The 57,671-nt window shown below is 36.6% G+C and carries 50 protein-coding genes, 3 tRNA genes and 1 other RNA gene (1 of these 54 running past the window's edge); 36 read left to right on the top strand and 18 right to left on the bottom strand.

Going from position 1 to position 57,671, the window contains the following annotated elements; genetic code table 11:
- The 16 genes from BUA88_RS11935 to rpmH form a co-directional block, all read right to left on the bottom strand.
- The coding region (locus BUA88_RS11935) for a hypothetical protein (protein WP_072918332.1) at positions 1–1,169 on the bottom strand (1,169 nt) is incomplete at its 3' end.
- An 11-nt stretch (positions 1,170–1,180) separates the two neighbouring features.
- Entirely contained in the window at positions 1,181–1,789 is a 609-nt protein-coding gene (gene fliY / locus BUA88_RS11940) for a flagellar motor switch phosphatase FliY (RefSeq protein ID WP_072918335.1), read from the bottom strand.
- A gap of 243 nt (positions 1,790–2,032) precedes the next feature.
- Positions 2,033–2,106, bottom strand: a tRNA-Arg gene (locus tag BUA88_RS11945).
- A gap of 56 nt (positions 2,107–2,162) precedes the next feature.
- The gene (locus BUA88_RS11950; RefSeq protein WP_072918337.1) at positions 2,163–3,035 is read right to left on the bottom strand and encodes a DUF3881 family protein; all 873 of its coding nucleotides are present in this window, start codon (positions 3,033–3,035) and stop codon (positions 2,163–2,165) included.
- Entirely contained in the window at positions 3,035–3,529 is a 495-nt protein-coding gene (locus tag BUA88_RS11955) for a DUF4446 family protein (protein ID WP_072918339.1), read from the bottom strand. The genes BUA88_RS11950 and BUA88_RS11955 overlap by 1 nt, the downstream gene beginning before the upstream one ends.
- Before the next feature lie 36 nt (positions 3,530–3,565).
- Positions 3,566–4,456, bottom strand: a complete 891-nt coding sequence (locus tag BUA88_RS11960; RefSeq protein ID WP_072918342.1) for a ParB/RepB/Spo0J family partition protein — start codon at positions 4,454–4,456, stop codon at positions 3,566–3,568.
- Between the two features lie 2 nt (positions 4,457–4,458).
- Complete coding sequence (locus BUA88_RS11965; protein ID WP_072918345.1) at positions 4,459–5,229, bottom strand: ParA family protein; 771 nt, start codon at positions 5,227–5,229, stop codon at positions 4,459–4,461.
- Between the two features lie 304 nt (positions 5,230–5,533).
- Positions 5,534–6,049 carry a hypothetical protein gene (locus tag BUA88_RS11970; RefSeq protein ID WP_072918347.1) on the bottom strand — a complete coding sequence of 172 codons (516 nt, stop codon included), beginning with the start codon at positions 6,047–6,049 and terminating at the stop codon, positions 5,534–5,536.
- A gap of 70 nt (positions 6,050–6,119) precedes the next feature.
- Entirely contained in the window at positions 6,120–6,839 is a 720-nt protein-coding gene (gene rsmG, locus BUA88_RS11975; RefSeq protein ID WP_072918350.1) for a 16S rRNA (guanine(527)-N(7))-methyltransferase RsmG, read from the bottom strand.
- Between the two features lie 71 nt (positions 6,840–6,910).
- Complete coding sequence (gene mnmG / locus BUA88_RS11980; protein WP_072918352.1) at positions 6,911–8,791, bottom strand: tRNA uridine-5-carboxymethylaminomethyl(34) synthesis enzyme MnmG; 1,881 nt, start codon at positions 8,789–8,791, stop codon at positions 6,911–6,913.
- Positions 8,792–8,810: 19 nt separating this feature from the next.
- Positions 8,811–10,181: a tRNA uridine-5-carboxymethylaminomethyl(34) synthesis GTPase MnmE gene (mnmE, locus tag BUA88_RS11985; RefSeq protein ID WP_072918355.1), complete on the bottom strand. Its 1,371-nt coding sequence runs from the start codon at positions 10,179–10,181 to the stop codon at positions 8,811–8,813.
- 111 nt (positions 10,182–10,292) lie between these two features.
- Entirely contained in the window at positions 10,293–10,922 is a 630-nt protein-coding gene (jag, locus tag BUA88_RS11990) for an RNA-binding cell elongation regulator Jag/EloR (protein WP_072918358.1), read from the bottom strand.
- Positions 10,923–10,936: 14 nt separating this feature from the next.
- Entirely contained in the window at positions 10,937–12,211 is a 1,275-nt protein-coding gene (locus BUA88_RS11995; protein ID WP_072918360.1) for a YidC/Oxa1 family membrane protein insertase, read from the bottom strand.
- Positions 12,212–12,228: 17 nt separating this feature from the next.
- Complete coding sequence (gene yidD, locus BUA88_RS12000) at positions 12,229–12,441, bottom strand: membrane protein insertion efficiency factor YidD (RefSeq protein WP_072918362.1); 213 nt, start codon at positions 12,439–12,441, stop codon at positions 12,229–12,231.
- Positions 12,442–12,474: 33 nt separating this feature from the next.
- On the bottom strand, positions 12,475–12,813 hold the full coding sequence (gene rnpA, locus BUA88_RS12005) for a ribonuclease P protein component (protein ID WP_028243135.1): 339 nt from the start codon (positions 12,811–12,813) through the stop codon (positions 12,475–12,477).
- 48 nt (positions 12,814–12,861) lie between these two features.
- Positions 12,862–12,996, bottom strand: coding sequence for a 50S ribosomal protein L34 (gene rpmH / locus BUA88_RS12010; RefSeq protein ID WP_015550658.1), 135 nt, complete (start codon positions 12,994–12,996; stop codon positions 12,862–12,864).
- A gap of 475 nt (positions 12,997–13,471) precedes the next feature.
- Here rpmH and dnaA point away from each other — a divergent pair, with 475 nt between their 5' ends.
- The 28 genes from dnaA (at position 13,472) to BUA88_RS12150 (ending at position 45,309) form a co-directional block, all read left to right on the top strand.
- Positions 13,472–14,854 (top strand): chromosomal replication initiator protein DnaA, encoded by a 1,383-nt coding sequence (gene dnaA, locus BUA88_RS12015; RefSeq protein ID WP_072918364.1) that lies wholly within the window; start codon positions 13,472–13,474, stop codon positions 14,852–14,854.
- 268 nt (positions 14,855–15,122) lie between these two features.
- Entirely contained in the window at positions 15,123–16,238 is a 1,116-nt protein-coding gene (gene dnaN / locus BUA88_RS12020) for a DNA polymerase III subunit beta (protein ID WP_072918366.1), read from the top strand.
- Positions 16,238–16,453 carry a S4 domain-containing protein YaaA gene (yaaA, locus tag BUA88_RS12025; RefSeq protein ID WP_072918368.1) on the top strand — a complete coding sequence of 72 codons (216 nt, stop codon included), beginning with the start codon at positions 16,238–16,240 and terminating at the stop codon, positions 16,451–16,453. The genes dnaN and yaaA overlap by 1 nt, the downstream gene beginning before the upstream one ends.
- Complete coding sequence (gene recF, locus BUA88_RS12030; protein WP_072918370.1) at positions 16,443–17,540, top strand: DNA replication/repair protein RecF; 1,098 nt, start codon at positions 16,443–16,445, stop codon at positions 17,538–17,540. The genes yaaA and recF overlap by 11 nt, the downstream gene beginning before the upstream one ends.
- Entirely contained in the window at positions 17,537–19,465 is a 1,929-nt protein-coding gene (gene gyrB, locus BUA88_RS12035; RefSeq protein WP_072918372.1) for a DNA topoisomerase (ATP-hydrolyzing) subunit B, read from the top strand. Before recF ends, gyrB begins: the two co-directional genes overlap by 4 nt.
- 54 nt (positions 19,466–19,519) lie before the next feature.
- Positions 19,520–22,054: a DNA gyrase subunit A gene (gene gyrA, locus BUA88_RS12040; RefSeq protein ID WP_072918374.1), complete on the top strand. Its 2,535-nt coding sequence runs from the start codon at positions 19,520–19,522 to the stop codon at positions 22,052–22,054.
- Between the two features lie 116 nt (positions 22,055–22,170).
- A complete protein-coding gene (locus BUA88_RS12045; protein ID WP_072918377.1) occupies positions 22,171–23,013 on the top strand; it encodes a fumarate hydratase in 843 nt (280 codons plus the stop codon).
- A complete protein-coding gene (locus BUA88_RS12050) occupies positions 23,013–23,564 on the top strand; it encodes a Fe-S-containing hydro-lyase (protein WP_072918379.1) in 552 nt (183 codons plus the stop codon). Before BUA88_RS12045 ends, BUA88_RS12050 begins: the two co-directional genes overlap by 1 nt.
- 32 nt (positions 23,565–23,596) lie before the next feature.
- Positions 23,597–24,508, top strand: a complete 912-nt coding sequence (locus tag BUA88_RS12055; protein WP_072918381.1) for an ABC transporter permease — start codon at positions 23,597–23,599, stop codon at positions 24,506–24,508.
- A gap of 29 nt (positions 24,509–24,537) precedes the next feature.
- The gene (locus BUA88_RS12060) at positions 24,538–25,605 is read left to right on the top strand and encodes an ABC transporter permease (RefSeq protein ID WP_072918450.1); all 1,068 of its coding nucleotides are present in this window, start codon (positions 24,538–24,540) and stop codon (positions 25,603–25,605) included.
- Between the two features lie 14 nt (positions 25,606–25,619).
- Positions 25,620–26,618, top strand: coding sequence for an ABC transporter ATP-binding protein (locus BUA88_RS12065; protein ID WP_072918384.1), 999 nt, complete (start codon positions 25,620–25,622; stop codon positions 26,616–26,618).
- A 2-nt stretch (positions 26,619–26,620) separates the two neighbouring features.
- Positions 26,621–27,601, top strand: coding sequence for an ABC transporter ATP-binding protein (locus BUA88_RS12070; RefSeq protein ID WP_072918386.1), 981 nt, complete (start codon positions 26,621–26,623; stop codon positions 27,599–27,601).
- Positions 27,602–27,681: 80 nt separating this feature from the next.
- Complete coding sequence (locus BUA88_RS12075; protein WP_072918388.1) at positions 27,682–29,418, top strand: peptide ABC transporter substrate-binding protein; 1,737 nt, start codon at positions 27,682–27,684, stop codon at positions 29,416–29,418.
- Between the two features lie 151 nt (positions 29,419–29,569).
- Positions 29,570–29,657, top strand: a tRNA-Ser gene (locus BUA88_RS12080).
- 22 nt (positions 29,658–29,679) lie between these two features.
- Positions 29,680–29,750, top strand: a tRNA-Cys gene (locus BUA88_RS12085).
- A gap of 94 nt (positions 29,751–29,844) precedes the next feature.
- A complete protein-coding gene (tyrS, locus tag BUA88_RS12090; RefSeq protein WP_072918390.1) occupies positions 29,845–31,065 on the top strand; it encodes a tyrosine--tRNA ligase in 1,221 nt (406 codons plus the stop codon).
- 81 nt (positions 31,066–31,146) lie between these two features.
- Entirely contained in the window at positions 31,147–31,728 is a 582-nt protein-coding gene (locus tag BUA88_RS12095) for a phosphatase PAP2 family protein (protein ID WP_072918393.1), read from the top strand.
- Positions 31,729–31,743: 15 nt separating this feature from the next.
- Positions 31,744–32,334, top strand: a complete 591-nt coding sequence (locus tag BUA88_RS12100; protein WP_072918395.1) for a manganese efflux pump MntP — start codon at positions 31,744–31,746, stop codon at positions 32,332–32,334.
- A 9-nt stretch (positions 32,335–32,343) separates the two neighbouring features.
- Entirely contained in the window at positions 32,344–33,333 is a 990-nt protein-coding gene (locus BUA88_RS12105) for a calcium/sodium antiporter (protein WP_072918397.1), read from the top strand.
- 87 nt (positions 33,334–33,420) lie between these two features.
- Positions 33,421–33,777 carry a zinc ribbon domain-containing protein gene (locus BUA88_RS12110; protein ID WP_072918400.1) on the top strand — a complete coding sequence of 119 codons (357 nt, stop codon included), beginning with the start codon at positions 33,421–33,423 and terminating at the stop codon, positions 33,775–33,777.
- Between the two features lie 12 nt (positions 33,778–33,789).
- On the top strand, positions 33,790–35,760 hold the full coding sequence (gene metG, locus BUA88_RS12115) for a methionine--tRNA ligase (protein WP_072918403.1): 1,971 nt from the start codon (positions 33,790–33,792) through the stop codon (positions 35,758–35,760).
- A gap of 1 nt (position 35,761) precedes the next feature.
- Positions 35,762–36,553: a TatD family hydrolase gene (locus tag BUA88_RS12120; protein WP_072918406.1), complete on the top strand. Its 792-nt coding sequence runs from the start codon at positions 35,762–35,764 to the stop codon at positions 36,551–36,553.
- Complete coding sequence (rsmA, locus tag BUA88_RS12125; protein ID WP_072918409.1) at positions 36,553–37,407, top strand: 16S rRNA (adenine(1518)-N(6)/adenine(1519)-N(6))-dimethyltransferase RsmA; 855 nt, start codon at positions 36,553–36,555, stop codon at positions 37,405–37,407. The genes BUA88_RS12120 and rsmA overlap by 1 nt, the downstream gene beginning before the upstream one ends.
- 26 nt (positions 37,408–37,433) lie before the next feature.
- Complete coding sequence (locus BUA88_RS12130) at positions 37,434–39,041, top strand: tetratricopeptide repeat-containing diguanylate cyclase (RefSeq protein ID WP_072918411.1); 1,608 nt, start codon at positions 37,434–37,436, stop codon at positions 39,039–39,041.
- 13 nt (positions 39,042–39,054) lie between these two features.
- Positions 39,055–41,271 (top strand): YhgE/Pip domain-containing protein, encoded by a 2,217-nt coding sequence (locus tag BUA88_RS12135; RefSeq protein WP_072918414.1) that lies wholly within the window; start codon positions 39,055–39,057, stop codon positions 41,269–41,271.
- 37 nt (positions 41,272–41,308) lie between these two features.
- Positions 41,309–41,797 carry a hypothetical protein gene (locus BUA88_RS12140; protein WP_072918416.1) on the top strand — a complete coding sequence of 163 codons (489 nt, stop codon included), beginning with the start codon at positions 41,309–41,311 and terminating at the stop codon, positions 41,795–41,797.
- Positions 41,794–43,947: a YhgE/Pip domain-containing protein gene (locus BUA88_RS12145; RefSeq protein ID WP_072918419.1), complete on the top strand. Its 2,154-nt coding sequence runs from the start codon at positions 41,794–41,796 to the stop codon at positions 43,945–43,947. The genes BUA88_RS12140 and BUA88_RS12145 overlap by 4 nt, the downstream gene beginning before the upstream one ends.
- A 72-nt stretch (positions 43,948–44,019) precedes the next feature.
- Complete coding sequence (locus BUA88_RS12150; protein WP_072918422.1) at positions 44,020–45,309, top strand: alpha-amylase family glycosyl hydrolase; 1,290 nt, start codon at positions 44,020–44,022, stop codon at positions 45,307–45,309.
- Here BUA88_RS12150 and BUA88_RS12155 read toward each other — a convergent pair whose 3' ends face one another.
- Positions 45,310–45,858 (bottom strand): GNAT family N-acetyltransferase, encoded by a 549-nt coding sequence (locus BUA88_RS12155; RefSeq protein WP_072918425.1) that lies wholly within the window; start codon positions 45,856–45,858, stop codon positions 45,310–45,312.
- A gap of 24 nt (positions 45,859–45,882) precedes the next feature.
- Complete coding sequence (locus BUA88_RS12160) at positions 45,883–46,578, bottom strand: anaerobic ribonucleoside-triphosphate reductase activating protein (RefSeq protein ID WP_072918427.1); 696 nt, start codon at positions 46,576–46,578, stop codon at positions 45,883–45,885.
- A 99-nt stretch (positions 46,579–46,677) separates the two neighbouring features.
- Between BUA88_RS12160 and tadA the strand changes: the two genes are divergently transcribed.
- The 8 genes from tadA to BUA88_RS12200 form a co-directional block, all read left to right on the top strand.
- On the top strand, positions 46,678–47,217 hold the full coding sequence (tadA, locus tag BUA88_RS12165) for a tRNA adenosine(34) deaminase TadA (RefSeq protein WP_072918429.1): 540 nt from the start codon (positions 46,678–46,680) through the stop codon (positions 47,215–47,217).
- Positions 47,218–47,266: 49 nt separating this feature from the next.
- Positions 47,267–47,467: signal recognition particle sRNA large type (gene ffs / locus BUA88_RS12170), an RNA gene on the top strand.
- 39 nt (positions 47,468–47,506) lie between these two features.
- Positions 47,507–48,271 carry a hypothetical protein gene (locus tag BUA88_RS12175; protein WP_072918432.1) on the top strand — a complete coding sequence of 255 codons (765 nt, stop codon included), beginning with the start codon at positions 47,507–47,509 and terminating at the stop codon, positions 48,269–48,271.
- A gap of 20 nt (positions 48,272–48,291) precedes the next feature.
- Positions 48,292–50,577, top strand: coding sequence for a hydratase (locus tag BUA88_RS12180; protein ID WP_072918435.1), 2,286 nt, complete (start codon positions 48,292–48,294; stop codon positions 50,575–50,577).
- A gap of 17 nt (positions 50,578–50,594) precedes the next feature.
- Positions 50,595–51,917 (top strand): AI-2E family transporter, encoded by a 1,323-nt coding sequence (locus BUA88_RS12185; RefSeq protein ID WP_072918437.1) that lies wholly within the window; start codon positions 50,595–50,597, stop codon positions 51,915–51,917.
- Between the two features lie 104 nt (positions 51,918–52,021).
- On the top strand, positions 52,022–54,628 hold the full coding sequence (locus tag BUA88_RS12190) for a hypothetical protein (protein ID WP_072918440.1): 2,607 nt from the start codon (positions 52,022–52,024) through the stop codon (positions 54,626–54,628).
- Between the two features lie 26 nt (positions 54,629–54,654).
- Entirely contained in the window at positions 54,655–56,550 is a 1,896-nt protein-coding gene (glgB, locus tag BUA88_RS12195) for a 1,4-alpha-glucan branching protein GlgB (RefSeq protein WP_072918442.1), read from the top strand.
- Between the two features lie 67 nt (positions 56,551–56,617).
- Positions 56,618–57,671, top strand: partial view of a DUF5711 family protein gene (locus BUA88_RS12200; RefSeq protein ID WP_072918445.1) — the 5' portion only. The gene runs 164 nt beyond the window's last position; only the first 1,054 of its 1,218 coding nucleotides appear in the window; the start codon lies at positions 56,618–56,620; its stop codon lies off the right edge, out of view.

Genomic DNA, 57,671 nt, shown 5'->3' on the forward strand with positions numbered 1-57,671 from the left:
GGCTCCTCTAAAACTATTTCTTCTGCCAGTGCTTCTTCAGCTACTGGCTCTTCCAAACTAATTTCTTCTGTAGGAACTTCTTCAACTGGAGGTTCAAGAGAAATCTCATCATCTACAGCTACCTCTTCTGCAGGCATATCAAGATCAATTCCTAAGTCCTCTACCGATTCTTCTGCTACTGCTTCCTCTGGAAGTGGTTCTTCCTCAACCGGCATATCCAAATCGATTCCTAAATCCTCCACCGGCTCTTCTGCTACTGCTTCCTCTGGAAGTGGCTCTTCCTCAACCGGCATATCTAAATCGATTCCTAAATCTTCTACCGGCTCTTCTAAACTAATCTCCTCAGCTGGAGCCTCTTCTGTTAATGATTCTTCAGATATTACCTCATCCATTACAGGCATTTCTTCCCTTACAGGTTCTTCTAGTATTGGCTCTGGCTCAGCTGCTGGAATATCCATTGGAGGAGTTTCTGGTACTGGTGTCTCCATAACTGGAGTTTCCATAGCCGGCATAGCTTGCATTACTGGCGCTGCCATCTGAACAGGTTGTGCCATCACTGGAATGCCATTTTGGATTTTACCCTCTATGTTTGCAATCTTAGAATTTAATTCTGTAATCTTCTGTTGAATATCAAAATTGGTTTCCTTCAACAGAGCTTGCTGCTTTTCAAGAATCTGACTGTTGTTTGCCTCAATCTTTTCTTTGATTGAGAAGAGCTGATTAATAAGCTCATCATTTGAATTCATTAATGCATCAGTATTTTCCTTGTTTCTGGAAATTGTAACCTTTGCAACTGCTTTTTGAGCATTAATAATATCTTCAGCTGGTAAGGAACTACTTTCTTCGATGTTTCTAAGACGCTGTTCCATCTCATCGAAGCTTTTCTTAATTACGAGATACGAAGCTTTCTGTGCATTGTAGATTTCATCATACTTTTGATTTTCTATGTCTTTTGATTTAATAGACATATCTAATATTGCACTTATCAGGAAAAAAAGCGCAACAATCATCAATAGTACTCCCACCGCCATGAACATAAAGTTGCTGGCAAAATTAATCATGATGTACAACTCCATGACAATAAGCACTGCAACTGCGATGCCGGAAAGAATAACCTGAATTTTGTCTTTAGCTATTTCTCTCTGTAATTTCTTTGTATTCTCGTCCATTGTGCCCCCTGTTATGCATCCTTTTTATCAAATAGATGTACCATGTCCAATGCAAAAGAAATAGGATACAGCTGTACCATAACTGAATCTATTATTGTTCCAATTTTTAAATTAAATGTTATCTTTACAAAATCTACTTCTGGTGACTCAAATAACCTTTCAAAAATCTTTACACTTTCTACATCAATGTTGTCTGTCTTAGGAGGTGAAATATCAACTATTCTGTTAAGTAACTGTGACATAGATGAAGCCGCACTACCCATCATCTGGTTCATAGCTTCTGATACTGCAGACAACTGGATTTCTCCAATATCATCTGGTCCTGCTACGCCTGGGCCTCCCATCATTAAATCAGCGATTATCTTTACATCATTTTCTTTAAGAATTAAAACGTTACTTCCAGATAATCCCTTAACGTAATTTATATGTACTAATACACACACATTATGATAATCATCAAGTGCTTCACTTTTTCTTATTAATTCAATCTTTGGTGTGGTAATATCAACCTTTAGATTATTTAGCAGTGCACTAAGTGATGTTGCAGACGAACCCATACTAATATTTGCAATTTCTCCTAGTGTATCTTGTTGCTCTTTTGTTAAAGTAACATCAGCCATAGACTACCGTCCTCCTAAATAATTATTTTCCCCCTTTGTTTGAAATCATAGTTCAATATTCTACTTTTGATTATACAATATTTATAATTATTAGACTACTTATCAATACTAACTATTTTATGACAATATTGCGAAATTATTGTGGCTAAACAGTGTTAATAACTACTAAATACGCCACTTTATAATTGCTTTAATTTCAAGCATTAAAAAAGGAGCCATACGGCTCCATAACAATTTTATTAATGTTCGAGATGGGATTCGAACCCACGACCTTCCGCTTAGGAGGCGGACGCTCTATCCAGCTGAGCTACTCAAACAAACGCGATTTTTCACAACTATTAGATTTTAATCTACTGGTTATGAAAAATCAAGATTAGGAAAAATCTACTGTTCCCTGTAGCCAAATTATACCTTTAAAACGTCTGCCTACTAATGGCTCTCCAAATAAATCATTTTTATTGATGCAGACTTCCAGAACTACATCATTACTCTCAATTATCATTATGCAAAGCTCTTCCATGGTTAGATGATTAACCACATACTTTACATCTAAAATATCTCCAAGAATTTCATACTTATCATTCTCTATTCCATAAGGCATAAAGAAAGATGTGACGACACTAAAAATGTCTTCTCTTGTCACCCTTCTAGAGATTTTCTGATATAAATCAATCTCGTCCATTGTAAGACTTTCTAATGCTTCTTCATTTCCATCCCTAGCCTGTTCAACAAGATTAATTCTCTTCTGATTATTCATTTTTTCCTTAATACGACTTTTTTCATTGTCGTATACAGGTAAAAGTATTTTACCTTCTGTAGAAAGCGCAGCTAATCTGATATCTCTACTTTCTACCTTATTAGCACCTCCATTTCTTCTAAGATACTCACCCATGTTTTGAAGCTGGAAAATAAGATTTACTCCTAATCTTATTTCATCGCACATAACATAGTAATTATCCTTATCAGTCTGCTTAATTACTTCAACATCATTATTGATTGAAAGAGACCCACCAAAATAAGTAGGATAGTAATAATCTAAAATGAATTCATCATTTTCATTATAGATTCCTCTAAGTACTAATCCTACATTATCCGCTACCATGTATCTCAATTCTACAAACTGATTTCCTTCGAAATCAATTGCAGACTCTTGATAATCAGGTCTAAGAGTAATTTCTTTTATTAACTCTTCCAGGTCTGCTTTATTTATTTTGCTAAAACCAACTGCTGGCATGTATTTATGCATTAATTATCACCTAAAGCTTGCTGTAATGCCTTCTCTTCTTCCTCTGCTAATTGGATTATAGAATTGCCATCTATAATCTCCTTAACATAAGTATAGCATCCTTCACGAGAATGCATAGCATTAATTATAAATCCTGAATTATTCTCATTTAATAAGCAAAGAGAAAAGCTGAGCTTTCCACCCATTTCATTAAATGCATCGTATTTTACAAGTCCTATCTTTTGGAAACATGATTGCATGTTTTTAAAGATAGTATCTATATTTCTCTCGTTGCTTGCATTAGCCTCGATAAGCTCATCTACTTGCTCTAATCTGTATATAAGAGTATCCTCTAAAGATCTTGCTGTGCTTCCTTCCATAAAGATTTTGTATCTCTTCTTTAATTTTGACATCTGCACTATAAATACTATCAAGAGAATAATCATAATTAAGACTAATGCTGCAAGTCCTAATAAAATATAATCTGAACTAAAACCTAAATACTGTTCTATCATTTCTACTCCTATAAATGTTCATTTCGAACATATGTTTTATTTAATACTTTCTAATAAATCAACTATTCTATTTAATTCATCCTGAGAATAGTATTCAATCTCAAGTCTTCCAGACTTGTTATCCTTGGCATTGATAAATACCTTTGTACCAAGTACTCCCTTAAGTTTTTCCTGTGTCTGCTCGTAAACTGCAACAAGCTGTGGATCAATATCTGCAGACTTTTTCTTATCTGACTTCTTATCATTGATGAGCTTCTTTACCTCTCGCTCAACGTCACGCACAGACATTTTCTCATCGAAAGCTCTCTCAGCAAATTCATATTGTTTATCTGGATCAGTTATAGCAAGCATTGCTCTTGCATGACCAGTTGTAAGTTTGTCATCCACAATCATATCCTGGACACGCTTATCAAGCTTAAGTAATCTAAGAGCATTTGTAATTGTTGTTCTGCTCTTTGATACTCTCTCTGCTACTTCATCCTGCTTAAGTTTAAACTCATCGATGAGTCGTGCAAATGCCATTGCTTCTTCGATTGGGTTTAACTGTTCACGCTGGATATTATCAATAAGAGAAATTTCAACGAACTCCTGCTCGCTAAGCTTCATAATGATAACAGGAACCTTTTTGAATCCAGCTATTCTAGCTGCTCTCCATCTACGCTCTCCACCGATTATCTCATAGTACTTTCCTCTATCCTGGACAATAAGTGGATTGATAATTCCATGTATCTTTATATTCTCTGCTAAATCCTGTAGCTTATCTTCATCAAAGTTCTTTCTAGGCTGTAGCTTATTAGGCTCAACTTTATTAATATCAACTTCAACAGGTGCTCCGTGCTGTTCAGGATTTACAGCTACAACACCCTCATTCTTATTCACAATAAGAGAATCTAATCCCTTACCAAGACCTCCCTTTTTAACAGCCATTTTTATAAATCCTTTCTCCCAATAATTTCTTTTGCAAGATTACGATAACTCTCCGCACCTGTAGACTTTGGATCATAAAGATTAATAGGAAGTCCATGTGATGGAGCTTCTGCAAGTCTAACATTTCTAGGAATGATAGTCTGATAAACTGTAGCATTTAGATTATTCTTTACAGTATCAACTACGTCTGAAGAAAGATTTGTTCTAGCATCATACATAGTAAATACTACACCATCAATTTTTAGCTTTGAGTTGAGTCTTTCCTGAACAAGGTCGATTGTATGAATCAACTGACTAATACCTTCCAATGCATAGTACTCACACTGAATTGGAACAAGTACAGAATCAGCTGTAGTCATAGCATTGATTGTAAGCATATTAAGTGAAGGAGGACAATCAATGATTACATAATCGAAATCATCCTTTACGTAATCTACTGCATTTCTAAGGATGTATTCCTTCTCATTGATTCCAAGAAGTTCTATTTCTGCTCCAGCTAAATCAACATTTGATGGAATGATTGTAAGGTTTGGGATATTCTCCACACTATACATGCATTCTTTAATGCTGCACTGGTCTAACACTAAATCATAAACAGTATTCTCACATTCATCCTTATCTAAACCGAGACCACTTGTAGCATTTCCCTGTGGATCAGTATCAATAACAAGGACTTTCTTTCCTGCTTCAGCCAAGCAAGCTGAAAGGTTGATACTAGTAGTAGTTTTACCAACGCCACCCTTCTGGTTGGCAATTGCAATCACTCTCTTCATTTATTGTCTCCCTCTTTTCTTTTTCTCTAGTTCCTTTATATTCTTAACTCTTAGAATTATATCATTCTCTAATATTCAATTCTACTAAGAAAATCTGTACGTCTTACTAAATATATTGATTTAACTAACTATATATAGTTGTTATATTAATAAAATGATAATGTTTCACGTGAAACATTATCATTAAAAACTGCAATATATAGGAGTTGATTCAAAAATCCAAGTACTATATTTTGTGTTTATAACCTAATATATACATAAAATGTTTCACGTGAAACATATCTATATTTAGGTTTGTAAAAGATTATATAGTAGAAATTATTTTTTCTAATTCAATCTGAGCTCTGTATGGATCTAATAAAATCAAATCTTTTATATTAGAAAGTTGTCCAATTAGGTCAGAATTAGATATTCCGAAAGGATTAGTTACATCATTTTCTTCACTTTCTACTATTTCTTCTGAAATTATTGGTTCTTCAACAGTTTCTACAACTGGCTGCTGATTAACAACAGTATTAGAAATTAAAGTACTTAGCTCTACTAATCTTCCATCATAGAATTTCATCTGAGTCTGCTTTTCATCTAGCTGACCATTTAATTCTACAAGATACTCACGTATCTCTTCTGCTTTTTTATTATTCTTTGCATTTAAATCTCTAGGAGTAAATTCTTTGAAATATGATTCATTGGACTCTTCTAAAAGATTAAGGAATTTATTTTCTTCCTTAATCTTTGTTTCAAGCAAGTCCATATCTTCTTTTAATTGAATTTTTTCAGAAATTAGTTCATCCTGATATTTTTTAAGGAAGTCATTAACCATAGATATTTCCCCTACATGTTGTGTTGTAACAAAACACAATTACTATATATGTTCCACGTGAAACATGATATTACTTCAAAGGTTCCTTGCTTGGAGTTCCAGCTTTTCTAGGATATGCCTTTGGAGTATTTTTTTCTTTCTTTATTATTAAAAATGATCTGCTAATATCTGTATTTGGTAAAGAAAAGTATACTGGCTTAGTAAGATTTCCACCAAGCTTTTTAACTGCAGAACCTGATGCTTCAATCTCTTCTTTTACGTCACCAGACTTAAAGCTAATAAAGTATCCACCAACATTTACTAGTGGTAAACAATATTCTGATAATGTAGCAATGTTTGCAACTGCACGTGATACTACTAAATCAAACTTTTCTCTGTATAGTTTATTACGTCCTGCTTCTTCTGCTCTAGCATGTACCAGTATAACATTTGTAAGTCCTAAAGAATCTACTACTTCCTGTAAAAACTTTATACGCTTATTCAAAGAATCAATAAGTGTAAACTGTAAATTAGGATAAGCTATTGCCATAGGTATACCTGGAAAACCAGCACCTGTTCCGAGATCACAAACTGTTTTAACTGAATCAGGTAATACTGTACATATAGATAAACTATCAGCAAAATGTTTTACTATAACTTCATTAAACTCTGTAATAGCTGTAAGGTTCATTACTTTATTCTTCTCTACTAATAATTCATAAAATAAATCAAGCTGTTCTATCTGCCTGTCAGTTAAAGTAAAATTCCATCCTGATAAAGTATCAATTAAATATGAATAATCTCTACTCATAAAGCTCCTTTAAAAAATTTTGATTGTTTTAAGGGTATATATAAGTACCCTTAAATCATTGATTAAAAAGTTTAATTACCCTTATATGTTTCAAGATAAACTAGAAGAACAGAAATATCTGCTGGGCTTACTCCAGATATTCTTGATGCCTGTCCAATGTTAGCTGGACGTAGTTTTGTAAGCTTCTGTCTTGCTTCTAAACGTAAACTAGAAACATCCTCATAATTAATATTTTGTGGTATAACTTTAGATTCAAGTTTTTTAAACTGTTCTACCTGTTTTGCCTGTCTTGTTAGATAACCTTCGTATTTAATATAGATATTTACCTCTTCTCTTACTTCATCAGAAAGCTCTGGTCTCTCTGGATCAATAGGAGCAAGCTTATCATAATCAAGCTCTGGTCTTCTAATTAAGTCTACTAACTTTATACCATTTGAAAGAGGAATACTTCCATAAGATTCAAGAAGAGCTTGAACCTCTTTTCTAGCACCAATATTAATTTCCTTAATTCTGGCAACCTCTTTCTCTATCTGTCTTTCCTTTTCAACTACATGCTCATAACGCTCTTTTGATAAGAGTCCAACCTGATAACCAATCTTTGAAAGTCTCAAATCAGCATTATCCTGACGAAGTAAAAGTCTATACTCAGCACGTGAAGTCATCATACGATATGGTTCTTTTGTCTCCTTAGTAACAAGGTCATCAATAAGAACACCAATATAAGAATTACTTCTATCAAGAATCATTGGTTCTTTTCCAAGAAGCTTAAGTGAAGCATTAATACCTGCAACTAATCCCTGAGCTGCAGCTTCTTCATATCCACTACTTCCATTAAACTGGCCAGCAGCGAAAAGACCATCAATATCTTTAAACTCTAAACTAGCTTTAAGCTGAGTAGCATTAATACAATCGTACTCTATCGCATATGCGTTACGAACAATTTTGCAATTTTCAAGTCCAGGTACTGTTCTGTACATAGCATACTGAACATCCTCTGGCATAGAAGAACTCATACCACCAATATACATTTCGTTTGTATTAAGACCTTCTGGTTCAACAAAAAGCTGATGACGATTCTTATCTGCAAAACGAACAACCTTGTCTTCAATACTTGGACAATATCTTGGACCAGTTCCTTCAATTACACCAGAATACATTGGTGAACGATCAAGGTTTGCTCTAATAATTTCGTGTGTTTTCTCATTAGTATACGTAAGATAACATGGAACCTGTTCAATCTGAACAGACTCTCTAGGTGTACTAAATGAAAATGGAATTACAGGGTCATCACCATACTGTGGTTCCATCTTAGAATAGTCAATTGAATTACTATCAATTCTTGCCGGAGTACCAGTTTTAAAGCGGTTCATTTCTACATTATTAGCTAATAATGAATCGGTTAGATGATTAGCAGCCTTTAAACCATTAGGACCATTATGTTCTATTACATCACCATATAAACATCTTGCTCTAAGATATGTTCCAGTACAAATTACAACAGCTCTACAATGATAAGTTGCACCAGAAAGAGTCTTAACACCTGCTACTTTATTATCTTCAATAATTAACTCAGTAACTTCTGCCTGTCTTAAAGTAAGGTTTTCAGTATCCTGCATAGTCTTTCTCATTCTCTGAGAATAAGCTGCTTTATCAGCCTGAGCTCTAAGTGAATGTACTGCAGGCCCCTTTGAACTATTTAACATTTTAGACTGGATAAAGGTATGATCAATATTAATACCCATCTGTCCGCCAAGTGCATCAAGCTCTCTTACAAGATGTCCCTTTGAACTACCACCAATGTTTGGATTACATGGCATCATTGCAACTGAATCCATGCTAACTGTAAAACAAATTGTATTTAATCCCATGCGGGCAGAAGCAAGTGCAGCTTCGCAACCTGCATGACCAGCTCCTATAACAACTACATCATAGGATTCTTCAACGTGACTCATTTATTACTCCTTACTACTTTTACTTTCCCATACAGAATTCTAAGAAAATTTTATTAGCTAAATCATCATCAATAGTTTCACCAGTGATTTCACCTAGAAAGTTATATGCATCCATTAAATCAATTGAGAAGAAATCCTCTGGCATCATATTATCGATACTATTTAAAACATTAGACAAACTATTCTTTGCGTTAGTTAAACATCCAGCCTGTCTGGAATTTGTAATATACAAAGTATCATCAGATTTAACCTGACCACTGAAAAACATGTCCGTAATTTTAGATTCTAAAGCTTTTAGTCCATCTAAGCTTACAGATGAGAAAGAAATAACAGGTTTATTATATTTATTGTATATTTCTTCCTCGCTAATTTTTGATACGAGGTCAGATTTATTAAGTAAAATTATTACTTTTTTATCTATAATCTTATCAATAATGAATTCATCATTCTCATCTAGGGGTCTTGATGAATCAATTACAAATAAAATCAAATCAGCATCATCAATAGAATCTAAAGCTTTATCAACTCCTATTTTTTCTACAATATCATCGGTCTCTCTTATACCTGCTGTATCAATAATATTAAGAGAAACTCCATTAATTGTAATCTGCTCTTCCAAAGTATCTCTTGTAGTTCCAGGAATATCAGTTACGATTGCTCTTTCTCTTCTACTTAAGGTGTTTAAAAGAGATGATTTACCAGCATTTGGTTTACCTAAAATAAGAGTATTAATTCCTTCTTTTAAAATATGACCTGAATTAAAAGAATTAATTAAATCATTAACTCTTTCAAGCATATCATTTACTTTTACTCTTAATTCTTCAGGATAATCTGTTAAATCATAATGTTCAGGATCATCAAGTGCTGATTCAATATATGCTGTTTCATAAAGAATCTTATCTCTTAAATCAACAATAATTTTATTTAAAGAACCAGATAATTGTTTAATAGAATTCTTCATAGCAAGTTCTGAATTTGAAGAAATCAAATCCATAACTGATTCAGCTTCTGATAAATCTATTCTTCCATTTAAAAATGCTCTTTTTGTAAACTCACCAGGTTCTGCTATTCTTGCTCCTGATTCAATTAAAAGTGAAAGTACTTTTTTAAGAATAAGTACACCACCATGACAATCTATTTCAATAGTATCTTCTGTAGTGTAACTTCTTGGAGCCTTCATAAGCATTATCAATACTTCATCAATGATTTCATCATTTGAAACTATATGACCATATTGAATAGTATGACTGTCACAATCTGCTAACTTATTTTTTCCACGAAAAATAGAATCAACTATAGCAATTGATTCTTCTCCACTGACACGGATTATTCCAATGCCTGAACTATTCATAGATGTAGCAATAGCACAAATGGTATCAGAATGATACATATTAGCCTCCAAACTATTTATCTTATAGAGTTCATAAGTAAATTATAAAATCTATAAAACAAACAACAAGGGTTAGCCTAATTATAAGACTAACCCTAAAAAATCAAAAGATTATTTCTTAAGTGTAATAACTACGTAGCGATATGGCTCCTCACCCTCTGAATGAGTTGTAACATTATTATCATTCTGAAGAGCAGAATGGATAATGCGTCTCTCATAAGGATTCATAGCTTCAAGAGTAACTGCCTTCTTAGTTCTCTTAACCTTGCTAGCCATATTCTTTGCAAGATTTTCTAAAGTCTCTTTTCTACGACGTCTGTAATCTTCTGTATCAATCTTAACTCTTGTATACTTTTCAGAAGAACGATTAACAGCTAAGTTTGTAAGATACTGTAAGGAATCAAGTGTCTGACCACGCTTACCAATTAATACACCCATCTCTGGACCAGCAAGATCAATTAAAAGAGTCTCATCACTTTCATTGAATTCCATAGAAATATTAACTTCAAGCTGCATAGCCTCGAATACACCATCAAGGAAATCCTTTGCAACCTGCTTTGGATCTTCTTCAGTAGAAATAACTACCTTAATTACAGCATCTTTAGAACCAATACCAAGAAAACCAGAGCTTCCTTCTTCAACCACTTCGTATTTAATTTCGCTAGAAGTTACACCTAATGAAACTGTTGCATTTGTAAGAGCGTCATCAACAGTCTTACCAGTAAACTCTTTAAATTCCATTATTAAGTTCCCCCTTATTTATTATTCATTTCGTTAAATTCTTTAACAAGATTTGCCTTTGAAGCAAGTGAACCACTGCTAGCTTTAGATCTAAATTCATCAGCCTTCTTTAAAGCATCAGCATCATCACTTTCAACACTAGTCTTGCTATACATAGAATCAATCTTTGTGCTCATACGAGCAGCCTCATAAATCTGAGCCTGACGTATACCACGCTTTTCAGCCTTAGCAGCAGCTTTTTCCTTATTCTTCTCAATAATGCTCTCAAGATCAATCTTTTCGAAATGCTTATTTAGGAAATACTGCTGAATAATACGTACAACAGCACCAGCAATCCAGTAAAGACCAAGACCTACAGGAACTGAAAAACAAATGAAAAGAGACATAAGTGGCATCATAAGATTCATTGTCTTCATCTGTTGTGCCATCTGCTCTGACTGTCCTTCAGTAGAAGTAGGTGTAAGCTTAATATTTGCCATCTGTGAAAGATATGAGCAAACAGGAATAAGTAAAGCACAAATAATAAGCCCAAAATTCTTAGTATCAGCTGACCATCCATCTTTAATAAGATTAAGTGGAGTATCTGAAATATTAAGTACAAATAAGTAATTAATTTTCTCAAGCTTTGCAACGACTGTATCAACAGAAGAAGCTAAAGCTGGAAAATTAGATGTAACAGCTTCCCAACCGGCTGATGGAAGCTTATATAGTACATCAATAATAGAATCTGAAATAACTGTAGTATCACTACCAGTAAAAGTAGGTCTAAGATTCTTAACGCCTGACTCATCAAATATGTTCTGCATTGTAGTAGCAAAACCATCTGTAGCCATAATACCGTTTACAAGCTCTGTAAATACATTCTTTACAGAAGAAATGTAAGCTGGAACATTATAAAATACTCTATAAAGTGCAAAGAGAATTGGCATCTGAATTAACATATAAACACAGCTACCTGTAGGTGAAATACCGTATTTATCGTAAAGAGCCTGAGTTTCACTCTGCTGAGCCTGCATAGAGGCCTGATCCTTCTTACCCTTATATTTATCTTGAATAGCCTTCATCTCAGGCTGCATCTTACGTGTAAGAACAGCAAACTTCTGCTGTTTATATGTAAGAGGAAACATACAAAGGTAAATAAAAATTGTAAAAATAACAATTGTAAGAGCTATATTCTCAATACCGATAGATGCAAGAAGAATATAAATCTTGTCCATAAACCAACCAAGAACCTTAGCAATAGGTCCTAAGATTGAACCGTCATAAGCGGTTAATAAAAGCTCGCTCAATGTAAAACCTCCAGTTTTTATGGAACTGGATCATATCCACCATGAGAAAAAGGATTACAACGAATGATACGCCATAATGCTAAACCACCACCCTTAATAGCTCCATATTTTTCAACAGCCTGAAGCCCATAATTAGAACAACTAGGACAATAAGGGCATTTAGTAGTTTTCATTGGAGATATATATTTTTGGTAAAACTTAATTAAAAATATAAAGAGTCTCTTTAACATACTTATTCATCATAATGGAAATGATAATTCCAATTATTTTCGAGTTACTTTATGAAGATTTGCAAGATGAAGCAAAGATTTTTGTATCTCATCGAAAGTTGCTGAAGCTGCGGCTTCTCTTACAACGACTACAATGTCCAAACCACTATTGAACATCTCTTCATTTAGTCTATAACTTTCTCTTATCAGTCTCGTCAAATGATGTCTAACTACCGAATTTCCAACCTTTTTACTAACAGAAATTCCAATGCGATTTCGATCCGTATTATTATGGTAGATATACATAACGAGCTGGCGATTAGCTTTGGACACACCTCTTCTGTATACCAGAGTGAAGTCTTTATTCTTTTTTAGCGATTCACTAAATTCCATAACAAAAATTTTCCTTTAAATAGAAAGAAAGACCACATGGTCTGTGGCCTAAGCTGATAACTTCTTTCTTCCTTTTGCACGTCTAGCAGCAAGTACCTTACGTCCGCCTGCTGTGCTCATTCTAGATCTAAATCCATGAACTTTGGATCTCTGTCTCTTTTTTGGTTGATATGTCATCTTCATAATATATCCACCTCCTCTTTATGAGAAAACATCAGTTGAAATTATAAAGGGAAAAGCCTATAAAGTCAATAAAAAAACGATTATTTAAATATAGAATTCATTGTGGATAACTAAAAAACACAATATCTTAATAATATTATATTTTTTGAATACTAAATGTTGTGTTCAAAGCCCTAAAAAAATAATATTGTTATCTACAATGTGTGGAAAACTATGTGGATAAGATGTGATAAAAATCAATTTATCCACAATAATTATATAAATTATAGTAAAATAAAGGCCTAAAACTGTGGAAAACTGAATTTGACTATTGTGGATAAAAAATAACAGGCCAAATATAGGCTCAAATTTCAAAAATAAGGCTCTTTTCTTCTTAAACAATCCCCTACACCATTATTATAGTAAATATTGCTAAAATGCCTTATTTAGTTTAGAATATTAAATAGTTTAAAATTGTGGATAAAAGGGACTATATATGGAAGAAATTGTTAAAAAATGGGATGAGATACTTTCCTATTTAAAAAATGAATATGCTATTACAGATGTATCTTATGATTCTTGGATCAAACCTCTGGAATTATTTCAAATAGAAGATAATAAATTATATCTTACATACAGTGGTGATCAAAATACAATGACTCTTAGTTATGTAACAAGAAAATATGCTACACCACTCAAAGTAACAATCGCAGAAATCACAGGAATTCAATTCGATGAAATCTTAGTTATCTCTCAAGATAATGCAAATCAAATCAAAAAAGAAAAAAACGTAAATATTAATATAGAAGAAGCTCCAACATATAATGAAAAGAAAATTGGAAATACTACTATAAATCCAAAGTTTACATTTGATAATTTTGTCGTTGGTAGAAACAACAGATTTGCTCAAACTGCAGCACTTGCAGTTGCCGAATCACCTGGTGAATTTTACAATCCCCTATATATATATGGAGGACCTGGACTTGGTAAAACTCACTTAATGCAGGCAATCGGAAATTACATCGAAAATCAGAATCCAAATACTCATATTCTATATGTAACTTCAGAGGAATTTACAAACGAAGTTATTGAAAACATGAGAGCAAATTCTAATGCAACTGCAATGCAGCGCTTTAGAGATAAATATAGAACAGTTGATGTTTTAATGGTTGATGATATCCAGTTTATTATAGGAAAGGAAGCAACTCAGGAAGAGTTTTTCCATACCTTTAATGCTCTCCACGCTATGGGAAAGCAGATTGTTATTTCATCTGATAAACCACCAAAGGATATGGAAACTTTAGATGACCGTTTCAAATCAAGATTCGATATGGGTCTTATGGCAGATATTGGATATCCAGATTATGAAACACGTATGGCCATTCTTAATAAGAAGGTTGAAGATAAGAAATTCAATCTCGATGAGTCAATTAGAAAATATATTGCTGAAAATATTCAATCAAATATTAGAGAAATTGAGGGAGCTTTAAATAAGCTTATTGCTTTCTCAAGACTTGAAAAAATAGATATTACAATGGAGATTGCTGAAAGAGAATTACAGAATTTTATATCTCCTAATATCTCAAGAGAAATTACACCACAGCTTATTATAGAAGTAGTTGCAGAACATTTTAATCTTACAGTTGATCAAATGGCATCAAAGAATAGATCAAACAATGTTGCCAGACCAAGACAGATTGCAATGTACTTATGTAATACAATGACGGATTCATCGCTTCAGGCAATTGGTCTTCTTCTTGGTGGAAGAGATCATTCTACAATTATTCACGGAGCAAATAAAATCGGTGAAGAAATTGAAAAAGATGAAAACACAAAGAGTCTTGTAGAAACAATTAAGAAAAAGATTAATCCAAATTAATGTGGAAAACATGTTAATAACATTATGGATAATCTGTGAACAATATGTTAATGACTTTTCAAAACGGTAGATATTTAAAAATTTAGACAATTTTTATTCACAAACTATCCATACATTATCAATAATTAATTCACAGATTTTTAAAAGTTATTAGACCATGTTTTACGTGTAGTTACTGGGGTTTCACAGTTATATACAAATCCACAACCTATAATAAGAATACTAAGAATATATTTTTTATTTATTTTTTTTGAAAGGGAGAACACCAATGAAAATCACTTGTCAAAAATCTGACCTTGTAAAAGGTGTCAATATTGTTTCAAAAGCAGTTCCAGTTAGAACTACAATGGCAATACTTGAATGCATACTTATTGATGCATCATCTGGAGAGATAAAACTTACAGCTAATGATATGGAAATCGGAATAGAAACTATTGTTAATGGTTCTATTTTAGAAAGAGGTATAATTGCGCTCGATGCAAAGAAGTTTTCTGAAATTGTTAGAAAGCTTCCTGATAATGAAGTTACTATTGAAACAGATTCAGCTTATAGAACATCAATCACATGTGAAAAGGCTAAGTTTGATATTATAGGAAAATCTGGAGAGGACTTCTCTTATCTTCCTAACATTCAAAGAAATCAACCTATTATTATTTCTCAGCTTACTCTTAGAGATATCATTAGACAGACTATCTTCTCAGTTGCTGATAATGAAAATAATAAGATGATGACAGGTGAGCTTATTGAAATTAAAGATAATAAGCTTAAGGTTGTTGCTCTTGATGGCCATAGAGTATCTATAAGAAATGTTGAACTTAAAAATCCAGCTGAGGATGTTAAGGTAGTTGTTCCAAAGAAGACACTTAATGAAATCATTAAGATTGTAGACGGTGGTATTGATGACGAAGTAAATATCTTTGTTACTGATAATCACATTATTTTTGAATTTGATCAGACTACTGTTGTTTCAAGAATCATTGAAGGTGAATACTTTAAAATTGAGCAGATGCTTTCAGCTGATTATGAGACAAAGATTAAGATTAATAAAAGAGAATTCTTTGACTGTATTGATAGAGCTACAATCCTTGTTAATGAAGGAGATAAAAAGCCAATTATTGTTAATGCTGCAGGAAATACTATGTCACTTTCAATTTCATCATTCATTGGTTCTATGAATGAAGATATTGATATTGTTAAAGAGGGTAAGGATATCATGATTGGATTTAATCCAAAGTTTGTTATGGATGCCCTTAAGGTTATCGATGATGAAGAAATTAATCTTTATATGCTTAATGCTAAGAGCCCATGCTTCATTAAGGATGATGAAGGTTCATTCATTTACATTGTTCTTCCTGTAAACTTTAATAATCCAGGAGCAAATTAATGGAAAAGATTCAAATTAGAGACGAATTTATTAAATTAGGTCAGCTTCTCAAGCTTGCTAATCTTGTTGAATCAGGAGCAATGGCTAAAGAAGTTATTGAAGATGGACTTGTAAAATATAACGGCGAGGTTGAAACTCGCCGTGGTAAAAAGATTTACCCTGGTGATGTTGTTGAATTTAATGGAGAAAGCGTAATAGTTACTAATGATAATTAAATCCATTGAGTTAGAGAATTTTAGAAATTATGATTCGTTAAATATAAATTTTGACGAGCATACTACTATTCTCTTTGGAGATAATGCCCAAGGTAAAACTAATATTTTAGAGGCTGCATATTTATCAGGAACTACAAAATCTCATAAAGGCAGTCGTGATAAGGAAATAATAAAATTTGATAAAAATGAAAGTCACATTAAAACTGTAGTTTCAAAAAACGACAGGGATTATCAAATAGATATTCATTTGAAAAAAAATAGATCAAAAGGAATTGCTATTAATAGGGTTCCAATAAAAAAAGCTTCGGATTTATTTGGTCTAATAAATATAATTTTTTTCTCTCCAGAGGATTTAAATATAATTAAAAATGGTCCTGCTGAGAGAAGAAAATTTATGGATGCAGAGCTTTGTCAGATTGATAAAATATATCTTTCAGATTTAACCAATTACAATAAAGCTCTTAATCAACGAAATACCCTTTTAAAAGAAATTATATATAAGCCAGAATTGAAAGAAACTTTACCAATATGGGATGAGCAATTAATAAATTATGGAAAAAAGATAATAACAAGACGTCAAAAATTTATTGATGATATCAACATTATTGTTAAAGATATTCACAGTAAAATTACTGGCGGAAAAGAAAATATAAATGTCAGTTATGAGCCTAATATTGAGGATATTTTTTTTCTTGATGAGTTAGTAAATAACAAGGAAAAGGATTTAAGATTCTGTCAGACAAGTGTTGGTCCTCACAGGGATGACATTAAAATTACAGTTGATGGAATTGATATTAGAAAGTTTGGAAGCCAGGGACAGCAGCGTACATGTGCTCTCTCGCTTAAGCTTTCAGAGATAAAGCTTGTAGAAGATACAATAAACGATAAACCAATATTACTTTTAGATGACGTTTTATCTGAGCTTGATAAAAATCGTCAAAGTTATTTATTAGATAATCTACTGGATACTCAAACTATCATTACCTGTACAGGTATTGATGAATTTGTAAAAAATAGATTTATGCTTAATACAGTTTATAAAGTAACAAATGGTTCTATAGATTTAATTACGGAGGAACAAAGGTGAGTCAAGAAGTTAATCAGGAATATGGTGCAGATCAAATACAAATCTTAGAGGGACTTGAAGCAGTTAGAAAGCGCCCTGGTATGTATATTGGTTCTACATCTGAAAGAGGTCTTCATCACTTGGTATATGAGATAGTTGATAATGCTGTTGATGAGGCACTTGCAGGATTTTGTACTCATATTCAGGTAACAATTAATCCAGATAATTCAATTACTGTTGTTGATGATGGACGTGGTATTCCTACTGGAATCAACAGTAAGGCCGGTATTCCAGCGGTTGAGGTTGTATTTACAGTCCTTCATGCCGGAGGAAAGTTTGGCGGTGGCGGATACAAAGTATCTGGTGGTCTTCACGGTGTTGGTGCTTCTGTTGTTAATGCCCTTTCAAATTGGGTTGAAGTAGAAATTAAGCGTGAAGGAAAAATCTTTAAACAGCGTTATGAGCGTGGAAAGACTATGTATGCTCTTAAAGAAATTGGTACCTGTCCAGTAGAAGAGACAGGTACTAAGGTCACTTTCCTGCCAGATGAGACAATATTTGAGACAACAATCTTTGATTTTAAGACATTAAAGGTTAGACTTCGTGAGACTGCATTCCTTACAAAGGGACTTCGTATTACTCTTACTGATAAAAGAGGTGATGAGCCTAGAGAGGAAAGCTTCCATTACGAAGGTGGAATCAAGGAATTTGTTCAGTATATTAACCGTGGTAATGAAGCTCTTTATGATGAGGTTATTTACTGTGAAGGTACAAGAGACAATATCTACGTTGAAGTTGCAATGCAGCACAATGATGGATTTCAGGATCAGGCTTACAGTTATGTAAATAACATTGTTACTCCAGAAGGTGGTACTCATCTTACTGGTTTTAGAGGTGCTCTTACAAAGGTATTTAATAAATACGCTAGAGATAACAAGATTTTAAAGGATAGTGATCCACAGCTTGATGGTGATGATATTCGTGAAGGTCTTACTGCCATCATTTCTATCAAGATTGAGGAGCCACAGTTTGAGGGACAGACAAAGCAAAAGCTTGGAAATTCTGAGGCAAGAGGTGCTGTTGATGCTATCGTTTCTGAGCAGCTTACATGGTTCTTAGAGCAGAATCCTACAATTGCTAAAAATATCTGCGAAAAATCGCTGCTTGCACAGCGAGCAAGAGAAGCAGCTCGCAAAGCTCGTGATCTTACTCGTAGAAAAACAGCTCTTGAAGGAATGTCACTTCCTGGAAAACTCGCTGACTGTTCAGATAAAGATCCTAAGAATTGCGAGATTTTCATCGTAGAGGGAGATTCCGCTGGTGGCTCTGCTAAGAAGGCAAGAAGCCGTGCAACACAGGCTATTCTTCCACTTCGTGGAAAGATTCTTAACGTAGAAAAAGCTCGTGAGGACAGAATCTACGGAAATGCTGAAATTAAGGCAATGATTACAGCTTTCGGTACAGGTATTCATGAAGATTTTGATATTTCAAAGCTTCGTTATCACAAGATTATTATCATGACTGATGCCGACGTTGATGGTGCTCACATCGCCACACTTATGCTTACATTCCTTTACAGATTTATGCCAGAGCTTATCAAGCAGGGTTATGTTTATCTTGCTACTCCTCCACTTTACAAGTTGGAGAAAAATAAAAAAGTTTGGTATGCATATTCTGATGAGGAATTAAATAAGATTCTTACTGAGGTTGGTCGTGACAATAATAACAAGATTCAGCGATATAAGGGACTTGGTGAGATGGATGCTGAGCAGCTTTGGGAGACAACAATGGATCCTGAAAAGAGAATTCTTAAGCGTGTAGTTATAGATGATGAAGATGCTTCAGAAATCAACGTTACATTCTCTACTCTTATGGGAGATAAGGTTGAGCCAAGACGTGAATTCATCGAGCAGAACGCGAAATATGTTCAGAACTTGGATATCTAATTTTTTAATATAAAATCGGGGCTTCGCCCCAAAAGCAAAAGATAAAGGATAAATATGGACGACAAAATTTTTGATAACATTCATGATGTTGATCTAAAAGAAACAATGGAGACATCCTACATCGATTATGCCATGAGCGTTATTGCCTCACGTGCACTTCCAGATGTAAGAGATGGTTTAAAACCAGTTCAACGTAGAGTTCTCTTCTCTATGATTGAGTTAAACAATGGACCAGACAAACCACACAGAAAATGTGCGCGTATTGTCGGTGATACAATGGGTAAATATCACCCACATGGTGATAGTTCTATTTACGGAGCTCTTGTTAATATGGCTCAGGAATGGAATACTCGTTACCCACTTGTAGACGGTCACGGAAACTTTGGTTCAGAAGACGGTGATGGTGCCGCTGCTATGCGATACACTGAGGCTCGTCTTTCTAAGATTTCTATGACAATGTTCGGTATCAATTACAAGGATGAAAAATTCACCACTGGTAAAGATATCGATATGGATGGCGTAGACTTCATGCCAAACTTTGATGAGACTGAGAAAGAGCCTACTGTTCTTCCAGCCCGCTATCCTAACCTTCTTGTAAATGGTACTACTGGTATCGCCGTAGGTATGGCTACCAATATCCCACCTCACAACCTTCGTGAGATTATTGGAGCAGTTAATAAGATTATCGACAATCAGGTTGAGGAAGACAGAGAGACAGAAATCGATGAACTTCTTGATATTGTAAAGGGACCTGATTTTCCAACAGGTGGCGTAATCCTTGGAAAGACTGGTATTGAAGAAGCATATCGTACTGGTCGTGCAAAAATCAGAGTTCGTGCAGTTTCTGAAATAGAGCCTATGGACAATGGTAAAAACAGAATTGTTGTTACTGAGCTTCCATACATGGTAAATAAGGCAAGACTTATCGAAAATATTGCTAAGCTTGTTAAGGATAAAAAGATTGATGGAATTACAGATCTTCGTGATGAGTCATCTCGTGAAGGTATCCGTGTTTGTATTGAGCTTCGTCGTGATGTAAATCCTAACATCATTTTGAATCAGCTCTACAAGCACACTCAGCTTCAGGATACATTCGGTGTAATTATGCTTGCACTTGTAAATAATCAGCCAAAGATTCTTAATCTTAAGCAGATGCTTGTGCATTATCTTGATCACCAAAAGGACGTAGTAACTCGTCGTACAAAGTACGAGTTGAACAAGGCTGAGGAAAGAGCTCACATTTTAGAGGGATTACTCATTGCCCTTGATAACATTGATGAAGTAATTCAGATTATCAGAAGTTCCGCTGATGTAAATTCAGCAAAGGCCACATTAATGGAGCGTTTTGGTCTTTCAGATGCTCAGGCTCAGGCCATTGTTGATATGCGTCTCCGTGCTCTCACAGGTTTGGAGCGTGACAAGATTCAGAAGGAATATGATGATTTACAGATTTTAATTGGAAAATTGAAGGCTATTTTAGGAGATGAGAAGATTCTTCTCGGCGTAATTAAAACTGAAATCACAGAAATCGCTGATAAGTATGGTGATGACAGACGTACATCTATCGGATTTGATGAGTTCGATATCAGCATGGAGGATATGATTCCTGTTACAAATACTGTTGTTACATTTACAAAGCTTGGATATATCAAGCGTATGAATGAAGACAACTTTAAGGCACAGCACAGAGGCGGTAAGGGAATCAAGGGTATGGAGACTATCGATGAGGATTACGTTACTGAAATGCTTATGATGTCTTCACACGATTATCTCCTCTTCTTCACGAACAAGGGACGAGTATATCGAATCAAGGCATACGAGATCCCAGAGTCTAGCCGTACAAGCCGAGGAATTGCAATTGTAAATATTCTTCAGCTTCAGCCAGATGAAAAGATTACAGCCATGATTCCTATTGAGGATTATCATGAGGATAAATATCTATTCATGGCAACAGCTGATGGATTTGTTAAGAAAACAAAGATTACTGAATACGATAACATCAGAAAAAATGGTCTTACAGCAATCACACTTCGTGATGATGATACTCTGATCGAAGTTAAGCTTACTGATGGTGATGAAGATGTAATCATGGTTACAAAGTATGGTCAGGCTATCCGCTTCAGCGAGACTGAGGTTCGTGCTACAGGCCGTGCAACAATGGGTGTTATCGGTATGAACCTTTCTGCTGATGATGTAATCATTGGAATGCAGCTTATTTCTCAGGGCGAAAGTCTTATGACTGTTTCAGAAAATGGTCTTGGTAAATGTACACTTATGACAGAGTTCAACACAATCCACCGTGGTGGAAAGGGTGTTAAGTGTTACAAGATTACAGAAAAGACTGGTAATCTTATCGGTGCAAAGGCTGTTGAAAAGGATGATGAGGTAATGCTCATTAATACTGCAGGTACAATCATTAGAATCGAAGTTGCAGGCACAACACTCCTAAGTAGAATTACATCTGGAGTTAAATTAATCGACTTAAAAGAAAATACTAAATTAATAAGCATTGCAAAAGTTAGAAAAAGTGATACAATACTTGCAGAAGAGGTTGAAGAATTAAATGAGGGTTCAACAACCGAAGAATAGTATTTAACATAATAGCAATGGGGCTGTTATTTAATAGATAGCAGTCCCTTTTTTGTTAAGTGAACGCTTTAATGATTTAAAGTGAGAATAATGTAAAGTAATATCAGGGCAATTTAATGAAGAATTTACAGACAGAGATTATACGAGACACCGTAAAAGAAATGTGTATTCAGGCTAATCATTATCTTTCAGAAGATATGAATTTAGCATTAAAAAAAGCAGTTGATACCGAAAAATCTGAGCTCGGTAAGAAAATTTTAACCCAGCTTCAAGAAAACTTGACTATAGCAGATAAGGAACAGATACCAATCTGTCAGGATACTGGAATGGCCGTATTCTTTGTTGAGGTTGGACAAGAGTTACACATAGAAGGTGGACTTTTAACTGATGCTATTAACGAGGGAGTCAGACTTGGATATACAGAAGGTTACCTCAGAAAATCAGTTGTAGGTGACCCAATTGAGCGAGTTAATACTGGAGACAACACACCGGCAATTATTCACTATGATTTAGTAGCTGGAGATGGACTTAAAATCACTCTTGCTCCAAAAGGATTTGGTTCTGAAAATATGAGCCGAGTATTTATGTTGAAGCCTGCAGATGGAATCGAAGGAATTAAAAATGCAATCCTTACAGCAGTAAGTGATGCTGGTCCAAATGCCTGTCCTCCAATGGTGGTAGGTGTAGGAATCGGAGGAACCTTTGAAAAATCAGCTCTTATGGCTAAGCAGGCACTTACAAGAGAATTTTCAGCACGTCCAGATATACCTTGGGTAAAGGAATTAGAGGACGAAATGCTTGAAAAGATAAATAAGCTTGGCATAGGCCCAGGCGGACTTGGTGGAACTACTACTGCTCTAGCAGTAAATATTAATACCTATGCAACCCATATTGCGGGTTTGCCAGTAGCAATTAATATTTGCTGTCATGTAAATAGACATATTACGAGGAAACTATAATGGAGCATAAAATATTTACACCAATCACATCAGAAGTGGCTATTACACTTCATTCGGGAGATTATTGTTACATCTCAGGAGAGATTTATGTGGCCAGAGATGCTGCTCATGGACGCATGAACGAAGCTCTTAACAAGGGAGAAAAACTTCCAATACCTATTGAAAATTGCACAATTTATTATATGGGACCATCACCTGCCAGACCAGGTAGACCAATAGGTTCAGCAGGGCCTACCACTGCCAGTCGTATGGATAAGTACGCACCAAGACTTTTAGACCTTGGGATGAAAGCAATGATAGGAAAAGGCAAAAGAACGCCAGAGGTCATTGAAGCCATAGTAAGAAATAAAGGTGTATATTTTGCAGCTGTTGGAGGTGCAGGTGCCCTATTATCAAAATGCATAAAAAGTTCTGAGGTAGTTTGCTACGATGACCTTGGTGCAGAGGCCATCAGAAAGCTATATGTAGAGGATTTTCCAGTAATTGTTGTAATAGACAGTGAAGGAAATAATCTATATGAAACAGCTATCAAAGAATTTAGTCAAATATAAAAGAAAGAAATATAGAAAAGGAGTTTAATGTTTTGGCAAAGTACATCGCAAAAAGAATTTTGCTGGCTATAGTGTCCATTTGGATAATTACAATGATAACTTTCTTCGCAATGAACGCTATTCCAGGAGGCCCTTTCAATAAGGAAAAGGCTACAGACCCAGCGGTAATCAAGGCTCTCGAGGAGAGATATAACTTGGATAAACCGTTAGGTGAACAATACACTCTTTACATGAATAATCTTCTTCATGGAGATTGGGGTGTATCTCTTAAAACAGGTCGTGCAATTTGGCCTGATATGACATCTAAGTTTTCAGTTTCTGCAAAGCTTGGAGGTAGAGCAGCAATTATCGCAATCATAATTGGAATCATTTTAGGAGCAATCGCCGCTCTTACAAGAAACAAATTACCGGATCGACTAATCATTTTCTTTACAACTTTGGGTACAGCTATGCCGTCATTCGTGTTGGCTACTCTTCTGCTGTTGGTATTTTGTTTAAAATTAGGATGGTTCCCAGTATTCTCATCATCTGATCCAAATTACACACTTCCAGTAATTGCACTTTCAGTATATCCAATGGCATATATTACTCGTCTTACAAAGACAAGTATGTTGGATGCTCTTAATCAAGATTACGTTAGAACAGCCAGAGCAAAAGGTGTTTCAAAGGTTAAGGTTATTTTCCTTCATGCCCTTAGAAATGCACTTATTCCAGTAATAACATATGTAGGACCAATGGTTGCTTACATCTTAACTGGTTCGATGGTAGTAGAGAATATCTTTACTATTGGTGGACTTGGCTCAACTTTCGTAACATCAATTACTAACAGAGATTACACAACTATTATGGCAGTAACAATCTTCCTTGCAATCCTTATGGTAATTGCAAACTTACTTACTGATATTGTTTACAAGATGGTTGACCCTAGAATTAAGCTTGATTAGGAGGAATTAAGAAATTGGATAATAAAGAAATGAAGAAAAGCCTCCTGTCAGCTCAGGTAGATCTTTCAAAATTCAGCGCAGCAAATTTTGAAAAAGCGACAGATGAGGAAAAGCGTCAGCAGGACGTAATGGGTGAGTCTACTACATTTTTTAAGGATGGTATGAGACGACTTCGCAAGAACCCTCTTGCTATGGCAAGTATTGTAGTACTTGCGCTTATAATTTTGATTATTTTAGTTGCACCACATATTGTTCCTTACAAATATGATCAGATTATTGCGGTAAATGGTGTAAGAGATAAAGGTAGTGCAAATCTTGGCTTCTTTATGTATTCACAAAAAGAGCTGAATTATATGAATGAAACGGGTGAGGATTTATTCCCACATATTTTTGGTACTGATGGTCTTGGTAGAGACTACTTTATCCGTGTAATTTACGGTACAAGAGTATCTCTTGCAGTTGGTGTAGTCGCAGCTATCATGGTTGTTATTATCGGTATCATTTATGGTTCAATAGCAGGTTACTTTGGTGGAAAAGTAGACCTTATCATGATGAGAATTGTTGATATCATCTATTCTCTTCCAGATATGCTTATTATCATACTTCTTTCAGTTGTACTTAATGAAAATTTATCAGGAAAGCTTGCTGGAACAGTATTTTCATCACTTGGTTCAAATATGATTTCTATGTTTATCGTATTTGGTCTTCTTTACTGGGTAAGTATGGCCCGTCTTATCAGAGGTCAGATTCTTACAATTAAGAATAACGAGTATGTTCTTGCAGCAAGATGTATTGGTACATCTAATGCAAAGATATTAAAAAGACATATTTTACCTAACTGCTTGTCAGTAATTATTATTACCACTGCCCTTCAGATTCCAAGTGCTATCTTTACAGAAAGCTACTTGTCATTCTTAGGACTTGGTGTTTCAGTTCCACTTACATCACTTGGTTCACTTGCCAATGATGCAAGAAGTGGTATGCAGTCTTATCCAGCAAGACTTGTAATTCCAGCAGTTATTATTTGCTTAATCGTACTTGCACTCAACCTCTTAGGCGATGGTCTTAGAGATGCATTCGATACAAAGCTTGATTAATTTAGGAGGTAATTATGTCAGATTCAAAATATGTACTTGAAGTAAAAGACCTCCATACAAGCTTTTTTACAGATGCAGGTGAGGTCAAAGCCGTTAACGGCGTAAGCTTTAACTTAGAGCCAGGAAAGACACTTGGAATAGTTGGAGAATCGGGTTCAGGAAAATCAGTTACAGCTTATTCAATTATGCAGATTCTTGCTCAGACAGGACGTATCACAGGTGGTGAGGTTCTATTTAAGGGCGAAGATATAACAAAGTATTCTGAAAGAGAGATGCAGAAATTCAGAGGAAGTAAATGCTCTATCATCTTCCAGGATCCAATGACAAGCTTAAACCCAGTTTTTACTGTAGGTTATCAGCTTGAAGAAGCAATTATGCTTCATACAAACAAAAATAGAGCGCAGGCTAAAGAAAGAGCTATTGAGCTTTTGAAATTAGTTGGTGTTAATGATCCAGAAAAGCGTTTAAAGCAGTATCCTCATGAGCATTCAGGTGGTATGAGACAGAGAGATATGATTGCTATGGCACTTGCATGTGAGCCAGATATTCTTATCGCGGATGAGCCAACAACTGCTCTTGACGTTACAATTCAGGCCCAGATTCTCGAACTTATGCAGGATCTTCAGAAAAAGCTCGGAATGGCAATCATTATGGTTACACATGACCTTGGTGTTATTGCATCAATGTGTGACGAAATCCTTGTAATGTACGGTGGTCGTGTTTGCGAGCGTGGAACAGCTGATGATATTTTCTACAGCCCAGCGCATGAATATACAAAGGGACTTCTTCGTTCAATCCCTCGTACTGATAATATGAACGAAAAACTTGTACCAATTGGAGGTACACCTATAAATCTTCTTAATATGCCTGAGGGTTGTGCATTCTGCCCTCGTTGTGATGAGGCAATGAAAATTTGTCTGAAGGAAGTACCAGATGAGCTTAGAATCAGTGATTCACATTTGGCAAGCTGCTGGATGAATGTAAAAAATTTGTATGAAAGTAAGGAGGCATAATTATGAGTGATGAAAAATACCTCCTTAAGGTTGAACATTTAAAGCAGTATTTCCCTATCAAGGAAGGTTTTAGAACAGTACCCCTTAAGGCAGTTGATGATATTTCATTTGCTATTAAGCCTGGTGAAACACTTGGTCTTGTAGGAGAATCAGGATGCGGAAAAACAACTGTTGGTCGTACTCTTCTTCGTTTATATCAGCCAACAGCTGGACGTATTGAATTTGATGGTGATGTTCTATTTGATAGTGAGAAAAAGATTGATGTAAATATGCATCCATATCGTAAGCAGATGCAGATGGTATTCCAGGATCCATATTCATCACTTGATCCACGTATGACAGTTGAGGATATTATCGGTGAGCCACTTGATGTGCATAAGCTCTATTCTTCTAAGGGAGAACGCCGCGACAAAATCCTTTCACTTATGGAGACAGTAGGTCTTAATGCAGAGCACGCTATGCGCTATGCTCATGAGTTCTCAGGTGGACAAAGACAGCGTATTGGTATTGCAAGAGCCCTTGCAGTAGATCCAAAATTCATCGTTTGTGATGAGCCAGTTTCAGCCCTTGATGTTTCTATTCAGGCCCAGGTTGTAAATATGTTTGAAGAGTTGCAGGAAAAGCTCGGAGTTGCATATCTCTTCATCGCACATGACCTTTTAGTTGTTCATCATATTTCAGACAGAATAGCTGTTATGTACCTTGGACACATCATGGAGATAGCGGACGCTGATGATTTAAATAATAATCCAGTACATCCATATACTCTCTCACTTCTTTCAGCAGTACCTATTCCAGACCCAGAGACTGCAAGAAAGAGCCAGAGAATCATTCTTGAAGGAGATGTTCCTAGTCCTCTTAAGATGCCTAGTGGATGTCCATTTAGAACAAGATGTAGATATGCGACAGAACAGTGTGCCAAGGAAATGCCACCTCTTACTGATAGAGGAAATGACCATTTTGTTGCATGTTGGAACAAATAAAATACACAAATTTAGATTATTATGGTTTTAAGCTTTCGGGCTTGAGATAAAAATCAAATCAAAAAAGGAGAAAAAGAAGCATGAAAAAGAAACTTATCGCGGTTTTACTTGTTGCTTCAATGGCAGCAAGCCTTGTTGCTTGCGGAAATAAGAACGCAGGCACAACTACTACTGACACAGCTGCAGAGCAGGCTCCTGCAGAAGCTACAGCTGTAGACACAGACACAACAACTCTTAGACTTAATCTTGCATCTGAGCCAGATTATCTCGATCCAGCACTCAACTCTGCAGTTGATGGTGCATGTCTTGCAGTTAACTCATTCGTAGGTCTTTACACATACGATGAGAACAACAACCTCGTACCAGCTCTTGCTGATGGCGAGCCTGAGATGTCAGAGGATGGTCTTACTTACACAATTAAGTTAATCGAGTCAAAGTGGTCTAATGGTGAAGCACTTACAGCTAACGATTTCGTATATAGCTGGAATCGTGCAGTAGCTGAGGAGACAGCAGCTGACTATGCTTACATGTTTGCTCCAATCGCAACTAATGCAGATGGCACACTTAAGGTTGAGGCAACAGATGATTACACACTTAAAGTAGAACTTAATGCACCATGTGCATACTTCTACGATCTTCTTGCTTTCCCAACATTCATGCCAGTATACCAGGCAGATGTTGAGGCAGCTAACCCAGATGGAACACAGCCAGGTGCTTGGGCACAGGAGCCAGGTTTCGTATCAAACGGTGCATTTACTCTTAAGGAGTGGAAGCACAACGAGTCTATGGTATATGAGAAGAACCCTAACTTCTACAGAGCTGATGATGTTAAGCTTGAGAAGCTTGAGTTCATGCTTTCAGCAGATGATACAGCTATCTACGCTGCTTACAACTCAGGAGATATCGACTTCGCTGATACAGTACCAAACGATGAGATTCAGTCACTTCTTAACAGCCCTGAGTTCCACGTAATTGATACTCTTGGAACATACTATGTTGGTTTCAACGTAAACTCTGATTTATTCAAGGACCTTACAGCAGATCAGGCTTCTAAGATGAGAAAGGCACTTTCTCTTCTTATTGACAGACAGTACATTGTTGATACTGTAGGACAGACTGGTCAGGTTCCAGCTGATACATTTATTCCAGATGGAATGGCTGATGGTAACGGCGGTGTATTTGAGGCAGATGATTTCGGTTACTATGATGCTAAGGAAACAGGTGCTGGTAAGGTTGAAGAGGCTAAGAGCCTTCTTGAAGAGTGTGGTTATACATTTGAGTCAGATGGTAACGGTGGATACTCTATCAGTCCAGCTCTTGAAGTTACATACATGACAAACTCTGGTACAGGTCACGAGGCTATTGCTCAGTGCATCCAGCAGGATTGGGCTCTTGTAGGTATCAAGGTTAACATTGAGACAGAGGACTGGAACGTATTCCTTGAGGATAGAAAAGCTGGTAAGTTTGATATCGCTCGTGAGGGATGGATTGCAGACTTCAACGATCCTATCAACATGCTTGAGATGTGGTTATCAAACGGTGGTAACAACGACATGCAGCTTGGTAAGGGATCTAGCAGTGCAGCTCCAGACTGGAAGGCATATGACGAGAAGATTCAGGAAATCTATAAGACAACAGACTTTGCAGCTCGTGTAGACCTTATGCGTGAGGCTGAGGATATGCTTATGGATACAAATGCAGTAGTACCTATTTACTTCTACAATGATATTTATCTCCAGAAGCCAAACGTAACTGGAATTTATACATCACTTAATCAGAATAAGTATTTCATGTATGCAGAAAAGTCAGCTAATTAATACTGATTTCGCTAGTTTTAAAACTACTTAAAGGTTGAGAAAAAAAACTTGGGGAAATCGAAAAGATTTCCCCATTTTTTTGTTGACAATGGGGTATTACTCTAGTAGAATAACACTTGCGTCGAACAAAATAAGTAATTACCTACAACTTGGAGAAGTACTCAAGAGGCCGAAGAGGCGCCCCTGCTAAGGGTGTAGGTCGGGCAACCGGCGCGAGGGTTCAAATCCCTCCTTCTCCGTTTTACTTGTTATATATGATATGGTGCCATAGCCAAGTGGTAAGGCAAAGGTCTGCAACACCTCTATCACCAGTTCAAATCTGGTTGGCACCTCTTTCAAATCCCTCGACCCTAGTAATGGGGGCGAGGGATTTTTGTTTATAATCAAATATTACTAACTATTGAAATAAAGTAAGGAGGAAATGCAATGACAATTTATGACGAGTTAGTAGCTCGTGGCCTGATTGCCCAGGTAACGAACGAAGAAGAAATTAAAAAACTAATTAACGAGGGCAAGGCAACTTTTTATATAGGCTTTGATTGTACTGCAGACAGCCTTACAGCCGGTCACTTTATGGCTCTCACACTTATGAAGAGACTTCAGATGGCTGGTAACAAGCCAATCGCTCTTATCGGCGGTGGTACTACTATGATTGGTGATCCTTCAGGACGTACAGATATGAGAAAGATGCTCACTCGTGAGGATATCAATCACAATGCAGAATGCTTTAAGCGTCAGATGGAGCGCTTTATCGATTTCTCAGATGATAAGGCTCTTATGGTTAACAATGCTGACTGGCTTCTTGATCTTAATTATGTTGATTTACTTCGTGAAGTAGGTGCCTGCTTCTCAGTTAACAACATGCTTCGTGCAGAGTGCTACAAGCAGCGTATGGAAAAGGGACTATCATTCCTTGAGTTCAACTACATGATTATGCAGTCTTATGACTTCTATTACATGTTCCAGAAATACAACTGTAACCTTGAGTTCGGTGGCGACGACCAGTGGTCTAATATGCTTGGTGGTACAGAGCTTATCAGACGTAAGCTTGGTAAGGACGCTCACGCTATGACTATCACTCTTCTCACTGATTCACAAGGCAAGAAGATGGGTAAGACAGCTGGAAATGCTGTATGGCTTGATCCTAATAAGACAACACCATTCGAGTTCTATCAGTACTGGAGAAATGTTGGTGATGCAGATGTTCTTAAGTGCATCCGTATGCTCACATTCCTTCCAATTGAGGAAATTCAGAAGATGGACAGCTGGGAAGGTGCACAGCTTAACGAAGCAAAGGATATCCTTGCTTACGAGCTTACACAGATGGTTCATGGTACAGAGGAAGCTGATAAGGCTCGCGAGGCATCAAAGGCTCTCTTTGCTGGTGGTGCTAATTCAGAAAACGTACCTACTCATACTCTTTCAGCTGAAGATTTCAGAGATGGTAAGGTTGATATCCTTCAGATTCTTGTATCTGCTGGACTTACTGCCAGCCGTGCAGAAGCACGTCGTGCTGTAACACAGGGCGGTGTATCTGTAAACGGTGAAAAGGTAGCAGATCCATTTGCAGCATATGAAAAATCAGTATTTGCAGAGGAGTTCCTTCTTAAGAAGGGTAAAAAATCTTTCTGCAAGATTGAGGCATAAGAATACACAATTAATATTTATAATAAGTGCTGGGGCAATGATCCTAGCACTATTTTGTTATAAAGGAGTTATAAATAATTTATGGAAACTATAATCGAGAGTTCAAAAGTATTCTATTTCGATTGGGAATTAGATTTACTTCATTGGTTTCAAAGTATTCACAATTCATTTTTAGATTTTATTGTTCCTAAGATTACTTTTTTGGGAAACGCTGGATGGTTTTGGATAGCAGTTACTGCTCTTCTGTTAATTTTTCCTTTTAATAGAAAAATGGGAGTGCAGGCTACTATTTCAATCACTCTTACATTTATAATATGCAATCTAATCTTAAAGCCATCTATTATGAGATGTAGACCATGTTGGTTAGAAGAAATTCAGATGTTAGTTAAAATACCGCATGATTATTCCTTCCCATCAGGTCATTCTAATGCTAGTTTTGCAGTTGCTACTGCGATATTTACAAGAAATAAGAAGTTGGGTATACCAGCACTTGTTTTGGCAGCTTGTATTGCACTTAGCAGATTATATTTATTTGTACATTGGCCAACCGATGTATTGGCAGGCACATGTGTTGGTATCTGTGGTGGTATTGTAAGTTATTTCATAGTCGAATATATCTATAAGAAATACAGCAAAAATACAAGTGTTCCTCGCTTATGGTAAAAGGAGTTTTAAATTATGGGATTACTGGACATATTCCTAATTGGAGTGGGCCTCTCTATGGATGCCTTTGCTGTTGCTATATGTAAGGGATTGGCAATGAGAAAGGTTAACAAAAAGCAGATGTTAATCATTGCTTTATTCTTTGGTGGTTTTCAGGCGTTGATGCCACTGATTGGATACCTTGTAGGCAACACATTTGCGAAAAAGATTCAAGCTTATGATCATTGGATTGCTTTCATTTTGCTTTTATATATCGGTGGCAAAATGATAGTTGATGCAATAAAAGAATGGAAAGAAAAAGATATTGTGGATGAGATGGATCCACCTATTGATTATAAAGAGCTTACTCTTATGGCGATAGCTACAAGTATTGATGCACTTGCCTGTGGTGTTACATTCTCTTTTGTAGAGAATTTCAACATTTTAAGTGCAATCACTATCATTGGGTGCACTACTTTTGTAATTTCAGCGGGCGGAGTTTATGTAGGAAATATATTTGGTGATAAATATAAGGCAAAAGCTCAGCTTATTGGTGGTATAATTCTTATATTTATTGGAACTAAAATTTTATTAGAACATACAATGGGAATAACCCTAGGATTTTAGGAGGATATTATGATTACATTTTTTTCTACAGTGCCGGGAGCATTAATTCTACTGATAATTGGATTTGTATTTCTTATTAAAGGAGCAGATTTTTTTGTAGAAGGAGCATCTGCTGTTGCTAAAAAGCTTCATGTACCAGCTCTTGTGATTGGTATGACAATTGTAGCAATGGGCACATCTCTTCCAGAGCTTTCTGTTTCAGTTACAGCCTCAATGGCTGGAAGTAATCAGCTTGCAATAGGAAATGTAGTTGGTTCCAATATTTTTAACCTTATGGTAGTTCTTGGTAGCTGTGCTCTCTTCTCTGTTTTAGAGGTTGCAGATGATACTATAAAAAAGGATTTTCCTTTTTCAGTAATCTGTGCAATTGCTTTAATGGTAATGGGAATCATTGGATATGAGGTAGGACATATTGATGGAGCATTGCTTTTAGTGGCATTTATTATTTTCTTGATTTCTATGCTTAATGCAGCGAAGAAATCTAGAAAAGCTGCAGCTCATGAGGCTGAGGTTGAAGTTGAGGAAGAAATTGTAGACCTCCCAACATGGCTCTGCATAGTTTATATTATTGGTGGCGCTGTAGCTATTAAATTTGGCGGTGACTGGGTTGTAGATTCTTGTACTACTCTCGCACTTAAATTTGGTATGTCAGAAACACTTGTTGGACTTACAATTGTAGCTCTCGGAACATCTTTACCAGAGCTTGTTACATCTGTTGTAGCAGCCAAGAAAAATGAGCTTGATATGGCAATTGGAAACGTAGTTGGTTCAAATATTTTTAACATTTTGTTGATTCTTGGAACTGCTGCTGCCATCTCACCAGTTACATTTATGGCTGTAAATGCAATTGATATTATGATTCTTGTTGGTTTTTCTGTGGTAGTTTGGATGATGTGCTTTTTCAAGAAGAATCTGGGAAAAATACAGGGAATAATGATGCTAGCTCTTTATGTAGGATATTTAGCATATATTATTATTCGAGATGGCGGGATTGCTTAAAAACCTTAAATAGTGGTAAAAAAAGGCCTATTATGTTAAAATCAAAAGGTTTAAAGGGGTTGTAACGTTTTGAGAAGGAGGTCACCTATGGGATTTTTTGATGAATTATCAGATAACATTGTTAATACCACTAAAGACCTTGGAAAAATGGCTCAGAATGCAGGAGACCTGACCAAGCTTCAGTACGACAAAAAGATAAAAGAAGCAGAATTAAGCAAGCTTTATGAAAAGCTTGGTAAGAAATATTACGATGAACATAAGGACGAGGATAATGAGGAAATAAAGGAAATCACTGCTGTAGTCCTTAGAATAAAAGAAATCTCCGAAGAAATCATGCAGAAAAAGGGTGGAATGGCCTGTCCTAAGTGTGGAGCCATGGTTAAAGATGGCTCAAGATTTTGCAGCGCTTGCGGAGAAAAAATAGATGATATATTTGAAGAGTAGGAGTTATTAGAAATGGGCAACAAAGGGAATTATTACATTACAACAGCCATTGCTTACACATCAGGTAAGCCACACATTGGAAACACATACGAAATCGTCCTTGCAGATAGTATCGCACGCTTCCGTCGTCAGGAAGGATATGATGTATTCTTCCAGACAGGTACAGATGAGCACGGTCAGAAGATTGAGCTTAAAGCCGCAGAAGCAGGCGTTACACCAAAGGAATTCGTTGATAATATCTCAGGTCAGGTTAGAAACATCTGGGATTTAATGAACACATCTTATGACAAGTTCATCCGTACTACAGATGAGGATCATGAGAAGCAGGTTAAGAAGATTTTCAAGAAGCTCTATGATAAGGGCGATATTTATAAGAGTTCATATGAAGGACTTTACTGTACACCATGTGAGTCTTTCTGGACTGAGTCTCAGCTTGTAGATGGTAAGTGCCCAGACTGTGGTCGTGAGGTTCAGCCAGCTAAGGAAGAGGCTTACTTCTTCAAAATGAGCAAATATGCTGATAAGCTTATTGAATATATCAATACACATCCAGAGTTTATTCAGCCTGTATCACGTAAGAACGAGATGATGAACAACTTCTTACTTCCAGGTCTTCAGGATCTTTGCGTTAGCCGTACATCATTTACATGGGGTATCCCAGTAGATTTCGATCCAAAGCATGTTGTATATGTATGGCTTGATGCCCTTACAAACTATATCACTGGTATTGGATATGAGTGCGATGGTGAGTCTACAGACCAGTTTAAGGCTCTTTGGCCAGCAGATCTTCACCTTATCGGAAAGGATATTATCCGATTCCATACAATTTATTGGCCAATTTTCTTAATGGCACTTGATCTTCCACTTCCAAAGCAGGTATTTGGTCATCCATGGCTTCTTACTAAGGCTGCAGATGGTGGCGATGACAAGATGTCAAAGTCAAAGGGAAATGTAATCTATGCTGATGAGCTTGTTGATTTCTTTGGTGTAGACGCTGTTAGATATTTCGTTCTTCACGAGATGCCATTCGAAAATGATGGTGCTATCTCTTGGCCACTTATGGTTGAGCGTGTTAACTCTGACCTTGCAAATACACTTGGCAACCTTGTAAACCGTACAATCTCTATGAGTAATAAGTACTTCGGTGGTGTTGTTGAGGACAAGGGTGTAGCTGAAGATGTTGATGCTGATCTTAAAGCAGTAGTTACAGGAACAGTTTCAGCAGTTGAAAAGAAGATGGCAGATCTTCGCGTTGCTGATGCTATCACAGAAATCTTCAATCTCTTCAAGAGATGTAATAAATATATCGATGAGACAATGCCATGGGCACTTGCAAAGGACGAGGCAAAGCAGGACAGACTTGCTACTGTTCTATACAATCTTGTTGAGGGTATTTCAATTGGTGCTACTCTCCTCAAGGCATTTATGCCTGAGACATCTGAGAAGATTCTTGCTCAGATTGGTACAAAGGAAATCCCTTATGATGAGCTTTCTACATTTGGTCACTATCCAAACGGTGGAAAGGTTACAGAGACACCAGAGATTCTCTTCGCTCGTCTTGACCTTGATGAGGTTATGGCAAAGGTTGCTGAGCTTCATCCAGCACAGCCAGAAGAAGCAGCTGATGATGAGGAAGGTATCGATATCGAGGCTAAGCCAGAAATCACATTTGATGATTTCATGAAGATGCAGTTCCAAGTAGGAAAGATTGTTGCATGCGAGGCTGTTAAGGGTTCTAAGAAGCTTCTTTGCTCACAGGTAAAGATTGGCTCTCAGACAAAGCAGATCGTTTCAGGAATAAGAAAGCAGTATACACCAGAGGAAATGGTTGGAAAGAAGGTTATGGTTCTCGTAAACCTTAAGCCAGCTAAGCTTGCAGGTGTATTATCAGAAGGTATGCTTCTTTGTGCAGAGGATGCAGAGGGTAATCTCTCACTCATGACACCTGAGAATCCTATGCCTAACGGAGCGGAGATTTGTTAATATGATTTTTGAGACACATGCTCATTATGATGATGAGAAGTTCGACGGGGATAGAGTCGAACTTCTTTCTCATTTATTGAGAGAAAATAATATTGGAAATATTGTTAATGTAGGCGCCAGCTTTAGAGGTTGTAAGGATAGCCTTAATCTGGCTGAAGAATATGATAATGTCTACGCTGCACTTGGTATTCATCCTGAGGAAATGGATGATATGACCCAGGAGAATCTTGATTGGATTAAAGCTAACGCGTCTAATCCAAAGGTTGTAGCCATTGGCGAAATCGGTCTTGATTATTACTGGATAAAGGATGAGGAAGGCCGTGCTAAACAAAGAGAATGGTTTAAGAAGCAGCTTGAAATTGCAAAAAAAGTAGATTTACCAGTAGTAATTCATTCTCGTGATGCTGCAGAAGATACTTTAAACACAATTGTTGATTATAATAAGCAAAGTAATAAAAAGGGAATTATTCATTGCTATTCATATTCTAAGGAAATAGCGTTAGAATATACTAAAATGGGATGGTATATAGGAGTTGGTGGTGTTGTAACCTTCAAAAATTCCAAGAAGCTGGTAGAAACAGTTCAGGCTATTCCAATCGAAAGTATTGTATTGGAAACTGATTGTCCATACATGGCACCTGTTCCACATCGTGGAGAGCGCAACTCTTCTATTTTCTTGAGCTTTGTTGCAGATAAAATCGCAGAACTTAAGAATATGGATGTTGCAGATGTTGAGCGAATAACCTATGAAAACGCTCTTAATATTTATTCAAAAGCAAAAAGGAATTTATAATGGCATATTTAAGTAATCCAACCTATACAAAAGCTGTATTAGAAGCTCATGGCTTTTCTTTTCAGAAGAAATTTGGCCAGAACTTTCTCATTGATGGTAATATATTGGACAATATTATAGATGCAGCTGGAATCACAAAGGATGACTTTGTTCTTGAGATTGGTCCAGGTATCGGAACAATGACCCAGCGTCTTTGCGAGGAGGCCAGAGAGGTTGTTGCTGTAGAGATTGATAAAACTCTTATTCCAATTTTGGATGATACTCTCTCATCATACAAAAACTGGACTGTAATTAATCAGGATGTTTTAAAAGTAGATATAAAGGCGCTTGCTGAAGAAAAAAATGGTGGAAAGCCAATTAAGGTGGTAGCTAATCTGCCATACTACATAACAACACCTATTATTATGGGATTGTTTGAAAGTCATGTTCCACTTGAATCAATCACTATTATGATTCAAAAGGAAGTGGCAGACAGAATGCAGGAGGGACCTGGCTCAAAGGAGTATGGTGCTCTCTCACTTGCAGTTCAGTACTATTCAAATCCAAAGATTGTGTGTGATGCTCCACCAAGCTGTTTTATGCCACAGCCAAAGGTGACCAGCACAGTTATTAATCTTAAGTGTCACAATAATCCACCAGTGGAATGTGATGAAAAACTTTTATTCCAGATAATCAGAGCTTCGTTCAATCAGAGAAGAAAGACTTTACAAAATGGCTTAAGTAATGGCCTACATTATTCTAAGGAACAGATTGCCGAGGCAATTTCTAAGGCAGGTTTCATACCTACAGTTAGAGGAGAAAGCCTATCACTGGAAGACTTTGCAAAGCTTACTAATATATTGAAAGAGATGTAACAATAAACAACAGGGGGGTTGGGCTTATGGATGTCCTAACCTACAGTAGAGAAGTCCAACTTCTCATAGGGGAGATTCAAAAAAATAGGGGAAAAGATCCATCGGCATTGATTTCTGCTTGTGATCGTCTATTATCTTATGGAAATAGCATGAAAGATGATGCCTTGGTGGGGTATGCCTATTTTTCCAAAGGTGAAACATATTATCTTCTAAACGACGCATCTAATTTTTATTCCCAAATGAGTGCTTCAATTGCTCCAATGGAGAATGCCAAAGAATGGAGCTATGTTGCTATGGCAAATAATATGCTGGGGATTGTCTCTCTTAACAGAGGAAATGCCCCATTTGCACTTGATTATTTCATCAAGGCAATTAGCATATGCCAGGATTATATACTTCCAGATATTGAATGGATAATTCATCTTAATTTGGGGTCACTTTATCTCAATATTGAAGAATTTAATAAGGCCATCTCCCATATTGAAATAGCCTATGCATATATTAATAATAATAAGGATATGGATGGTTTTTTGGAAAATCTTACTGCTGTTCTCTTAGGCTTAGGAAGAGCCTATCTTAAGTTGGATTCACAGGAAAAATACCTTGAGATTGAGAAAAAATTGAAAACAGAATGCATTCCATATCTTCAGGATTTGGATAAGATTGTTATTTATTGTTATTTTGCAAGGGTTCATAATGCTATTGGTGAGGAAGAAGCAAGAGATTATTGGGTAGATATGGTCAACACCCATACTAGTGGAAATATGCCTATTATGGATGTATTTGATGACTTTTATGATTATCTGGATATGCTTCTTTCTACGGGAAAATATGATGATTTCTTTAAATCATATATGGTCCTGGATGATTTGACAAAGTATACATTAATAAAGAATCTTGAACGTAAGCTTTTAACGTTAAAAATTAGGTATTACAGAAGAGTTGGGCAGATAGAGGAGTATAAAATAGCATCTGTTTTGTTTTTTGAGCTTTCAGAATTCATGGAGCGAGAGAACAGATTGATGGTAAGCGACATGATAGTTATGCGTAATTCGTATATGGAGCTTACACAAATTAATAAAAAAGTAGAGGAAGAGAATACATTTTTACAAAAACGTTCAGAGACAGACCCATTAACTGGGATGTATAATAGACTGAAGTTAAATGAGTATAGTGAGGAATCTTTTGAACGTGCAAAGAAGAATAACACCGCCATAGCTGTTGAGATACTAGATATCGATTTCTTTAAACAGTTTAACGATAATTACGGACATCAGGCAGGTGATGACTGTATCAGATTTATAGCTGATACTCTTATCAGTATGTCTGAAGAAGATAATCTATTCGTATCAAGATATGGTGGTGATGAGTTTGTAGTTATTTATGAAGGCTTGACTTCAAGAGAAGTGATGGAAAAAGCCAGTGAATTACGAAGACGAATTTATAATGCTAATGTAGAGCATAAATTTTCACTCACAGATGACAGAGTGACAATTTCACAAGGAATTTGCTGGGGAACACCAAAAGGAAAAGATAGCTTTTTTGCATATCTGCAGGGGGCAGATAAGATGCTATACGAAGTAAAGCAGCAGAGTAGAAATAATATAAAAATATGCGATGCTGAATCTATATAATAAGGGATAATAAATGAAAACAGTATTAAGAATCTTTTTTGATGACATAATTAGTTTAGTTAAAAATTTCTTTGCGCTGGTAATTGTAATTGGAATATGCTTCCTTCCAGCGCTCTATGCATGGTTTAACATCTATTCCAATTGGGATCCATACGGAAACACTGGCGCACTAAAACTTGCTGTAGTATCACTGGATAAAGGATTTACAGACAAGGAAGGAGTATACCATAATCAGGGAGAAAAAATATTAGATGATCTTCGTGAGAGCACATCAGTAAATTGGCAGTTTGTAGAAACCTCTGATGAGGCTATTGAGGGTGTGCATAGTGGAGATTATTATGCAGCAGTAGTTATAGATGAAGAGTTTAGTTATAACATGTACAACGTTCTAACTGAAGAAGTAGGGCGCCCTACACTTCATTTCTATGAGAATCAGAAGAAAAATCCCGTAGCAACAAAGATTTCAGATACAGTGGTTCAATCAGTTCAGAACAATATCAATATAGCTTTTACAGAGGTGGTTGTTAGCGAAGTTATAACAAGTGCAGGACAGGTAAAGAAAGACTTAAAAGAAGATAAAGATATCAATATTGCTATAAATAGTTTACGTGAACTTAGCCAGGATTTAACAGAAGAACAGGAAACTATTAAAAAGATAATTGAAAATGATGCTAGGCTTCAGCAATCATTGAAGGTTGCAAAAGCAGATGCTGAAAATATAAAGAATCAAGCTAAGAAAAGTGCTGGTGCTGTAAACAATTCAGCAAAAACAGCTAATGATGCCAGTGTAACAATGAATAGCTATTCGGCAGATGTAAACGATATGCTTAATCTCATGAATGGCTCTCTGGCAGATATGGACAACAAATTAAAGGCAGCTGAGGCAACTCAGAATGTATCCGATATAACAACAAATCTGTCAGATTTGGCAAAGGATGTGGGCTCAATAAAGGCTGCTTTAGACCAGATAAATCCTGAAACTATTGCAAAGAATGAAGTAAAGCAGGCAATACAGGATTATTCCGCTGAATTAGAGGTCTTGGAGAATATCCTTAGATCAATGGGATATGGAGAATATATCGATGCTGGTAAGAGAGCATATGATATTAAAACAAAGACAGAAGAATTTATACAGTGGAAAAAGGAAGAGATTATTAATAACACACCTGTGATAGCGACAGATTTGGCTAGAAATCAGGAGGAGGAATTAAGAGCACAGGTAGCAGAAATTAGAAAGCACACTAATAGTCTTCAGTCAAAATATAATAATCAATTGGTTCCAAAGATTAATACAAATCTCAAAAACCTTACTAACGATTTGAACAGTACAAACAGTATGCTTAATTCTGTAGGTGATACATTTGGAAACCTTATGATTATGTTCACTGCTATTGATAATAGTGTAGATGCGGCAAATGCTAGTCTAACAAAAACAAATGAGGCAATAGCATATATCAATGGTCGCTTAATTGAAGTAATTGAACAGATAGATAAGGTTGGAGATGGAGAAAAGATACAGGTACTTGTTAATGCTTTATCTGGTGACCCAGAAGCTTACGGAAAGTTTTTCTCTACTCCAGTTGAAGTAGTAACAGAGGCTGTTTATCCAATTGAAAACTATGGTTCAGCTGTAGCACCTTTCTATTCTACTTTAGCATTCTGGGTTGGAGCGTTAATTCTCACAGCTATAATCAAAGTAAAGCCAGAAAAGAATAAATACAAAGGTGTGTCTAACGGACAATTATTCTTTGGAAGATATGTCCTTTTCTGGTTATTAGGACAGCTTCAGGCGGCAATTGTTGTATTAGGAGACTTATTTCTGCTGCATATACAGTGTGTACACCCATGGTATTTTATGCTTGCAGCATCAGTCATAGCCACTACATTTACATTACTTATTTATTCATTGGTTGTTACCTGGGGAGATGTTGGAAAGGCCCTTTCAGTAGTAATAGTAGTAATACAAATTGCAGGAAGCTCTGGAACATATCCAATAGAGCTATTACCTGAGTTCTTCAAAAAAATGTACATTTTCTTCCCATTCCCATATGCTATCAACGCTATAAGAGAATGTTTATGTGGAATGTATAAATTTGACTACATCAAAAATTTTGTTTGCTTAGGTATGTTTATGATAGTTTCGCTTATCATCGGTCTATTAATTCAGATACCTTTTGAAAAGATTAATCATTATATGGAAGAAAGAATGGAAGACACTGAGATGATGTAGTTTATCAGGAATCATTAAGATTATCCTAGGAGGAATTATGAATCAAAAAGAAGAAATGTACGACCGCTTCTTTGAGTTGCAGCAGAAAGTACATTTAGATAATCAAAAGAAAATACGAGTAGGTCTAAAGGTTAATATTCTTTTACCATTAGTATTCTTAGTAATAAGCTTTGTAAGCAATCGTTCTAAGCTGGTATTTTTGGTTTTATGGATAGTGTCACTATTTGGTATATCTTTCTATCTTTTATACGTGGAATATATGGATTTCAGGCTTCAAGCCAGACTAAAAGAATTTGGAATTATTGATGAAGATGAGACAAATGCACTTATTGGAAATGAAGTAGTACAGGGCTTGGATGATATCAATAATGCCAGAAAAGAAATGGTACAGGATATAAAGGAAAAGAAGCGAGAAATTAAGCAAGAGATAAAGAAGGAAAAAGAAGAAATTCGCAAAGAGAAGAACGAGATAAAAAAAGAAATTCGAAAAGATATACGGACAGTTGGAGAAAAGCTTAAAAAATGAAAAATGTTTTGAAAATAATAGAATCAGACATAAAGAGATTATCTACCAATGTTGTTGCCATGGTAGTAATAATAGGTTTAACAGTTATTCCTTGTCTGTATGCATGGTTTAATATTCTGTCAAACTGGGATCCCTATGGACCGGATGCTACAAAAAATTTACAGGTAGCTGTGGTTTCTTCTGATCAGGGAATTCTTATTGGTAGTGCTGAGGTCAATGTAGGAGATATTATTATCAGTCGATTAAAGGCAAATGATACCATTGGCTGGGTATTTACCGAGAATGCAGAAGATGCAGTTGGAGGAGTATATTCTGGAGATTATTATGCTGCAATAGTTATAGATGAGCAATTCAGTGCAGATATGATCAGCTTTTTAGGTGGAAATATTGAAAATCCTAAGATTATTTACTACGAAAACGAAAAGAAGAATGCAATTGCTCCAAAGATAACTGCAAAGGTAAAGACAACAATAGAAAGAGAAGTTGATCACGCATTTGTGGGAACTATCGCAGAGGTTCTGCTTAAGGCTGGCGAATATTTTGCAACTTTGGATGACCAAGGGAATATCACTGGTAAGGGTATCGCTAAGTTAGAGCGTTTAGATTCAGATTTAAATGGAATTATTGTAATTCTTGATTCATATATAGCCCTTATGGACTCTACAAAAGAGGTCAGCGAAGCAGGTAAGGCTGCAGCACAATCTGCAAAAGCAATTGCCAAAACAGCAGAGGAAATGGCTAAAGCTGCAGGGGAGCAGAATCCTTCCTTAAAGCAAGATGTACAGAGCGCAAAAAACAAAACAGATGATGCTGTTAACAGCTTTAATAATCAGCTGAGCAATGTGGATGCAGTTATAGGTGATATAAATAATAAGCTAAATAGCTATAAAGTTGGTGGTCCGAAGATAGGTCCAGATATTTTAGCGCTTTATAATACTGCCAACACATACTGGAGCGCGGCATATGGATTTCTATCAAAGTACAGTCAGTTCCTTCCAGAAAATGTTAATAATACAGTTCAGACCACAAATGAGAATTTTGTTAAAATAGGAACCGATTTACAGGAATTTGTAACTGCTGAAGAGAATAGCGCTGCAAACATAGAATCAATACGACAGAAAGCAGTTAATGATATAGCCAACTTCTTAGGACAGACAGCAACAATCCGAAATGATTATGGAAGTATGATTTCACCACTTGCACAGAAATCCATTGATTCAGCATCAGCGTCTGTTTCTGAGGTTAAAAAGCTTCTTAATTACGACACTAAAAGTATAGATTTAGTAGTAGCAAATCTTAACGATTATAAAGCTATCCTTTCACAATCAAGTAGTAAGCTGGTTAAATCCAGAGATGAAGCTATCGAGATGGAAAAGAAGCTTTCTAAGCTTATCGAAGAGATTAAGAGCATTAGTAATAGTGATGCATATTCAAGAATAATGGAATTGTTAAGCTCAGACCCAGAGCTACTCTCAGACTTTATTAGTAGTCCAGTTGAGGTAAATGATGAATATGTTTATCCGGTGGAAAATAATGGTTCTATGACTGCTCCATTTTATATTGTCCTTTCTATTTGGGTTGGAGCATTGATTATGTCCACCATTCTTAAAACAAGTATCAAAGATACTACAGGCATGTGGAATCTTAAGAACTGGCAGTGCTTTTTCGGTAGATTTTTTGTTACCTGTGTGATAGGACAAATACAGACGTTGATTACAGTACTGGGAGCATTCCTTTTTGTGGGAATTCAGTGCGAAAACAGATTGTTATTCTGGTGCGCATGCGCATGGTCATCATTTGTTTATTCACTGCTCTTATATTCGTTTGCATATTCATTTGGTAACATAGGAGAGGCATTATCTGTTATACTAATGGTTATACAGGTAGCTGGAGCAGGTGGAACCTTCCCTATAGAGGTTCTTCCAAATGTATTCCAGCAGTTGTACAAATATATGCCATTTAATTATTCGATGAATGCGGTTAGAGAATGCATTGGCGGATTTTATGGTGACACATACAAGAATTGTATGCTGACATTACTGATTTACGTAGGTGTAGCTGTATTTATAGGTGTGATACTGTATCATCCATTCAAATTTTTAAATGAGAAAATTGAAGTTAGTAAAGAAAAATCTGGTATATTGTTGTAACAAAGGGCGAGACGGTGAGTCTCGCCTTTTTAAATAATTGACACATGAGTATTAAAGTTAAAGGAGGGCACCATGAGAGACATAGGTTGGGTTAAAGACAGCATTTTTTACCATATTTATCCTATAGGAGCATTTGATTGTCCTAGGGAAAATAAGGGTGAAGAAACTGCAGGACATAGAATTTTACAGCTTATTGACTGGATTCCACACATGACAAACCTAGGTATAAATGCAATATATCTAGGTCCTATATGGGAATCGGGCACCCATGGTTACGATACCTTTGATTACTATAAACTGGATTCCAGATTAGGTACAAATGAAGATTTTAAAAAGGTTGTAGAAGCATGCCACAAGGCTGACATTAAAGTTGTGTTGGATGGAGTGTTCAATCATGTTGGTCGAGGTCATAAGGCCTTTTTAGATGTAAAAGAAAAGAGAGAAGCGTCAGAATACAAAGACTGGATTTCTGGTTTAAATTTTGGTGGAAACAACTGGTATAATGATGGCTTTTCATATGATTGCTGGGCTGGAGCTCAGGAGTTGGTGAAGTTGAATTATTGGTGTGAAGCTGTGAATAACCATGTGCTAAATGCAGTGGCAATGTGGATAGATGAGTTTGACATAGATGGATTGCGTTTGGACGCAGCTGACTGTATTCAAAGAGATTTTTTCAAGCGATTAAAATCATTTACAGAAGAGAAGAAATCAACCTTCTGGCTTATGGGTGAGATTATTCATGGTGATTATAATATTTATGTAAATGATGAAATGTTGGATGCGGTAACAAACTATGAATGCTGGAAGGGCATATACTCAAGCCATAATGATCATAATTACTTTGAGATAAACTATGCCATGAAGCGTCAGTGGGGACAGGGTGGACTGTATCAGGGAAAATATCTTTATAACTTCATAGATAATCATGATGTTAACAGGATATATACTCTCCTTAAAGAGAAGGAAAACATTTTCCCAGTATATACACTACTTTTTACAATGCCAGGCCTTCCATCGATTTATTATGGTAGTGAATTTGGTATAGAGGGAGACAAGAATGCTGGACAGGGTGATTATGCATTAAGACCAGCTATTGATATAAAGAACATGACAAATTCTGACCTTGTTGAGCATATTAAAACTCTTGCAGATATAAGAAAGAGCTCAGAAGCGCTAAAGGCCGGATTATATGAAGAGATTCAGGTAAAAAATGAAACTCTGGTATTTGCCAGAGTTTTAGGTGATGAGTACGTAATTGTAGCTTTAAACAGTACTGCAAATCAGCAGAATCTAAGCTTTGATTACAGAGGTGAACATCACGACGTGGTGCTCCCACCTCACGGCAGTAAAATTCTTAAATAATTAGTTGTCTGCAAGATAGGCATACATGCAGTGATCGAGGCGTTCTCCGCCGATAATAATTTTATCCCGGAGAATGCCTTCGTATTTGAAGCCAAGCTTTTCAATCATATGAATAGAAGGCTCATTGTCAGGCAGGATTAAAGCTTCAAATCGATGAATCCCAATTTCATGAGCAAGTACAGGAATAGTGGCATTTAAGGCTTCTGTGCAGTATCCCTTATTAATATAATCTCTATCCATCTTATAACCGACAGTGCAACTCTCATATATTGGCTTAACAATATTTCGAAAACTAACAGTGCCGATTACCTGATTCGGATTGTTTTTTTCGAAAATCCAGTATCGAAGCATGGAAAGCTTCATGATATTTTGGTATTCAAAGTCTAGTATTTTTCGCTGATGAGCAACAGTATAAAAATCATTTCCGATAACAGGCTCATATTTTTCAAAAATATCACGATTTCTACAGTAAAAATCCAGGACTTTTTCTGCCTGTTGTTTAGTTAACACCCTTAATAACAGTCGTTCAGTCTCAATTTCAAATTTCATAATACCCTCCGGTTTTCAAGAAATTTAATCGATTCCTCTAAGATGTGTATTAGGTATATATGGTTTAAGAAGCTCTACAAAACTCCTAAGTGTCTCGGGCGTGTGTGGTGAAAAAATAGGGTTAATAACCTGTTCAGATTCTTTATAGCATTGAAGATAATATGCGTTTGCGCCCTGAAGCCATCTACCAATAGATTCAATATCATCAGAATTATGGCATTCTTTCATGATAGTGGTTCTGAATTCGTAATCAACAAGCCCTTCCTTAAGGAACTCCACAGATTCTTCTATAGGAGTTAAATCAAAGGATTTCATACATGCAATTGTATTATATTTTTCCTTTGAGTGTTTTATATCCATAGCAACATAATCAATGTGGCCATTCTTTACAAGTTCCTTAATCATTTCAGGATTGGTGCCGTTAGAATCAAGTTTAACAAGAAGTCCTAAATCCTTGATTTTTGCGATAAATTCAGGCAAATCCTTATGAAGGGTAGGCTCTCCTCCTGTAATACAAACTCCGTCTAAAACCTTTTTCTTTTGGACTAAATGAGCGAAAATATCTTCCTCAGAATACGCCATAACATCAGCAGGTGGAATTACCAAATCTCTGTTGTGACAATAAGGACATCTGAAGTTACATCCACCAGTAAAAATGGTGCTGGCAACTTTGCCAGGATAATCTAAAAGAGTAGTTTTCTGTAGGCCTAGTATAAGCATAAATCATTCCCTTTTATAGACAAAAGTGTTAACATAAAATAGCTTTTATGTTTACTATATTTATAGTTAAAAGTATAGCAAAACAGGAGGGGAAAATCCATGTTGTCAAAAGAAGAGCGTCAGGAAAGACGAATACAAAAACAGGCTGAAAAGCTTGAGAAGAAAAATCTAAAAACATATGAGAAATACATGGAACAGGCCCTTAAAGAGGCTAAAAAAGCCTACAACATTAATGAAGTTCCTATCGGCTGCGTAATAGTTCAGGATGATAAAATCATTGCAAGAGGCTATAATCGCAGAAATACCGATAAGAGCGTTCTTGCCCATGCAGAGATTGCAGCTATTTCAGAAGCCTGTAAAAAGACTGGAGACTGGAGATTAGAGGATTGTACGTTATATGTTACTCTTGAGCCTTGTCAAATGTGTGCAGGTGCAATAGTTCAGGCTAGAATTCCACGTGTTGTCGTTGGAGCAATGAATCCAAAGGCAGGGTGTGCTGGTTCAGTTTTAAACATTCTTCAGATGCATCAATTCAATCACGTATGTGATTTGGAGACCAATGTTTTGGGCGATGAATGCAAAGAAATGATGACAAAATTCTTCGAAGAACTTCGTGAACAAAAAAATCAGTTAATGTAATAAAGGTATTTTATTGACAAAAGCGCCTTTATTTCATAGAATAAAGGCTCCGAGCATAGCAAAATATAGATATCATTTGGCGGCTACCTTGTTGGTATGCTGATCTTTGGGTCCTGCGTAATGGGCACCTATGAATCGTGTCAGGGCAGGAATGCAGCAGCACTAAGTAGGCCCGCTCATCTGACGCGGGGTTACCTGGAGGGAGTGCCATCAGGGTGGCTACCAATTGATATCTTAAGTAGCGGCTCGGTATTTTTATATAATTTTTTAAAAATTAAGAGGGAAAAGTATGGGAGCTCAGGATAGAACCGAAAAAGTATTAAGAGATATGCACGTGCTGTTTTCAAAGGCGCAGCCATACGAAGGAAGCACAAAAAATGTCATCGTGGATAAAAATGCCATGATGGATTTGCTTAAGGAATTAAATAGCTGCATGTACGATATGATGGAGGAGCATGAGCTTACCGTTAAGAGTCGTGACAAAGCTAATCGTGAAATGCAGAAGCAGGGTGATGATATTGTATTTGAGGCTACCAGAAAAGCTGAGGACATATATGCCGCTTCAATCATGTATACAGACAATGCGTTTGATAATCTTCAGGAGGCTTTAAAGGAGTCTCAGGAAGCATTCACTAAGATATATGATGAAACCATTAAAAAAATCAAAGAGGAGACACGAGCAGTAAAGACTAATCAGCTTGAACTTAAGAGTCACCTTAATGATTTGATAGATACCCAGAAGTACTTACGTCTTATTGATGAAGAAAACATGAGATTACTCAGGGAAAAGGCAGAGGGCTCAGAAGATAATTTTGATGCTCCTAAATACGCTGCACCTGAAATCCGAATTAACAAAGATTACTTTGCACAGGCTGGTCTTGCAATTGATGATGACCAGGACCATGGTGCTGGTGATATAAACGGGGAGGAGAATGGAATATCCGCAGAAGACTTAGACGCTGAATACTTTAAGTGGCAGGAGGAAGAGTCGCAAGCAGAGGAAAAGAAACCTGGAAAAAAAGGCCTTGGCGGTCTTTTTGGAAAAAAGCACTAGAAACAAAAGGAGAATAAGGAATGAAGCTTTACAACAACGGAGTTTACCTAGTTAATGGCACACAGATCGTAGAAGACGGTCATGAGGCAGCTGCCGCTATTAAAGCAGCTACAGGCCTCGATGTAACTAAAGACCAAGCCCATCAGGCTACCATGGCATATGGAATTTTAGCTGACCATAATACCTCTGGTAATATGGATAATCTTCAAATTAAGTTCGATAAGCTTATTAGTCATGATATTACCTACGTAGGAATTATTCAGACAGCAAGAGCTTCAGGCCTTGAGAAATTTCCTATTCCATACTGCCTTACAAATTGCCACAATTCACTTTGTGCAGTAGGCGGTACTATAAATGAAGATGACCACATGTTTGGACTTACATGTGCCAAGAAATATGGCGGAATCTATGTTCCACCACATCAGGCTGTTATTCACCAGTTTGCCCGTGAAATGATGGCAGGTGGCGGAAAGATGCTTCTTGGCTCTGATTCGCATACAAGATACGGAGCTCTTGGAACAATGGCTATGGGTGAAGGTGGCCCAGAGCTTGTTAAGCAGCTTCTTAATCAGACATATGATATCGCTATGCCAGGCGTCATCGCTGTTTATATGACTGGAACACCAAGAAAGGGAGTAGGTCCACAGGACGTTGCTCTTGCTATTATCGGAGAGGTATTCGATAAGGGTTATGTAAAGAACAAGGTTATGGAGTTCGTAGGACCTGGTGTTGCAAATCTTTCTATGGACTTCAGAATTGGCGTGGATGTTATGACTACAGAGACAACATGCCTTAGCTCTATTTGGACTACAGATAAAAAGACAGAGGAATTCTATGAGATTCACGGTCGTAAGGAAGAGTACAAGGAGCTCAATCCAGGACAGGTTGCTTACTATGATGGCATGATTGAGATTAATCTTGATGAGATTAAGCCTATGATTGCTATGCCATTCCATCCAAGCAATACATACACAATCGAGGAATTAAACGCTAACCTTATGGATATTCTTGATGACTGTGAGAAGAGAGCAAAGGTTTCCCTTGATGGTCAGGTAGAATTTTCACTAAAGGATAAGGTTAGAAATGGTAAATTATATGTAGATCAGGGTATCATCGCTGGTTGTGCTGGTGGTGGCTTCGAAAATATCTGTGATGCAGCAGATATCCTTCGTGGTACAAGCATTGGACCAGATGAGTTCACTCTTTCTGTATACCCTGCTTCTACTCCAATCTATATGGAGCTTGTTAAGAATGGTGCAGTTGCAGACCTTATGAGCACAGGTGCTATCGTTAAGACTGCATTCTGTGGTCCTTGCTTTGGTGCTGGAGATACACCTTCTAACAATGGCTTCTCAATCCGCCACTCTACTAGAAACTTCCCTAACCGCGAAGGTTCTAAGCTTCAGAATGGTCAGATTGCATCAGTTGCGCTTATGGATGCTCGTTCAATTGCAGCTACAGCAGCAAATAAGGGTTATCTTACAGCAGCTACTGATATTGATGTTGATTACAGCAAGCCAAAATATCACTTTGACGGAAGAATTTATGCAAACCGTGTATTTGACTCACATGGTGTTGCAGAGCCTGAGACAGAGATTCACTTCGGTCCAAACATTAAGGATTGGCCAAAAATGAGTGCTCTTCCAGAGAATTTATTCCTTCAGGTTGTATCAGAAATCCACGACCCAGTTACCACTACAGATGAGCTTATTCCTTCAGGAGAGACATCTTCTTACCGCTCTAATCCTCTTGGATTGGCAGAATTTACATTGTCAAGAAAGGATCCAGAGTACGTAGGAAGAGCTAAAAATATCCAGAAGGCTCAGAAGGCTTTAGAGGCTGGGGAGTGTGCAGGAGATGCGGTACCAGAATTAAAGAAGATTGTCCACAAGGTAAAGGAGACATATCCAGATATCAACCATGACAACTTCGGTGTAGGTTCAACTATTTTTGCAGTAAAGCCAGGTGATGGATCTGCAAGAGAGCAGGCAGCATCATGCCAGAAGGTTCTTGGTGGATGGGCAAACATCGCCAACGAATATGCTACAAAGAGATATCGTTCAAATCTTATTAACTGGGGAATGCTTCCATTTGTTATTCCAGAGGGAGAGCTTCCATTCAAGAATCTTGATTTCCTCTTTATCCCAGGAATCAAGGATGCTGTTGTTAATAAGGCAGAAACAATAAAGGCTTATGTTGTTAAGGAAGACGGTCTTAGGGAATTCGAAATGACATTAGGCCAGCTTACAGATGATGAGAGAGAAATCATCCTTAAGGGATGCTTAATTAACTACAACAGACAGTAGTTATACAGGAGGGGAATATGCCAGAGGAACGTTATGAAATAGAGGAAAAACTTAGAAGGAAAAAAATGAGGGGCTATATATACGCTGCGTTCATAATAATTATCTTCTACTTTCTTCTTAAAAACAGCAGGAGCGTCTCTCTGGCTATTGACCACGTTATTACAGTAGTACAGCCGATTTTCATTGGATTTGCCATGGCTTTTCTAATGAATCCATTGATGGTCTTTTTTGAAAAACGTTTTGACAATTTATTTAAAAAGATTTGGAAAAATCAGCAGACTGCCCAGCGGGCAAACAGGGTTGTATCTTCAGTTATTGCCCTTGTAATATTCATGGGGATTGTTAGTTATATCATTGCCACTATAATGCCAAATCTTATCAATACGATAGTTTATCTGGCTAATCATATTGATAATCAGGCAGCAGCCGTTCTTGATTATTGTAATTACGTAACGAAGGGCAGATACGAACAAGCCCTTATGCAGGCTAAAGAATATAAAATCGGTGATCTTATGGAAGAAGGTCTTGATTTCTTAGAGCAGTACATTGATTATGATCAGTCGAAAATGATGACTACAATAACATCAAGTGTACTTTCTATCGGCAAGATTTTCATTAATGTGATAATTGGTGCATTTGTATCCATTTATGTCCTTCTCTCAAAAGAGATTTTCAAGGGTCAGGCTAAAAAGCTGATATGCGGCTTATTTAGACCAAATTATGCCAACATCATTTTAGAGATAAGTAGAAAATCAGGAGACATCTTCTATGGTTTTATTATTGGAAAAATCATTGATTCGATAATCATAGGTATTATTTGTTATATTGGATGCCTGATTATGAAGATGCCTTATCCAATTTTGGTATCAGTTATAATTGGTGTTACAAATGTGGTTCCAGTGTTCGGTCCATATATCGGTGCAATACCGACGGTATTGATTATTTTCCTAACAGAACCAAAGAAAGGAATATATTTCCTGATATTCGTGCTTATTTTGCAGCAGATTGATGGAAATCTTATTGGTCCAAAGATTCTTGGAAATTCAACAGGAATTTCATCATTCTGGGTTGTATTTGCCGTTGTTTTGGGTGGAGGATTCTTCGGATTTTGGGGAATGCTCATAGCCGTTCCTATTGTCGCTATAATTTATTACATAACAGGTAAGATTGCCAGATATATGGTTAAACAACGAGGATTTCCAGAGGAGACAACAGATTATATTTCCTTGGATCACATAGATGTTGAAAACAATACTCTTGTGCCGTATTCTCCATTTCATGATGAGGAAAAGAAAGCCCGTAGACGAGGCATTAAACACAAAAAACCAAATACAAAATAATAATCTAAAAACTGGGATTTTTGAGTCCCAGTTTTTTTGATTTTACAAGAAACGTATGATAAAATTCATATAACTATAAGTATGTAGTTTTGGAGAATAAAGTAGTGGAAAAAATGGAATATAGAAATCGAATTGAAGAGATGAAGGCTCTTATATCAAATAATAAATTTGCTGATGCAATGGCAGTAGCCGATACAATAAATTGGCGAAAAGTCCACAATATCAACGACCTTATAGCAGGAAGCGAATCTTATGAAGCTGTAGGAAAAATTGATGAAGCAAGGGACTTACTTTTGCTTGCGCATGAGCGTTCTCCTATCGGAAGAATGATTCTGTACAAGCTTTGTATGATTTCTATCAAGTTGAAGGAATTAGACGAAGCTCAGGAGTACTACAATGAATTTGTACAGATAGCTCCTCATGATAGTCTTAAATATATCCTGAAATATAATATTAATACTGCAAAAGGTGCGGATTCAGCAACACTTATCACTATTCTTGAGCAGCTCAAGGAAAGCGATTTTATTGAAGAGTGGGCGTATGAACTTGCTTATTTGTACCATAAAACAAACCAGGCGGAAAAATGTATCAGCCTTTGTGATGAGATTATTCTCTGGTTTGGTGACGGTCCAGTAGTAGAGCGTGCTCTAGAGCTTAAAATGCTCTATCAGCCACTTGATAAGGCACAGGAAGATAAATATCGTAGCCTTCAGCAAAAAAAAGATGGAATAGTAGAGATAACTCCTAAACCAATGGCAGAATCCAGCGAGATTCTTCCTGCAATTGCAGATATCAAGTTGCCAGAGGGACCAGAGCGTTTTGACACTATTAATCTTCAGGCTGAAATTAAGAAGAATATAGACGAAATTATGAAGGCCACAGATACAGGTGAGGTTACAGAAAACATTGATGCGATTAAGACACTTGTAGAGGAGATTCCTTACCTTCAGGTAACCAATGAAGAGACATCTATAGCTGATGAAACAGACAATTTTTCTGTAAACGACACATTCCAGCAGTACCTTTCAGAAGGGTATGATGGCCAAATCAGCCTTGTGCTTGATGATGAAAGCACAGAGTCAGAGGAACAGATTGAAGGTCAGATGACAATAGAAGATGTCCTCGCTGAGTGGGAAAAGACAAAAAGAGCTGCAGAAGCGGCCATGGAAGATGCAAAAGAAAAAGAACTTGAAAGCGCAAGAGCAAGGGCTCTAAGAGAGGCCAACAACGTCCTCAATCGTCTTGAGGGAGCTATGTCAAAGCTCAATGCAGGTATGACTTCTTCAGATTTGCTCAAAGAAGAATATCTATCAAATACAGATGTGGCTGCAACAGCAGTTTCTGATGAAGAGACTCCTGTTGAGACAGAGATTACAGAAGAAGCACAAACAGAAGAAAAAGAATCAGGATTTTCAATACCAAAGCTTGATGTTGATGGTTTGGAGCTTGGTTCAATAGATATTCCAGTTGTTAAAACGGGCGAAGCAAATGTTCTTGGTGCCGTTGCAGCAGGGGGAATTATTCAGGCGGCTGGAAAGGCTCTTGAGGAGACAACAAATTGGGAGCCACCTACACTAGACGAGGGAGAAGAAGACGAAGTGGATTTAAAAGAAGCATCAGAGTTAATTGCTGATGTAAATAAGATGTTGCAGCAGGAAATTGATAGATTAACAACCAGTGAAGAGGAGCCTGCTGTTGATGCTACAGATGTTGATATTCAGGAAGCACAGATCAATATTGATGATATAGAGCTTCCAGTTATAGAAATTCCAGAAGACCTATTAGCAGAGATACCAAGTGCTTCTATAAGCGAATCAGAGGTATATTCTGAATCAGAAGCTATCATTGGTTCAGAGGTAGAAGAAGAACTTCCTATCATTTCTGAGAATGTTCTCGAGCCTCAGGAAATTGCAGAACTGGTTGATGAAAAAGTACTTACAGACGTGATTAAGGAAGAGGTGCCAAATTACAATTTGGATGCCGAAGATTTAGAGACTTTCTCTTATTTCCTTCCAATCAGTGGTATGAAGGAAAGCATTGTACAGGTACTTACAGGTGCTGTTGAGAGAATAAAGCAGCCAGAATTAAAGGGCGGCAATATTGTTATTGTTGGCGAGCCAGGTTCAGGCAAGACTCAGATGGCTACCAGCATTATTAAGGTGCTTGAAAAGAAAACAGGCTACCCTAAGGGTGGTATCGGAAAGATTTCAGGTGAGAAGCTTAACGAAAAGGACATTCAGAAGCTTTATTCTAAGATTCAGGGTGGATGTCTTATCATTGAGACAGCCGGAGATATCTCTAAGGAGACAGCTGTTACATTATCTCTACTTATGGAGCAGGATAATACAGGTACAATTATCATCATTGAGGACAATAAGAGAGGTATTGAAAAGGCTCTCACAAAGGATGGTTCTTTTGCAAAGCGTTTCACAGAAAAAATTGTTATACCAGCCTTTACTATTGATGAGTTAGTTTCTTTTGCTAGAACATACGCGTATGAAGCAGGATGTTCTATTGATGATATGGGTGTATTGGCTTTATACAATCGAATTAACCTTATCGGTCGTTATAACCATGCGACTACAATCAAAGAAGTTGCAGAGATTATGGATGGAGCGATTGAAAAATCTACAAGGGGCGGATTCTTCAACAAGCCAAAATATGATAGAGATGGCAATATCATCTTGAAAGAGAAGGATTTTGACAAATAATAAATAATTAGGGGAGAGCACAAGGCATGAGTAATTTTACAGACTTAGACGGTTATTTATTTGGACAGGGGACTCATTACGACATATACAAAAAGCTTGGAGCCCACAAAGGAAAGAAGGGCAAGGATAACGGCTTTTATTTTGATGTATGGGCACCTCATGCCAGCAAGGTTGCAGTTATTGGAGAGTTTAACAACTGGGATGAAACCAGAAATTTCATGCAGAGAGTAGAACCTGAGAGTCAGGGGGTATTTGAAGCATTTGTCCCAGAAGCTAAAGAGGGGCAGTTATATAAATATCTCATTTATACAGAAGATGGAGAAAAGCTATATAAAGCAGATCCTTATGCTACATACGCTGAACTTCGCCCAGGTACAGCTTCTATTATCTATGATAATACTAAGTTTAAATGGACAGATTCGTCATGGATGAAGCAGCGTAAGAGTGGCAATTTCTGGGAGAAGCCACTTGCTATTTATGAAGTTCATCCAGGTTCTTGGAAGAGACATCCAAGAGAGGAAAACGACGGCTTCTATAGCTATAAAGAGTTTGCTCATAGCCTTACAGAATATGTATTAGACATGGGATATACTCATGTTGAGTTGATGGGTATTTCTGAATATCCATTTGATGGATCGTGGGGATATCAGGTAACAGGTTATTATGCACCTACATCTCGCTATGGTACGCCTGATGACTTTATGTATCTTATAAATTACCTTCACAAGAATGGTATCGGTGTAATTCTGGATTGGGTACCAGCTCATTTTCCAAAGGATGCACATGGGTTGGCAGATTTTGATGGAAGACCTTTATATGAATACGCAGATCCTAAGAAGGGAGAGCATCCTGATTGGGGAACAAAGATTTTTAACTATGGTAAATCCGAAGTAAAGAATTTCCTTATAGGTAGTGCTTTACAGTGGGTTGAACACTATCACATTGATGGCCTTAGAGTAGATGCAGTTGCATCTATGCTCTATTTAGATTACGGAAAGAAGCCTGGTCAGTGGATTCCAAACGAGCATGGTGGAAATGAAAATCTTGAAGCTATAGAATTCTTCAAACATATTAACACCCTCATTAGAGGGCGTAATCCAGGTGTTGTAATGATCGCAGAGGAGTCTACAGCATGGCCAAAGATTACAGGTGATGTAGAAGATGGCGGATTAAACTTCTCTTACAAATGGAATATGGGTTGGATGCATGACTTTATTGATTACATGAAGCTCGACCCTTATTTCAGAAAAGATAACCATAATAAAATGACCTTTGCCATGAGTTATAACGAAGCAGAGAGATATATACTGGTGCTCAGTCATGATGAGGTGGTTCATCTGAAGGGATCTATGCTTGCAAAGATGCCAGGACTTGAGGTTGACAAATATAAAAACCTTATGGCTGGTTATGCATTCATGATGGGACACCCTGGAAAGAAGCTTCTTTTTATGGGTCAGGATTTCGCGCAGGGTACAGAGTGGAGTGAAGCAAGAGAGCTGGATTGGTATGTACTAGACAATCCAAATCATCGCCACGTATCCAGAATGTTTAAGAAGCTTTTACATATTTACAGAGAATATCCAGCTATGTATGAGCAGGATGTTTCTTGGGCAGGATTTGAATGGATTAACGCCAACGATGGTTATCGTAGTATTTTTAGTTTTGTTCGCAAATCAAAAAGCGGAAAGAATGATTTATTATTCGTAATAAATATGACTCCAATGAATTACGATGATTATCGTGTTGGTGTCCCTACAAATAGAAAATTAAAGCTCATCTTAGACAGTGAGAATAAAGAATATGGTGGAAATGGAGAAAAGATTCCAGAGGTTATTATTCCAAGAAAAGAGGAATGTGATGGAAGAGAGTATTCGGCAGCGTTCCCACTTGCACCATATCAGATAGCGATATTTACATATTAAATTAGGAATATGGGCTGTGACCGCAGCCCATTTCTTTAGTTATAGGAACTAAAACAAGAGAGAAATAATGGAAGATTTTAAAATAATCAAAATACCAGAGCAAACTGAAGAAGAGGAACAGCAGCAGGAACCGATTTTAAAGAGACGAGAGCCAGAGGATGATTATACTCCTCCCAAAAAGAGATATATCTTTTTAATAATCTTGTTAATTCTCAGTATTGTCGCTGTGATAGTCATAAAGATTATCAGCACATATGATGATTACGAAGAAATTAAAACATGGGAAAGAGTTGATGCTGGGGAAAGTACTTACAGTAGTTTTCAGGGAAACGTCCTAAAATACAGTGGAGATGGAATTTTCTACACATCATATGATGGTTCCTTAATATGGAATTACACCTATGATATGACAAATCCAGCCATAGATACCTGCGGATCATACATTATTGCTTATGATAAAAAAGGTAGCGAGGTAGATATTTTCTCTACAAAGGGATTTGTAAACCAGATATCTACAAATATACCTGTTGTTGATGCGAGAGTTGCAGCACAAGGTACGGTGGCTCTTTTGCTTCAGGAGAATAATACCAGCTATATTCAAATGTATGATAAAGCTGGCACTCTACTTGTATCGGGAGAAATTCATCCTGAAAATAGGGGATTTCCTGTCTCAATGGCACTTTCTTCTGATGCAACCAAATTACTACTTTCGATTATTAATGTTAATGGCGGAGATATTACTTCTGAACTTGTATTCTATGATTTTACGGATAAAGGAAAGGAAGAGGTAGATAACATAGTAGCTACTTACACGTATATTGGCACTCTTATTCCGAAAATAGAGTTTGTCAGCAAGGATAAAGCCATTGCATTTGCAGATAAAAAAATCATTGTATTCAACAATAATTTAAGAGCTACGGTAGCAAAAGAAATTAACGTATCAGAGGAAATGAAGAGTATCTTTTATAATGATACTCACTTTGGCTATGTTTGCGAGAAAGCAGTAGAGGACGGAACGGTTGTAAATCAACTGAATGTATATAATCTCTATGGTTTAAAAACAACTACCAAGGAAATTACGGAAAGTTATACGGAGATTTCTTTGATGGATAATAGTGAGA

It is taken from the genome of Pseudobutyrivibrio xylanivorans DSM 14809 (assembly GCF_900141825.1).
Taxonomy (GTDB): domain Bacteria; phylum Bacillota; class Clostridia; order Lachnospirales; family Lachnospiraceae; genus Pseudobutyrivibrio; species Pseudobutyrivibrio xylanivorans.

Coding starts and splice junctions, on each gene's coding strand:
- jag (WP_072918358.1), bottom strand. CDS start 10,922: ATGGAATTTAAAGAGTTTACTGGTAAGACTGTTGATGACGCTCTTACA.
- glgB (WP_072918442.1), top strand. CDS start 54,655: ATGAGTAATTTTACAGACTTAGACGGTTATTTATTTGGACAGGGGACT.
- BUA88_RS12105 (WP_072918397.1), top strand. CDS start 32,344: ATGATTACATTTTTTTCTACAGTGCCGGGAGCATTAATTCTACTGATA.
- rsmG (WP_072918350.1), bottom strand. CDS start 6,839: ATGAGTAGAGATTATTCATATTTAATTGATACTTTATCAGGATGGAAT.
- BUA88_RS12100 (WP_072918395.1), top strand. CDS start 31,744: ATGGGATTACTGGACATATTCCTAATTGGAGTGGGCCTCTCTATGGAT.
- BUA88_RS12120 (WP_072918406.1), top strand. CDS start 35,762: ATGATTTTTGAGACACATGCTCATTATGATGATGAGAAGTTCGACGGG.
- BUA88_RS12145 (WP_072918419.1), top strand. CDS start 41,794: ATGAAAAATGTTTTGAAAATAATAGAATCAGACATAAAGAGATTATCT.
- BUA88_RS11965 (WP_072918345.1), bottom strand. CDS start 5,229: ATGAAGAGAGTGATTGCAATTGCCAACCAGAAGGGTGGCGTTGGTAAA.
- BUA88_RS12075 (WP_072918388.1), top strand. CDS start 27,682: ATGAAAAAGAAACTTATCGCGGTTTTACTTGTTGCTTCAATGGCAGCA.
- mnmG (WP_072918352.1), bottom strand. CDS start 8,791: ATGAGTCACGTTGAAGAATCCTATGATGTAGTTGTTATAGGAGCTGGT.
- mnmE (WP_072918355.1), bottom strand. CDS start 10,181: ATGTATCATTCTGATACCATTTGTGCTATTGCTACATCTATGAATAGT.
- recF (WP_072918370.1), top strand. CDS start 16,443: ATGATAATTAAATCCATTGAGTTAGAGAATTTTAGAAATTATGATTCG.
- BUA88_RS12185 (WP_072918437.1), top strand. CDS start 50,595: ATGCCAGAGGAACGTTATGAAATAGAGGAAAAACTTAGAAGGAAAAAA.
- BUA88_RS12175 (WP_072918432.1), top strand. CDS start 47,507: ATGGGAGCTCAGGATAGAACCGAAAAAGTATTAAGAGATATGCACGTG.
- tyrS (WP_072918390.1), top strand. CDS start 29,845: ATGACAATTTATGACGAGTTAGTAGCTCGTGGCCTGATTGCCCAGGTA.
- yaaA (WP_072918368.1), top strand. CDS start 16,238: ATGGAAAAGATTCAAATTAGAGACGAATTTATTAAATTAGGTCAGCTT.
- BUA88_RS11970 (WP_072918347.1), bottom strand. CDS start 6,049: ATGGTTAATGACTTCCTTAAAAAATATCAGGATGAACTAATTTCTGAA.
- BUA88_RS12135 (WP_072918414.1), top strand. CDS start 39,055: ATGAAAACAGTATTAAGAATCTTTTTTGATGACATAATTAGTTTAGTT.
- BUA88_RS12140 (WP_072918416.1), top strand. CDS start 41,309: ATGAATCAAAAAGAAGAAATGTACGACCGCTTCTTTGAGTTGCAGCAG.
- BUA88_RS12130 (WP_072918411.1), top strand. CDS start 37,434: ATGGATGTCCTAACCTACAGTAGAGAAGTCCAACTTCTCATAGGGGAG.
- dnaA (WP_072918364.1), top strand. CDS start 13,472: ATGGAAGAAATTGTTAAAAAATGGGATGAGATACTTTCCTATTTAAAA.
- rsmA (WP_072918409.1), top strand. CDS start 36,553: ATGGCATATTTAAGTAATCCAACCTATACAAAAGCTGTATTAGAAGCT.
- BUA88_RS12070 (WP_072918386.1), top strand. CDS start 26,621: ATGAGTGATGAAAAATACCTCCTTAAGGTTGAACATTTAAAGCAGTAT.
- tadA (WP_072918429.1), top strand. CDS start 46,678: ATGTTGTCAAAAGAAGAGCGTCAGGAAAGACGAATACAAAAACAGGCT.
- gyrA (WP_072918374.1), top strand. CDS start 19,520: ATGGACGACAAAATTTTTGATAACATTCATGATGTTGATCTAAAAGAA.
- rnpA (WP_028243135.1), bottom strand. CDS start 12,813: ATGGAATTTAGTGAATCGCTAAAAAAGAATAAAGACTTCACTCTGGTA.
- BUA88_RS12060 (WP_072918450.1), top strand. CDS start 24,538: ATGAAGAAAAGCCTCCTGTCAGCTCAGGTAGATCTTTCAAAATTCAGC.
- BUA88_RS12160 (WP_072918427.1), bottom strand. CDS start 46,578: ATGCTTATACTAGGCCTACAGAAAACTACTCTTTTAGATTATCCTGGC.
- BUA88_RS12065 (WP_072918384.1), top strand. CDS start 25,620: ATGTCAGATTCAAAATATGTACTTGAAGTAAAAGACCTCCATACAAGC.
- BUA88_RS12050 (WP_072918379.1), top strand. CDS start 23,013: ATGGAGCATAAAATATTTACACCAATCACATCAGAAGTGGCTATTACA.
- BUA88_RS12150 (WP_072918422.1), top strand. CDS start 44,020: ATGAGAGACATAGGTTGGGTTAAAGACAGCATTTTTTACCATATTTAT.
- dnaN (WP_072918366.1), top strand. CDS start 15,123: ATGAAAATCACTTGTCAAAAATCTGACCTTGTAAAAGGTGTCAATATT.
- yidD (WP_072918362.1), bottom strand. CDS start 12,441: ATGTTAAAGAGACTCTTTATATTTTTAATTAAGTTTTACCAAAAATAT.
- BUA88_RS11955 (WP_072918339.1), bottom strand. CDS start 3,529: ATGATAGAACAGTATTTAGGTTTTAGTTCAGATTATATTTTATTAGGA.
- rpmH (WP_015550658.1), bottom strand. CDS start 12,996: ATGAAGATGACATATCAACCAAAAAAGAGACAGAGATCCAAAGTTCAT.
- BUA88_RS12110 (WP_072918400.1), top strand. CDS start 33,421: ATGGGATTTTTTGATGAATTATCAGATAACATTGTTAATACCACTAAA.
- fliY (WP_072918335.1), bottom strand. CDS start 1,789: ATGGCTGATGTTACTTTAACAAAAGAGCAACAAGATACACTAGGAGAA.
- BUA88_RS12045 (WP_072918377.1), top strand. CDS start 22,171: ATGAAGAATTTACAGACAGAGATTATACGAGACACCGTAAAAGAAATG.
- metG (WP_072918403.1), top strand. CDS start 33,790: ATGGGCAACAAAGGGAATTATTACATTACAACAGCCATTGCTTACACA.
- BUA88_RS12155 (WP_072918425.1), bottom strand. CDS start 45,858: ATGAAATTTGAAATTGAGACTGAACGACTGTTATTAAGGGTGTTAACT.
- BUA88_RS12095 (WP_072918393.1), top strand. CDS start 31,147: ATGGAAACTATAATCGAGAGTTCAAAAGTATTCTATTTCGATTGGGAA.
- BUA88_RS11960 (WP_072918342.1), bottom strand. CDS start 4,456: ATGGCTGTTAAAAAGGGAGGTCTTGGTAAGGGATTAGATTCTCTTATT.
- BUA88_RS12180 (WP_072918435.1), top strand. CDS start 48,292: ATGAAGCTTTACAACAACGGAGTTTACCTAGTTAATGGCACACAGATC.
- BUA88_RS11950 (WP_072918337.1), bottom strand. CDS start 3,035: ATGCATAAATACATGCCAGCAGTTGGTTTTAGCAAAATAAATAAAGCA.